Source organism: Aestuariimicrobium sp. Y1814 (assembly GCF_050113895.1).
Lineage (GTDB): Bacteria > Actinomycetota > Actinomycetes > Propionibacteriales > Propionibacteriaceae > Aestuariimicrobium.
In genome coordinates, this window is record NZ_JBNJRW010000005.1 from 55,747 (window position 1) to 112,987 (window position 57,241).

Below are 57,241 nucleotides of genomic sequence, written 5' to 3' on the forward strand. Positions count from 1 at the left end.
GTCGTGGGCGCTTCAGGGGCGGGAACCTCGGTGGAGGGAGCCTCGGTGGGCTGTTCCTCACCCGGCAATTCCGGGGTGGGTTCGTGCTCGACCTCCTTGGGGCCGAACTTGGCCACCAGGTAGGCGACGCCCGTGAGGGCGATCATGAGGCCGATGATGATCCACGCAACGAGTTCCCAGTTCACGTGAACATCCTAGGCATGACCGGGCAGGGCCCCGGCACCACCTCAGCGCTTGGCGACTTGGCGCACCCTTTCGCTGCTGGTCTCGTAGAACTGGACGAGCGAGGCCGGCGCCTCGGCGTCGCCGTTGAGATGCTTGGCCACGGTGCCCAGGCGTTCGGCGACGGCCGGGTTGCGGTCGCTCATCTTGCCGCGCATCCCGATGGCGACGACGGCGGTGACGGCGAGCGCCAGGACCACGATGATGATCATGGCCACCACGACTGCGGACATTGGACCGACCCCCTCAACAGATTTCACGCGCCGGCATGGCCAACACGCCCGTCCCATTCTTTCACTTCGACCCAAACCGGCCCACTCGCGCGCGGCGTGTCGGCGCTGAGGTCTGAGCAAACAAGTAGCCAGAGACGCGAATCCGGAGTTTTGCCACCAGGTGAGGCCGCTGGTTACTCCTTTGTCGGGTCAACTCAGGCAGAAGCCTCGTCCCGGAGCCGCTGCGAGACCACCGTGGAAACCCCGTCGCCGCGCATGGTGACCCCGTAGAGGGCATCGGCGATCTCCATGGTGCGTTTCTGGTGGGTGATCACCAGCAGCTGGGAGCGTTCCCGCAGTTCCTCGTAGATGCCCAGCAGGCGGCCCAGGTTGGTGTCGTCCAGGGCGGCCTCGACCTCGTCCAGGATGTAGAAGGGGCTGGGCCGGGCCATGAACAGGCTGACCAGGAAGGCCACAGCGACCAGGGAACGCTCACCGCCTGACAGGAGTGAGAGCCGCTTGACCTTCTTGCCGGCCGGGCGGGCCTCGACGTCGACCCCGGTGGTGAGCCATTGGCCGGGTTCGGTGAGCACCAGGCGTCCCTCCCCGCCGGGGAACAGCCGCGAGAAGACGTGTTCGAAGGTGCTTTCGACGTCGGCGTAGGCGGCGGCGAAGACCTCTTCGACGCGCCGGTCGACCTCGGCGATGATGTCGACCAGGTCCTTGCGGGTCTGCTTGAGGTCCTCGAGTTGTTCGGCCAGGAACGCGTGGCGTTCCTGCATCGCGTCGAACTCCTCCAGGGCGAGCGGGTTGACCCGCCCCAGCACCTGCAGGTTGCGTTCGGCGGCACGCAGCCGCTTCTCCTGGGCCTCCCGGACGAAGGCGACGGGCTCTGGCTGCTGCTCGTCGTCAGCCCTCACCGGCCTGCCGTCGGGGTGCACCAGCACCGGGACGAGCTGGTCGGGTCCGTACTCCTCGAGCAGCACCTGCGGGGCCAGCGCGAGTTCGTCCATCGCCTTGTCCTGCAGGGTCTCGATACGCATGCGCTGCTGCACCCGGGCCATCTCGTCGCGGTGGGCCCCCTGGACGAGCGTGTCGAGCTCGCCGGCGGTCTCACGCACCGCGCGACGGGCCTGGGTCAGTTCGGTGTCGGCCTGCTGGCGGTGCGCTTCGGCGGCGGCGCGTTCGGTGCCGGCGATCCCACGGGCGGCCTCGGCCTGTTCCAGCAGCCACACGGCGGCCAGGTGCACCGCGCGGGCCGCCTCGGCCTCGCGGCGTTGCTGCTGCGCGCGGGCCTCGGCGCGGGCCCGCTGGCTGCGTTCGTGCTGGGCGGCTCGCAGCAGTGAGTCGGCACGCCCGGCCAGTGCCTTGGCCCGTTCCTCGGCGGTGCGCAGCGCGAGCCGGGCGTCCATCTCGGCCTGCCGGGCGGCGCGGGCGACCAGGGCGAGCTCGTCACGTTCCTCGGAGTCAGGTTCGGCCAGGTCGGTGTCGGCCGAGGCACGCTCGAGGCGTTCCCGCAGTTCGTCGAGGGCCAGCTGGTCGTGCTCGCGTTTGGTGGCGGCCTCCGCGGCGGTGGTTTCCAGCCGGTCCGCCTCGGCGCGGGCGGCCCGGGCGGTCTCGGAGAGTTGGCCCAATCGTTCGGACAGGGCCGCCCATTCGGCGTCGGAAGCGTGCAACCGGGCCAGTGCCGCCTGTTCGCGTTCCTTGGCGCTGGCGTGGGCGTGGGTCTTCTCGGCGATGGCGAACCGCAGCCGCTCCAGGTCGTGCTCGACCGTGCCGAGCTGGGTCGTGGCCTGGTCGATGGCGGCCTGCACCTCGATCAGGCTGGCCCCGCCTCCGGTGCCGGCGGCCGCGTACCAGCTCGACAGCAGGTCACCGTCGCGGGTGACCACCGTGGCCTCCGGGAGTTGCTCGACCAGGCTGCGGGCCGCCGGCAGGTCCTCGACCAGGGCCACCTTGTGCAGCAGCCGGGTGAGCGCCCCGTCCAGAGATTCGGCGACCGTGACGACATCGCGGGCCCACACCGCACCGGCGGGCAGGCTCGGCCAGTCGTCCCGGCTGACCTGCGAACCACCCAGTAGCAGCCCGGCGCGGCCCAGGGCTTCGGTTCGGACGTGGTCGACGGCAGCCAGGGCGGCATCGAGGTCGGCCACGGCCACGGCTTCGGAGGCCTGCCCAAGGGCGGCCGAGACCGCGGCTTCCCAGCCGGTCCGCACCTGCACCAGGGCAGCCACCTGCCCGAGCAGGCCGCGCAGGCTGTCCCCGGCGGCCAGCAGTGAGGCGTTCGCGTCGGCGCGCTCCAGGCCGAGGCCGAGGGCTTCGAGGCGTGCCTGCAGCGAGGCCCGTTGCTGGGACAGTTCGCCGGCCTCGGCCTGGAGACTGGCCAGGGCGGCCTCCAGCTCGCTGACATGGTCCCCGGCGGCCTCGTACTCCTCGTCCAGGCCGCCTTCGCCGGCGTCGAAGCCGGCCATCGTCGACTCCAGCCGGGTGAACTCGGCGGTGGCTTCGGCGGCGCGGGTGAGGGCGTCGCTGCGGCGGGCCTCGAGCCGGGCTGCCTCGTCGGCCCCGGCGTCGAGGCGTGACTTCAGCGAGTTGACCTGGCCGGTGAGCCTGGCCAGTCCTTCGCGGCGGTCGGCGATGGCGCGCAGCTGTGCGGCGTGGGCCTTCTCCGCCTCGGCCAGGGCCTGCTCCGCCTCGGTGCGGGCGGTGGTGGCCGCAGTCATGTCGTCACCGCGGGCCGCGACATCCTCACGCAGCCGGTTCTCCTGGTCACGGACCTCGGCTGCTTCGGCCTCCAGCGATTCGGGGTCGCGGCCGCCGCGCTGCGGGTCGGGCTGTGCGTCGGCGTGCCGCATCCGTTCGGCGGCAATCTGCCTAGTGGTCTGGATGCGCTCGGCCAGGGCGGCCAGGCCGTACCAGTTCTCCTGGGCGGCGTTGACCCGCGGCTGGGCTTCGCTGACCAGCTGTTCGGCCTCGGCTTCGCGGCGGCGGGCTTCGGCGAGCGCGTGTTCGGCGCGGGCCCGGGCGGCCGCGTGGGCGCGTTCGTCGGCCAGGTCCGATTCGAGCGCGAGCGTGGCCTGGGTGAGGTCGTCGGCGAGCAGCCGGGCCTTGGCGTCACGCAGTTCCGCGGCGATGACCGCGGCCTTGCGGGCCAAGTCAGCCTGTCGTCCGAGCGGTTTGAGTTGTCGGCGGATCTCACTGATCAGGTCATTGAGCCGGTCGAGGTTGGCGGCGGTCGACTCGAGCTTGCGCTGTGCCTTCTCTTTGCGCTTGCGGTGCTTGAGCACCCCGGCGGCCTCTTCGATGAAGCCGCGGCGGATCTCGGGGGTGGCCTGCAGGATGGTGTCGAGCTGTCCCTGGCCGACGATCACGTGCATCTCGCGGCCGATCCCGGAGTCGCTGAGCAGTTCTTGCACGTCGAGCAGTCGGGCGGGGTTGCCGTTGATCTGGTACTCCGAGCCACCGGAGCGGAACATGGTGCGGCTGATGGTGACCTCGGTGTAGTCGATCGGCAGCGCACCATCGGTGTTGTCGATGGTCAGCACCACCTCGGCGCGGCCCAGCGGTGCTCGTCCGGTGGTGCCGGCGAAGATGACGTCCTCCATCTTGCCGCCGCGCAGGCTCTTGGCGCCCTGCTCACCCATCACCCAGCTGAGCGCGTCCACGACGTTGGACTTGCCCGAGCCGTTGGGGCCGACGATGCAGGTGACCCCCGGCTCGAAGTTCATGGTGGTGGCCGAGGCGAATGACTTGAACCCGCGCAGGGTCAGCGACTTGAGGTACACCGGCTACTCCCCCGGGCCGCCGACGCCCTGGGACTCGGTTGCCGGGGACGAGGCGGCACTGTCGGGCTGCTGGTCACGCAGGCCGCGCCGGAAGCGGGCCGAGCGGAAGGTCCACAGCTTGTTGACCACGAAGTTGATCGGCATGGTCACCGCGATCTGGATGAGGGTGGCCCAGTACAGCTTGGTGCGCAGCCCGTTGGAGTCGTCCATCCAGTCGATCTGGCCCAGGTACAGCGGGGAGTCCACCTTCAGCAGCAGCGTCTGGATGCCCAGCCCGACCACCAGCGCAACCAGCCCGATGCTCATGAATGAGGCCAGCCCCTTCCACCAGGGGGCGTGGTGGGCGGTGCTGCGGAAGGTCCATGACCGGTTCAGCTGGTAGTTCCAGGTGTTGGCCACGAGGAAGGCCGCCACCGCGATGACGTGGTACCAGTACACGCCGAAGGGCGTCGCGGGGATCGGGAACACCCGGTCCTGGTAGTGCGGCACCAGCCACTTCAGCACGATGGTGACCGCGAGGTTCACCAGGATGCCGGACCCGCCGACCATGCCGAACTGGATGAACTGACGCAGGTGGCGGCGACTGCGAGCGACGTTGGACTCATTCACAATGGCACGACTCTAGTCGTCAACCGCGCCCGGCCGGGCGCTGACGGGGCCGCCGCTGGCACGTTGGGCACCGGTACGAGCTGCGGTTCATGAAGGGTTCTCGGACGATCGGGCTGCCGCAACGCAGGCACGGCAGCCCCTCGCGGCCGTAGGCCTGCAGCCCGCGCTCGAAGTAGCCGGACTCGCCGTTGACGTTGACGTAGAGCGCATCGAAGCTGGTGCCGCCCACCGCCAGGGCCTCGGCCATCACCTGGTGGCCGTGCTCGAGCAGTTCCAGCACCCGTGGCCTGGTCAGCCGGGCACCGGGCTGGTCGTAGTGCACCCGGGCGCGCCACAGGGTCTCGTCGACGTAGATGTTGCCGAAGCCGCTGACGATGCGTTGGTCGAGCAGCAGCCGCTTGATGCCGCTGTTGCTGCGCCGGAGGCGGGCCCCGGTCGCCGCCGGGTCGAAGACCGGCTCGAAGGGGTCGGGGGCGATGTGGCTGATCTCGCTGGGCAGTTCGGCCCCACCCGGGCTCAGGGACAAGCCACCGAACATGCGCTGGTCGACGAACCGCACCTGGGCACCGTCGGACAGGTCGAAGGTGACCCTGGTGTTGCGCGGCAGCGGGTCGTCCGGGGCGTTGATGCGGAACTGGCCGCTCATGCCCAGGTGGGCGAGCATGGCGTCACCGTCGTCGAAAGGCAGCCACAGGTACTTGCCGCGGCGACGCGGCGTGGTGAAGGTGCGTCCGGTGGTCTCGGCAGTGAAGCCGTCAGCCCCAGCGGGGTGGCTGCGCACCGGGCGCGGGTGCAGCACCCGGGTGGCGGTGATCGTGCGGGCGGTGATGGTGGACTCGAGGCCTGCCCGCACCACCTCGACTTCCGGCAGTTCCGGCACGCCGGTTCACCCCTCGGCTTCGGCGGCTGCCCGCTCGAGCGCCCTGGTGATGCGGCGGTAGGCGACCTCGGCGGCCCGGATCTCGGCCAGGCGCTTCGAGGTGCCGTCGCCGGTGCCACGCTTCTCGCCGTCGACCAGCACGCTGGCCTCGAAGCGTCGTTTGTGTTCGGGGCCCGACTGGGTGTGTTCGTAGGTGGGGTGCCCGAGTCCGGCGGCGACGCAGACCTCTTGCAGGGAGGTCTTCCAGTCCAGTCCGGGGCCGAGGGCTGCGGCCTTGTCGACCAGCGGGACGAACAGGTGGCGCACGAACGCCGAGGAGCCCTGGGCGCCGGCCTCCGACAGGTGGATCGCGCCGATCAGGGCCTCGGTGGTGTCGGCCAGGATCGAGTCCTTGTCGTGGCCGCGGGTGTTCACCTCGCCCTGGCCGAGCTTGATCATCGGCCCGAGCTCGAGGCTGCGGGCGACCCCGGCCAGGCTGTGCGCATTGACCACGGCGGCCCGCATCTTCGCGAGGTGGCCCTCGGGCAGGTCGGGGTAGGCCTGGTACAGGTGCTCGGTGACCACGATTTCGAGCACCGCGTCACCCAAGAACTCCAGCCGCTCGTTGTGGGGGCCGTTGCCGTTCTCGTAGGCCCATGAGCGGTGCGTCAGGGCAAGCACAAGGAGCTGGGGGTCGATGGGGACACCCAGCTCCTGGAGCAGTTCATGGAAGCGGCTCACGCCGCCCAGTGTGGTCAGCGCGGGGCTGACGGGCACGCTCAGGCCTCGAGGACCTGACGACGCTCGCCCTTGGGGCCGTACTGGCCGCAGGCGGGGCAGGCGGTGTGCGGCAGGTGGGCCTCACGGCAAGCAGGGTTGGCGCAGACCACCGTGCTGACGACAGTGGTCTTCCACTGCGAACGACGGTGGCGGGTGTTGCTGCGGGACATCTTCCGCTTGGGAACAGCCACGGTTCTCTCCTCGATCATCCGGCCGGCGGGCCGGAAATGTGTCCGGCGATGCCGGTGTGGTCCTGTCCGGCCGGGGCCGGGTGTCTAGCTCAGTTCTCCGCGTCCTCGGTCAGGTCCAGGAGTTTGCCCCAGCGGGGGTCAATCCTGTCCTCATGACCGTGGTCGGGATCGTCGTTGAGGTTGGCGCCACACAGGACGCACAGACCTGCACAATCTTCCCGGCACAAGGGCGTGAAGGGCAAATCGAGCACCACGGCATCCCGGATCAACGGCTCCAGGTCGACACGTTCGTCGACGACCAGGTGGGCGTCCTCCTCGATGTCGTCGTCCGGGTAGAAGAACAGTTCCTGCAGGTCCAGTTCGAGGTCGTCCTCGATCGGGCGCAGGCACCGCGCGCACTCCCCGGCCAACTCCACCTCGGCGGTTCCCGAGACGTAGACCCCTTCGACGACTGACTCGAGCCGGAGCTCGAGGTCGACGTCGGAGCCTGCTGGCACCCCGATCATCTCCAACCCCAGGCCCTGCGGTGCAGGCACGGTCCGGGTGACCTTCTTCATCGTTCCGGCGCGACGACCCAGCTCATGGACCTCGAGGACGAGGGGTGAGCGGGCATCAAGGGAATGCTGACGAGTGTTCATGACCAGACCTTCTGCACCACACAGGTGTGTGGGGGTGTTGATGACCGACGCACAACTTTACGCGCTCGGGCCGGTTCCCCCAAATCGGACGAGTGTTCCCGGCGCGGCGGCGGTGCCCGCGTCAGTCGTTGCTGTTGTTGCGGGCGATGCGGGCCACCAGCGCCTCGTTGACCAGCGGCGGCAGGAACTTGGCCACGTCACCGCCGAACCAGGCGATCTGGCGCATCATCGTCGAGGACACGGTGCCGAAGGTGGGGCCGGCCGGCAGGAAGATCGTCTCGATGTCGCCCGCGTGCTGGTTCATGTGGGCCATCTGCAGTTCGTAGTCGAAGTCCGAGGCGAAGCGCAGGCCCTTGACGATGGCCTCGGCGTCGTGGGCGTGGCAGAAGTCGACCAGCAGCCCGTCGATGAACTCGACGCTCACGCCCTCGACATCGGCGAGCACAGCGCGGGCCAGGTCGAGGCGTTCCTCGGCGCTGAACAGGTGCTGCTTGCCGGAGTTGCGCCCGACGGCCACCACCACTTCACCGAACAGGTCGCGGGCACGCCGGATGATCTCGACATGTCCCAGGGTGATCGGGTCGAACGACCCGGGGCAGGCAACCTTCACGGTGTCTCCTCGTTCTCGGGTTCGGTGGGGGCGAACCAGTACAGGATGGTCTCACCGTAGCGGCGTTCCCAGGCCTCGGCGTGCTCCAAGGCCGGGGCCGGGCCCCTGCCGGACCGCTCGACCACGACCACCCCGTCGGGGCGGACCCAACCGTTGTCGCGGACCGCGGCCAGCACCGCGTCGATGGCGGTGACCTGGATGTGGTAGGGCGGGTCGAGCCAGACGACGTCGTAGGCCGCCCCGGGGTTCGGTACCCCCACCACCGCTTCGGCGCGCGCGCAGCGGCTGGTGGCTGTCAGCCTGCTCGCCTCGATGTTGCGTCGGACGACGGCGTGGGCACGGGCATCGGACTCGACCAGCAGCACCGGCTGCGCTCCCCTGCTGGCGGCCTCCAGGCCCATCGCCCCGGAGCCGGCATACAGGTCGAGGAAGGACAGGTCGGCCAGTTGCTCGTCGACCGGCTGGTCGGCGCTGCCGTTCCAGCTCGCGAGCACCGAGAAGAAGGCTTCCCGCACCCGGTCGGTGGTGGGCCGGGTGGAGGCACCATCCGGTGTCTCCAGTCGTCGTCCCTTGGCGGTTCCTGCCACGATCCTGCTCACCGGACGAGCCTAGCGAACCCCCGCCCGGCCCCTGCCGCGCCGGCGTCCGCGTGGTGTTTGGGGGTGCCCCCGGCGGGTCTTGCGGTGGTGGTGTTGAATTGGGCCATGAACCAGAACAGCAACGCTGACAGCCCAGTCATCGAACTCGAAGAAGACACCGCCTGGGGCTACCTCGACAGTGTCGAGGTCGGGCGCCTGGCCACCGCCGTGGACAGCCAGCCGAGCATCTTTCCCGTCAACTTCGTCGTCGACGGCACCTCGGTGGTCTTCCGGACTGCGGCCGGTACCAAGCTGGCCGAGGTGGTGCTGAACCAGCACGTCGCCTTCGAGGCTGACGGCTGGGACAACGACAACGGGTGGAGCGTGGTGATCCGGGGCACCGCCGAGCGGATCACTGATGCCGACGAACTGGCCCGCGCCGACAAGATGCCGCTGCGTCCCTGGACCGGTGACGCGAAGGCCCACTACGTGCGCATCACCCCCGGCGTGATCACCGCACGCTACTTCCGGTTCTCCTGACAGGGGGCTCAGCCCTTCTCCAACCAGTCCCCCGCCGCGAGCAACTCCGTCTGGCGCACCATGTCGGCCAGGTAGGGGTTCTCGAGGTGGGGGTCCTGTGTCACCAGCCGCGCCGCGATCGTGCGGGACGCCTCGATGATCGGCAGGTGCTCGAGCACGCGCAGCAGCCGCAGCGACGAGCGGGTGCCGGCCTGGGAGCTGCCCAGGATGTTGCCCTCCCGGCGGGCGGCCAGGTCCTCCTCGGCCAGGGCGAACCCGTCGCGTGAGCGGGCCACTGCCGCCAGCCGGCGGGCCGCCGGGGACCCCGGCGGGGCGTGGCTGACCAGCAGGCACACCCCCGCATGGCTGCCGCGGCCGATCCGGCCACGAAGCTGGTGCAGCTGGGAAATCCCGAACCGGTCGGCGTCCATCACGACCATCATCGAGGCGTTGGGCACGTCGACACCGACCTCGATCACGGTGGTGGAAACCAGGACGTCGACCTCGCCGGCCGCGAAGGCCGTCATGGTGTCGGCCTTCTCCTCGGCACTCATCCTCCCGTGCAGCACCGCCACCCGGGTGCCGCGCAGGGGCCCGGTGGCGAGTTGTTCGGCCAGTTCCTCCACGCCGACCGGGTCAGGCATCGCCTCGTCCGATTCGAGCTGGTCGAATGGGTCGGTATCGGTCTGGGTCTTCGAGATACGCGAGCAGACCACGAAGGCCTGGCGGCCGGCGGCCACTTCCTCGGTGATCCGTTCCCAGGCACGCGAGACCCAGGCGGGGTGGCGGGTGGCGTCGACGACGGTGGTCTGCACCTCGGATCGCCCCGCCGGGATCTCGCGCAGGGTGCTGGTTTCGAGGTCACCGAAGACCGTCATGGCCACCGACCTCGGGATGGGGGTGGCGGTCATCACCAGCACGTGGGGCCGCAACTCAGCCTTGGCACCCAGCACAGCCCGCTGTTCAACGCCGAAGCGGTGCTGTTCGTCGACGATGACCAGTCCCAGGTTGGCGAACTGCACCTGGTCGCCCAGCAGGGCGTGGGTGCCGATGACGATGCCCGCCTCACCGCTGGCGATGTCGAGCAGCGCCTGTTTGCGGGCGGCAGCGGGCATCGAGCCGGTGAGCAGCACGACCTTGGTGGCCTGCTCGGGTGCCCCCAGCACCTGCCCGTCGCCCAGGTCGCCCAGCAGTCCCCGCAGCGTATCGGCGTGCTGGGTGGCCAGCACCTCGGTCGGGGCGAGCAGGGCGGCCTGGTAGCCCGCATCGATGGCGCGGGTCATGGCCCGGGTGGCGACCACGGTCTTGCCGGAGCCGACCTCACCCTGCAGCAGCCGCTGCATCGGGTGCTCGCGGGCCAGTTCGGTGAAGATCTCGTCACAGACCTGCTGCTGGCCCGGCGTCAGGGTGAAGGGCAACCGCTGGTCGAGCGCGTCGAGCAACCCACCGGGTCGGTGCTGCATCACCGCCGCCGGGTCCTGGGCGGCCTGGCTGCGGCGTTGCGCCATGGCGAGTTGCAGGGCGAGCGCCTCGTCGAACAGCAGGCGCTCGATGCCCCGTTCGGCCCGCTCGCGGGTGTCGGGCAGGTGCACGTCCTGGAAGGCCTCGAGCATGGTGGGCAGTTGTTCTGACTCCAGCACCCACTCGGGCAGGGGTTCGACCAGGTCATCGGCCACCTGCTCGAGGACCATCGCGATGGTGGCCGAGATCGTCCACGTCTGTACCGCCTTGACCGCGGGGTAGATGCCGACCAGCCCCGAGCGGGAGACCGAGGCGACCAGGTCGGACTGGTCGGACTTGCCGGTGGGGTTGCCCCGTTCGTCGAACAGGACGAACTTCGGGTGGGTGAGCTGGGGGCGGTTGTTGAACTCGCCGACCCGGCCGACGAAGATGCCACGGGGCCGGCCCGACAACAGCCCCACCCAGAACTTGACCAGGTAGTCCTTGCCGAAGAAGGTGACGCTGAGCCGCCCGCGTCCGTCGGTCAGCACTGCCTCGACGCGGCGCCGGGGTGACTGGCCGGCGACCTGGACACTGTCGACGATGGCCATCACGGCGAGGTCCTCACCGATGGGCAGGTCGGTCAGGTCGGAGTTCTCGGTGCCAGCCAGGTAGCGGCGGGGCACGTGGCGCAGCAGGTCACCGACGGTGTGGACCCGCAGCTGGGCGAACGCCTTGGCGGTCTTGTCACCCACGAACCTGTCGACGGGCGTGTTGAGCCGCTCGAAGGTTCGGGTCTGCCACTGGTTGTCCACCCCTGCAGGGTAGCGGCCGGGTACGACAGCATCGTCGTCACCGCCGGGCGGGCCGTCCTTCATGAACCAGCCCGCAGGGAAACAACAAGGAGCCCACCGTTGGGTGGGCTCCTGGGTGACACCCGGCGCGGGGCCGGGGTCAGGACGCCGGGACGGCGCCGGGTCAGCGGCTGACCTTGCCGGCCTTGATGCAGCCGGTGCACGCGTTGATGCGCTTGGTGGTGCCGTTCACGGTGGCGCGGACACGCTGGATGTTCGGGTCCCAGCGGCGGTTGGTCTTCTTCTTCGACCAGGGCACGTTGTGGCCGAAGCTGGGCTTCTTGGCGCAGACGTCGCACACGGCAGCCATGGTGTCTCCTCGTAATGGTTCCGCTGTCGCGGAGGTTGTCTTGTACCGTTCAGGACGGGTTTCCGGGGTGGGCTGGGGCCTGTTCGGCCTCACAGCAACCTGACAATCATAGCGGGATGTTCCGCACGGGACCAAACCGCGCATTGTGGGGGCCGTGCTTGCGCGGCCGGGTCCCACAAACAAGTCGCCAGCGGCCCGAGATCGGCGTTTTGACACCAGTGCAGGCCGCTGGCTACTTGTTTGTCGGACGTCATTGTCGGAGGTCCGGCGCCCGGGCTCAGATGGTGACGACCACCGGGATGATCATCGGGCGGCGGCTGTAGGACTTGGAGACCCAGCGCCCGACGGTGCGGCGCACCGTCTGCTGCAGGCGGTGGGAATCGTCGGCACCTTCTTCGATGGCGGTCAGCAGGGCCTGGCGCACCTCGTCGGTGATCTGCTGGAAGTCGGTCTCACCGAACCCGCGGCCGGTGATGTCGGGGCCGCTGACGATGGTCTGGTCGTGCAGGTTGACCGCCGCCACAATCGAGATGAACCCTTCCTCGCCGAGGATCTTGCGGTCGGTCAGTTCACTCTCGGAGATGTCACCGACCACCGAACCGTCGACGAAGATGTAGGACGCGTCGATCTTGCCGACGATCTGGGCGCGGCCCTTGTGCAGGTCGACCACTCCCCCGTCCTCGGTGATCACCACCCGGTCGGCGGGCACCCCGGTCTGGATCGCCAGAGCACCGTTGGCGACCAGGTGGCGCACCTCGCCGTGGACGGGCATGACGTTGCGGGGCTGCAGGATGTTGTAGCAGTAGAGCAGTTCGCCGGCCGAGGCGTGGCCCGAGACGTGCACCATGGCGTTGCCCTTGTGGACGACGTTGGCACCGAGCCGGGTCAGGCCGTTGATGACCCGCCCCACGGAGTTCTCATTGCCGGGGATCAGGGAGGATGCCAGCAGCACGGTGTCGCCGGGGCTGAGCTTGATCACCGGGTGTTCGTGGTTGGCCATCCGGGCCAGCGCCGAGAGCGGTTCACCCTGCGAACCGGTGGAGATGATCACGACCTGGTCGTCGCGGTAGTTCTCGATCTCCTTCATCTCGATCAGGGTGTTCTCGGGCACGTGCAGGTAGCCGAGGTCGCGGGCCACCCCCATGTTGCGCATCATCGATCGTCCGACGTAGACCACCTTGCGGCCGTACTTCACCGCGGCGTCCATCACCTGCTGCACGCGGTGCACGTGGGAGGCGAAGCAGGCGACCACCAGCTTCTGCCGGGAGGTGCTGAAGACCCGTTCCATGGACGGCGCGATGTCGCGTTCGCTGGTGGTGAAGCCGGGCACCTCTGCGTTGGTGGAGTCGACCAGGAACAGGTCGACACCCTCTTCGCCGAGGCGGGCGAAGGACCGCAGGTCGGTGATCCGGCCGTCGAGGGGCAGCTGGTCCATCTTGAAGTCGCCGGTGTGCAGCAGGGTGCCGGCCTTGGTGCGGACGAAGACCGCCAGGGCGTCGGGGATGGAGTGGTTGACGGCGATGAACTCGCAGTCGAACTCGCCGGCGGTGATCCGCTGGCCTTCGCTGACCACGCGCAGGTCGTGGTTGCGGATGCGGTGTTCCTTCAACTTGTTCTCGACCAGGGCCAACGTCAGCCGCGACCCGTAGACGGGAATGTCGTTGCGGCGGCGCAGCAGGTAGGGCACCGCGCCGATGTGGTCCTCGTGGCCGTGGGTCAGCACCAGGGCCTGCACGTCGTCGAGCCGGTCGCTGATGGCGTCGAGGCCGGGCAGGATCAGGTCGACGCCGGGGTGGTCGTCCTCGGGGAACAACACGCCACAGTCGACCAGCAGCAGTTGGCTGTTGATCTCCAGGCTCGCCATGTTGCGACCGACATCGCCCAGCCCTCCGAGCGGGATCACGCGCAGGGTGTCCTGGGCAAGCTTGCGGGGGATCTTCAAGGTGTTGGCTGGCACCCGCCCAGCCTAGCGGTACCACGGCACCCGGTGGGCGGCGATAGGCTCGCACCCATGAGCCACGATCGTCCGTTGACCCCTGCCCAGAACCCCGCGACCGTGCGGTTGGCGATGCCGGTGGAGGCATTGCAGATCGCCGAGATCCAGCGGCGCGCCTGGGCGAAGGACCCGGTGCAGTCCCGGTTCCTGAAGCGGGTCGACCTGGACGAGATGGCCGAGGCTTGGCACCAGGCGATCACTCGTTCGCCGTTGGCGCACTACCGGGTGCTGGTGGCCACCGAACCGACCGGACGGCCCGAGCCGACCGAGGTGCACGACCGGACGAAGCTGGCCCAGCGGGTGGTCGGGTTCGCCGCGATCGGGCCCAGCGACGACCCGGATGCCGGTGCCCACGACGCCGAGGTGGGTGAGTTCATCATCGACGACCTGGGCAAGGACCTGGGCCATGACGGCCGCCTGCTCAATGCCCTGGTCGACACGATGCGCGCCGACGGCTACCAGCGCGCGGTCTGGTGGGTGCGCAGCACCGACGACGAGCGGCGCCGGTTCCTGGTCGAGTCCGGGTGGGCCGCCGACGGCGCCCACCGTGAGCTGGGCGCCGAGGACGAGGACGTCATGCTGCGTCAGGTGCGGCTGCACACCGACATCTCTGCCGGGTGAGGCTCAGCCGAAGTCGCTGACCTTGACGTCGGTGCCCTTGAGGGTGAGGCTCAGCCCGGCCTGGGTGACGGTCATCTCCTGGTAGGTGATCGACGGCAGCGCCGGCAGCACCAGGCGTTCGTTGACCCGGTCGAGGGCCGCCTGCAGCAGCACTGTCGGGATGGGCACGCGGGCGGCGCGCGCCTGCGGGTCCTCGAGGATGATTCGGCCCGAGCTGGGGTCGATGCGCGGCAGGGCGGTGATCTGGACGCCGATGTCGGCGCCGAGCACGCTGATGGTTCGGTCGACCTGGACGCGGCCGTCGGTGGCGGGGCGCACGTCGACGCCGGACAGCCGGGACAGTTCACTCCAGGCCATCACGACGGTGGCGTCGAGGTTGCCGATCTGGGCGTTGGCCGGGTCAGAGGTGTTGGTGATGTCGTAGGCGGTGCCCTTGACCGACTGCAGGGTGAACTCGAAGTCCTCGGTGGTGATGGTCGACTCGGGGGCATCCACCTCGACGTGGCGCAGCCCGCCGCGGGCCAGCGACCACAACACGATCCGGTCCTCGACGGTGGCGGTGGCGGTGGTCTTCAGCGCATCGGACAGCGCCTGGGAGATCTGGTTGTTGGCGGTGCGGCGGGCGTAGTTCTCGCCGATCACCGCAGCCAGGCCGAGCACCAGCAGCAGCACCAGCAGGCCGCTGAGGATGATCCAGCCCCAGGGCCGTGGCTTGCGCCGGGGGCCCGGACGAGCGGCAGTGCGACCGGCGAGCACGTCGTCGCGGTGCAGGTCAGTCAGGGTCGGTTCGTAGGCCGGTTCCTCTGCCTCTTGCTCGACGAGGGTGGGTTCGTCGGGCAGGTCGTCGAAGTCGAAGGGCCTGGTCGGTGCCTCACCCTCTCTCAGCTTGAGGGTGGGGCCTGGTTCGGTGAACGGGTTCGGTTCCCAGGCCGCGCCGGAGGCCGGCACCTCCAAGGTGGGTTCGGTCCCGGAGTTGGCGATGCGTTCGGCCCGCTGTTCGGGGCGGGTCGTCGGCCGGTCGTCCTGCCAGGGTTCGGGTGAACCGGTCATCGGGGGCTCACCCCACGCCGAGGATGGGCTCGATGCCCAGGGTGAGCCCCGGGCGGTCGGCCACGCCGCGGACGGCGGCCACCACACCCGGCATGAACGAGACCCGGTCGTAGGAGTCGTGACGGATGGTCAGGGTCTCCCCCTCGGTGCCGAGCAGCACCTCCTGGTGGGCGACCAGGCCACGCAGCCGCACCGAGTGCACCCGGATGCCGTCCACCACCGCGCCGCGGGCGCCGTCGACCTCGTGCACGGTGGCATCGGGTGCAGGGCCGAGCCCGGCCTCGGCGCGGGCGGCGGCCATCCGCTGGGCGGTGGTGGTGGCGGTCCCCGAGGGGGCGTCGGCCTTGTTGGGGTGGTGCAGTTCGATGATTTCGGCCGACTCGTAGAAGGCGGCGGCGCGGCGGGCGGCGTCCATCATCAACACGGCCCCGACGGAGAAGTTGGGGGCGATGATCACCCCGACGCCGGGCTGGTCGGCCAGCCACGCTTCGACCTGGCTGAGCCGTTCGGCGGTGAAGCCTGTGGTGCCGACGACCGCGTGGATGCCGTGGCTGATCGCCCATTCCAGGGTGTCCATGACCACGTCGGGGTGGGTGAAGTCGATGATGACGTCGCTGTTCGCGGCGATCTCACGGTCGTCCCCGTCGTCGATGGCGGCGACCAGGTCGAGCCCGTCGGCCTGCTCGACTGCCTGGCAGGATGCGGCGCCCATGCGCCCCTTGGCTCCGAAAACGGCTACGCGGGTCACGTCATCTTCCTCCAGGTCCAGGGCCGCACTTGCATGCCGTGGTCCAGACTACCGGGCGGGCGACCCACTGCGGCCGCCCACAAGCCGCGACGACGGGCCACCGAGGACGAGAGCGCCCGCCGGGACGCTGCTACGTGGTGTCGCGGTCCTGGCGGGCGCTCGGGTGGGGTCACCGGATGGTGTCCCCGAAGGTGTCAGTCAGTGACGGGGGCTCACTCGGCGTCGGCCTCAGCGGGGGCCTCGGCGGAGTCCTCCTCGACCGGCGACAGCGACAGCTTGCCGCGGTCGTCGATGTCGGTGATCTCGACCTGCAGCTTCTGGCCGACCGACAGCACGTCCTCGACGTTCTCGACGCGCTTGCCGCCGTTGAGCTGCTTCAGCTTCGAGATGTGCAGCAGGCCGTCCTTGCCGGGCAGCAACGACACGAAGGCGCCGAAGGTGGTCAGCTTCACCACGGTGCCGAGGTACCGCTCACCCTTCTCGGGCATCGTCGGGTTGGCGATGCCGTTGATGATGGCGCGGGCTGCCTCGGCGGACTCGCCGTTGTCGGCACCGATGTAGATGGTGCCGTCGTCCTCGATGGAGATCTCGGCGCCGGTGTCCTCCTGGATCTGGTTGATCATCTTGCCCTTGGGGCCGATGACCTCACCGATCTTGTCGACGGGGATCTTCACGGTGATGATCCGCGGGGCGTAGGGGCTCATCTCGTCGGGGCGGTCGATGGCCTCGGCCATCACCTCGAGGATGCTGTGGCGGGCGTCGCGGGCCTGCAGCATGGCCTTGGCCAGTTCCTCGGCGGGGATGCCGTCGAGCTTGGTGTCCAGCTGCAGCGCGGTGACGAACTCGGCGGTGCCGGCCACCTTGAAGTCCATGTCACCCAGGGCATCCTCGGCACCCAGGATGTCGGTCAGCGCGACGTAGTGGGTGGTGCCGTCGATGGTCTCGCTCATCAGGCCCATGGCGATGCCGGCGACCGGGGCCTTCAGCGGCACACCGGCGTTGAGCAGCGACAGGGTCGAGGCGCAGACCGAGCCCATCGAGGTCGAGCCGTTCGAGCCCAGGGCCTCGGAGACCTGGCGGATGGCGTAGGGGAACTCCTCGCGGCTGGGCAGCACGGGCACCAGGGCGCGTTCGGCCAGCGCACCGTGACCGATCTCGCGGCGCTTCGGCGAGCCCACGCGACCGGTTTCACCGGTCGAGTACGGCGGGAAGTTGTAGTGGTGCATGTAGCGCTTGTGGTCCTCGGGGGCCAGCGTGTCGAGCTTCTGCTCCAGGCCGAGCATGTTCAGGGTGGACACGCCCAGGATCTGGGTCTCGCCACGCATGAACAGCGCCGAGCCGTGCACACGCGGGATCACGTCGACCTCGGCGGACAGGGTGCGGATGTCGGCGACTCCACGGCCGTCGATGCGCACGCCCTCGGTGAGGGTGCGGTGGCGCACGATCTTCTTGGTCAGGGCCTTGAAGGCGCCCGAGATCTCAGCCACGCGGCCGGCGAACTGGCCGGACAGCTGCTCGGCGACCTGCTTGCGCAGCGCGTGGGTGGCGTCGTCACGCTCCTGCTTGCCGGCGATCTGCATGTCCTTGGACAGCTGGTCGGCGGCCAGGCGCTCGACCTCGGCGTAGACGTCGTCCTGGTAGTCCTTGAAGACCGGGAAGTCGTAGGTCTCCTTGGGCAGCTTCGCCGCCAGCTCGGCCTGGGCGTCGCAGAGGGCCTTGATGAACTTCTTGGACTCCTCGATGCCCTGCCCGACGACCTCTTCGGTGGGGGCCTGCGCGCCGGCGCGGACCTTCTCGAAGGTGGTCTCGGTTGACTCGGCCTCGACCATCATGATGGCGACGTCACCGTCGGCCAGCACGCGGCCGGCCACGACCATGTCGAAGACGGCGTCCTCGATCTGCTCGACGGTCGGGAAGGCAACCCACTGGCCGTCGATGAGGGCGACGCGGACGCCACCGATCGGGCCCGAGAAGGGCAGGCCGGCGAGCTGGGTCGACATCGAAGCGGCGTTGATGGCCACCACGTCGTAGAGCACGTTCGGGTTCAGCGCCATCACGGTGACGACGACCTGGACCTCGTTGCGCAGGCCCTTGACGAAGGACGGGCGCAGCGGGCGGTCGATCAGGCGGCAGGCCAGGATGGCGCCCTCGCTGGGCCGGCCCTCGCGGCGGAAGAAGGAGCCGGGGATGCGGCCCGCGGCGTACATGCGCTCTTCGACGTCGACCGTCAGGGGGAAGAAGTCGATGGAATCGCGCGGGGTCTTTGCGGCCGTGGTGGCCGACAGCAGCATGGTGTCCTCGTCGATGTAGACGGCTGCCGAGCCGTCAGCCTGCTGCGCCAGCAGGCCCGACTCGAACCGGACGACATGCTTGCCGAAGCGGCCATTGTCGATGATGGCCTCAGTGAACTGGACGTCAAGTCCCTCCATGGGGACTCCTCTCGTGATCAGGCCGCCGTTGGACGGCGGCGCCCATGACCACACCTGCTCCCAGCCGGTCTTCGATCGAGGCGCGCGGGGCCGGTGGACCCGAATGCCACTACCGAGGACCAGACCGTTCTTCGCGATCGGTGGTGCACGGTTGGTGAAAATACTCCAACGGTCATTCTAGCCGCCGGGGCCCGGCAAAGGCGAACGCGCCGGGCCCCCGAAGGGAGACCGGCGCGTCGGATGTGCTTCGGTGGCGCTGGGTCAGCGGCGCAAGCCGAGGCGGGCGATCAGCTCACGGTAGTGGTTGATGTCCTCCTGGGCCACGTAGTTGAGCAGGCGGCGGCGCTGGCCGACCATCAACATCAGGCCGCGGCGCGAGTGGTGGTCACCCTTGTGCTGCTTGAGGTGCTCGGTCAGGTGCGAGATGCGCTTGCTGAGCAGGGCAATCTGGACATCCGGGGAGCCGGTGTCGCCGGGGTGGGTCGCGTACTCTTCGATGATCTGCTTCTTGGTTTCAGCATCCATGCCGGATCTCCTCGTTGTTGTTGCGCGGCGCTCCGACCGGTGGTCGGGCTCTGTGGGTCCGCGGGCGTCCTGACGCCGAAGGGCAACTCTACCGCCCCGTTCGACCGTGACGAAATCGGGCGACGGGTAAGAATTCCCACACGGACGCCGGGGCCGCTGCCCGCAATCAACCGGACCTGTGCGCCCACCCCACGCCTGCACCTAGCATGAGGGGTGCAGGCGCGCCCCCGGGGATGCGCCGTGTCAAGACACGACGGAGGTCCTGATGAACACCCCTGAGGCGATCGTTCGCCCCGCCGCCGAGGCGGATCTCGAGACCCTGCGCACCTTCCCGCACGCCGAAGAGGTGGACGTGTACTTCCATGCCGCCGAACTGGACGAGGCAGTGCTGGCGGTCGTGGAGGTCCAGGGGACAGTCGTCGGTTCGGCGGTGCTCGACCTGATCAGTGAGCTTCGTCCCGAGGTCAAGCGGGTGTGGGTGGTCAAGAGTTCGCGGCGCCGCCGGCTCGGGTCGACCCTGACCCGCTGGCTCGAGGACCGGGCCCGTGCCCTGGGCCACGAGGCCACCTTCATGGCCATCGACCCGAACAACGAGAAGATGATCCCGCTGGCGATCGACCTGGGCTATTCGGCCACCGGCGACCACCTGTTCGTCGACCAGCCCGACCAGTTCCAGGTCGATGACCCCTCGACCGCCAGCGAGCACTACGCCATCTTCCGCAAATCATTGACCATGCGCTGATCGGCCGACGCCCTGACCGGCCGACGTCCTCACCTGGGATGCCCTGACCTGCCGATGCACTGACCTGCCGATGCACTGACCTGCAGGGGCTGCCCGGCCTCAGGCAGGCTGCTGCTCCCCCGCCCGGCCGGTGGCCCCGGCCAGGATCCGGCGGGTGTCCTCGACGTCCTTTCCGATCTGCTCGACCAAGGAGTCCAGGCCGTAGAACTTGACGTTGCCGCGCAGCCGCGCCACGAAGTCGACGTGCACTGTCTTGCCGTAGAGGTTCAGGTCGGTGCGGTCGAGCACGTAGGCCTCGACCACCACGTGGGGCACGTCGTCGAAGGTCGGGTTGGTGCCCACCGAGATCGAGGCCGGCATGGCCGTGGTCTCGCCGTCGATGGTCAGCCAGCCGGCGTAGACGCCGTCACCGGGGGCGGCGTGGCCCCGTTCCACCGGCAGGTTCGCGGTGGGGAAGCCCAGGTCGCGGCCACGCTGGTGGCCCATCATCACCACTCCGCTGTAACGGAACGGACGACCCAGGTGCTCGGCGGCCCCCTCGACGTCTCCGTCGGCCAGCGCCTGCCGCACGGCCGAGGAGCAGGTGGTCACCTGCGCCACCTCGGTCAGGTCGACCTCGTGCACCTGGTAGCGGCCCGTGCCCAGCTCCTTCAGGGTGGCCACGGTGCCGGCGGCCTTCCTGCCGAAGGTGAAGTTGGAGCCGACCACGATGACGGCCGGCTGCAGCGGCAGCAGCACCCGGTCGACGAACTCCTGGGGTGACCAGGCCATCACGTCAGCGGTGAAGGGCACCACGCGCACCTCGGAGACACCGGCCTTGGTCAGCAGGTCGATGCGGTCGGGCAGGTCGGTCAGCAGCGGCGGTTCGGTACCGGGCCGGATGACGCTCTTGGGGTGGGGCCAGAAGGTCACCACCACCAGCGGGAGTTCCGGGGCCTGCGCCTGCGCCTCGGCAAGCAGGGTCTGGTGGCCGAGGTGGACACCATCGAAGTTCCCGATGGCGACAACCGTCTTGTGTGGTGACTGCACGATGTTGGATTCTAGGCGTTCTTGCCCGCGGGGGCGAAGACGGTCGTCGGCCTGGCCCAGCCGGCCTCGGTGTCGGGCCCGAGCAGGGCGACCAGGTCACCGTCCGGGCCGATGGCTGCCAGTTCCCCAGCAGCCGGTTCGCCGGCCAGCTCCGCCGCGGCGGAGCGGGTGACCTGGATGCGCTGGCCATAGCCGAGCGCACGGGCGTCCTCGGCACTGATGTCGACGCAGTCGAACACCCGCCGGGCCACCTCACCCATGCCGACCAGCGCGGGCACGTCGTCGCTGTTGAGGTCCGGCGGGGCCGGCGGCAGGTCGAAGCCGCCGATCCGGGTGCGGCGCAGCATCGTGAGGTGCCCACCGGTGCCCAGCACAGCACCCAGGTCACGCGCCAACGCCCGGATGTAGGTACCGGACGAGCAGTCGACGACCACGTCCAGATCGAGCAGGTCACCGACCACGCGGCGTCCGGTGACCTCGAAGCGCGTCACCTCGACGGTGCGGGCGGCTAGTTCGACCTCCTCCCCCGCCCTGACCAGCGCGTAGGCCCGTCGGCCGCCCACCTTGATGGCCGAAACGCTGCTGGGGACCTGCTCAATGCTGCCGCGCAGGCCCACCATGGCGGCCTCGACGGCCTCGTCGGCCAGGCCGGCGGCGGGCACCACGTCGGACAGCTCACCCTCGGCGTCATCGGTGCTGGACGACTGCCCCAGCCGGATGGTGGCCAGGTAGGTCTTGTCCCGCCCGGCCAGGTGCCCGAGCAGCCGGGTGGCGCGGTTGGCGCCCATGATCAGCAGCCCGGTGGCCATCGGGTCGAGCGTGCCGGCGTGCCCGACCTTGCGGGTGCCCAGCAGCCGACGCATCCGGCCCACCACCTGGTGGGAGGTCCAGCCCTGGGGCTTGTCGACCAGCACGATGCCGGACGACGGAGTGCCCGCGGTACCCAAGGGATCAGGCCTCGTCGCTGTCGTCGGCCTCGTCGCTGTCGTCGTCGTCCTCGTCGCGGCGGTAGGGGTCGGCGTCACCGGCGTAGGTGGCACCGGCCGACTGGGCCTGCAGTTCGGCGTCGCGGCGACGGGTCTCAGCGAGCAGTTCCTCCATCGCCTGGGCGGTGTCGGCGGTCGCGTCCAGCACGAACGCCAGCGTCGGGGCGTAGCGCAGGCCGAGCCGCTTGCCGACGGTCGAGCGCAGCAGGCCGGTGGCCGAGGCCAGGGCAGCTTCGGTGCCGGCACGGTCCTGGTCGTCGCCCATCACGGTGTAGAAGACGGTCGCCTCGCGTGAGTCGCCGGTGAGGCGGACGTCGGTGACCGTGATGAAACCGAGCCGCGGGTCCTTGATGCGGCGCTCCAGGGTCTCTGCGACCACGACCTTGATCTGGTCGGCCAGCTTGGCGACGCGGGGGTTGGTGCTCATCATTCCTCCTGTGGTGGGCGGTGTTCCTGGTGCTGCTGCGTATCGGTGCGGCGGTGTGTCGGGTGCGACGTGGTGGTCCGGGGACAGCAGTGGGGCGAAGCTGTCGCCTCGCCCCACCACGGTAACCCTCGATCAGTCGCGCGGCTTCTCGACCATCTCGTAGGTTTCGATCTCGTCGCCGATCTGGATGTCGTTGTAGTTCTCCAGGGTCAGGCCACATTCGTAGCCCTCTCGGACCTCGGTCGCATCGTCCTTCTCGCGGCGCAGCGACGCGATGGTGGTCTCGCGGACCACGACCCCGTCACGGAGCAGTCGAGCCTTGGCGTTGCGACGCATGAGGCCGGAGGTGACCATGCAGCCGGCGATGTTGCCGAACTTCGACGACCGGAAGATTTCGCGGATCTCGGCCATGCCGAGCTGCTTCTCTTCGTAGATCGGCTTGAGCATGCCCTTGAGCGCGGCCTCGATCTCGTCGATCGCCGAGTAGATTACGGTGTGGTAGCGCACATCGACGTTCTCGCGGTCGGCCATCTGGGCGGCGTGCACCGTGGGGCGCACGTTGAAGCCGATGATGACGGCCTTGGACGCGGCTGCCAGCGAGACGTTGGTCTCGGTGATGGCACCCACACCGCGGTCGATGACACGCAGCGACACCTCGTCGCCGACGTCGATCTTCGACAGGGCGTCCTCCAGGGCTTCGACCGAACCAGCGCCGTCGCCCTTGAGGATGAGCAGCAGTTCCTGCGTCTCGCCCTTCTCGAGCTGCTCGAACAGCTGGTCGAGGGTCTTGCGCCGCGAACCGGCCGCCTGGGCGGCGGCCCGCATGCGGGCCTCACGCTTGTCGGCGATCTGGCGAGCCATCCGGTCGTCGTCGACAACCAGGAAGTTGTCGCCGGCACCCGGCACGCTGGTCAGGCCGAGGACCTGCACCGGCATCGCCGGCGGGGCCTCGTCGACCGAGTCACCGCGGTCGTTGATCAGGGCACGCACGCGACCGTAGGCCGAGCCGGCGACGATGGAGTCACCGATCTTCAGCGTGCCGCGCTGGACCAGGGCGGTGGCGACGGGGCCACGTCCCTTGTCCAGGTGCGCCTCGATGGCCACACCTTGGGCTGCCATGCTCGGGTTGGCGCGCAGGTCGAGGGCGGCGTCGGCGGTCAGCACGACGGCCTCCAGCAGGTCGTCGATGCCCTGGCCGGTCAGCGCCGAGACGTTGACGAACATGGTGTCGCCGCCGTACTCCTCGGGCACCAGCCCGAACTCGGTCAGTTGCCCACGGACCTTGTCCGGGTCAGCGGTCGGCTTGTCGATCTTGTTCACCGCCACCACGACCGGCACGTCGGCGGCCTTGGCGTGGTTGAGCGCCTCGATCGTCTGCGGCATCACACCGTCGTCGGCGGCCACCACCAGGATGGCGATGTCGGTCGATTTCGCACCACGGGCACGCATCTGGGTGAAGGCCTCGTGACCGGGGGTGTCGATCAGGGTGATCTTGCGGTCCACTTCGTCGACGGTGGTCTCGACCTGGTAGGCGCCGATGGCCTGGGTGATGCCACCGGCCTCCTTGCCCGCCACATTGGCCGAGCGCAGGAAGTCGAGCAGCTTGGTCTTGCCGTGGTCGACGTGACCCATGACGGTGACCACCGGGGGACGCTGCTCCAGGTCGTCCTCGTCGCCCTCATCGGTGCCGAAATCGAGGTCGAAGCTCTCCAGCAGCTCGCGGTCCTCGTCCTCGGGCGAGACGACCTCGATGGTGTAGTTGAGCTCAGCGCCCAGCACCTGCAGGGTCTCGTCGGCCACCGACTGGGTCGCGGTGACCATTTCGCCCAGGTTGAACAACACCTGCACCAGCGATGCCGGTTCGACGCCGATCTTCTCGGCGAGGTCGGTCAACGAGGCACCGCGGCGAAGCCGAACAGTGGAACCGTCGCCCTGGCGGACGCGCACGCCACCGATCAGCGGCGCCTCCATCTGGTCGAATTCCTGCCTGCGCTGCTTCTTCGACTTGCGGCCCCGGCGTCCACCGGCTCCGCCACGACCGAACGCACCCTGGGTGCCGCCGGTGCGGCCACGGCCGCGACCTCCGCCACCGACGGGGCCGACCGGCCCACCGCCCATGCCGGGCCCACGGTTGGGGCCACCGCCACCGGGACCACCGGGGCCGCCGCGGCGGGGACCACCACGACCACCGGCACCACGAGCAGTGCTGGGCTGCAGGGACTGGGACTGCTGCTTGGGCATCATCGCCGGGTTCGGCCGGGGCATGCCTGACGAACCGCCGGGACGGGGCATCCGCTGGCCGTCGCCACCGGTGCCACCGGGGCGGGGGGCGCCGCCCTCACGCGGGCCGGGACGACCGCCGGCCGGTGCGCCACCCTCGGGGCGCGGACGACGCACCCCCATGCCCTGGGAGGACGCGAACGGGTTGTTGCCCGGGCGCGGGGTGCCCTGGGGGCGCGGACGCGGGGTCGAGCTGGGCAGGCCGCCGCTGGCGCCGGGACGCGGCGCGGGGCGGGCACCACCGGAGGTGGGGCGCTGCTGCTGGCCGGGCCGGGGTGCCTGCTGGCCACCCGGACGAGGGGCCTGCTGCCCGGGTCGGGGCGCCTGGGCACCCGGACGCGGGGCCTGACCACCGGGGCGCGGGGCCTGGGCAGCCGGACGCGGGGCCGGGGCACCCGGCAGCGGGGCGGCCGACGGGCGCGGGGTAGCTCCCGGCCGCGGCGGGGTCGGGTTGTCGGCGGGAGCCGACGGTGCTGCCTCGGTGTTCGCGGTGCCGGCCGCCTCACCCGAGGAGGGTGCGGGCGCGGCAGGGCGCGGGCTCGCGGTGCCGGCGCCGGGCCGGGGGGCGCCGGGACGCGGCGCAGCCGCACCGGGGCGCGGTGCGGTGGGGTTGGAATCCTTGGTGCCGCCACCACCCTTGGCGTCGCGTTCGACGGCATCCTTCAGGCGCCGGACGACGGGTGCTTCCACGGTGGAGGAAGCCGAGCGGACGAATTCGCCCATTCCCTTCAGCTTCTCCAGGACATCTTTGCTTTCGAGTCCGAGCTCCTTCGCGAGCTCGTAGACACGGACCTTGGCCACTACTCTCCTTCAGGTCCGGTCTCTCTTGGGTCACCGAACCAGGTTGTTGTTGTTCTTGCTCATTGCGGGGTACTCATCGAGTGGTCATGAGCGTCAGCCCACCTTCTGGTTCACACCGATACCGGTGTTGTCGGAACGCGCAGGCACGACGGGTGCAGGCGCAGCGGCCAGTTTAGCGCCCCGTGGCCCCATCCGGCCAATGGGAAGCGAGCAGCGGGGTGACATCGACGCTGCGGCGCAGGCTGCGGGCGAACCCGCCGCGCCTGGCTGCCTGCTGCAGGCAGTCGGCGCTGGGGTGCAGCCAGACCCCGCGCCCCGGCAGCGTCCGGTCAGGGTCGTGGGTGAGGACCGAATCGACCAGGACGAACCGGGTGAGTTCGTCCTGGTCGGTGGTGTGGCGACAACCCACGCAGGTGCGTTGGGGTGCGGCCACCGGCTAGGCCCCCGGTGCGGGTGCCGAGGAGGGGCCGGTGGGCTCGGTGTCGGGCCGGATGTCGATGCGCCAACCGGTCAGTCGGGCGGCCAGTCGGGCGTTCTGTCCCTCGCGCCCGATCGCCAGGGACAACTGGTAGTCGGGCACGACCACCCGTGCGGCCCGGGCAGCCCGGTCGACCACGGTGACGCTGGAGACCTTGGCCGGTGACAGCGCCTGGGCGACGAACTCGGCCGGGTCCTCGGACCAATCGATGATGTCGATCTTCTCTTCGTTCAACTCGTGCATCACTGCCCGCACCCGCTGTCCCATCGGGCCGATGCAGGCACCCTTGGCCGAGACGTCGGGCCGCTTGGACAGCACGGCGATCTTGGTACGGTGCCCGGCCTCGCGAGCGATCTCCATGATCTCGACGATGCCCTGTTCGATCTCGGGCACCTCGAGCGCGAACAGCTTCTTCACCAGCCCGGGGTGGGTGCGCGAGACGGTGACCTGGGGGCCCTTGAGTTCCTTGCGGACGGCCACCACATAGACGCGCAGGCGACGGCCATGGCTGTAGTCCTCACCGGGCACCTGTTCAGCGGCGGGCATGATGGCCTCGATCTCACCCAGGTCGACCCGCACGACGCGGGGGTCGCGGTCCTGCTGGATGACGCCGGTGAGGATGTCGCCCTCGGAGGCCATGAAGCGGCCGTACTTCTGGTCGTCCTCGGCCTCGCGCAGCCGTTGGAAGATCACCTGGCGTGCGGTCGAGGCGGCGACCCGCCCGAAGTCGGCCGGCGTGTCGTCGTACCAGCCGACCACTTCTCCGTCCTCGTCCCGGTCGGGGGCCAGCACGCTGACCTTGCCGGTCTTGCGGTTGAGTTCGACGCGGGCACCGGCCACGTGGTGGTCGGTCTTCTCGTAGGCGTTGAGCATGGCGTCCTCGATCGCCTTGACCAGGTAGTCCAGCGGGATTTCCTTGTCCCGCTCGATGGCGCGCAGCGCACTCAGGTCGATGTCCATCTCAGTCCTCCTGCTCTTCGGTCTCAGACGAGTCGTCCCCGTCGGCGCCCGGTTCGTCGTCCAGCTCGGGGTCGAAGGGACGGTTCAGTTCGACCTGGATGACTGCCTTGGTGATCTGGTCATAGCTGAGCCCCCGGGTCTCCGGCTGGGGGTGCTTGACCTGCTTGGTGCGTTCGGGGGTGAACTCGACCTGCACGCCGGTCTCGTCGGCCGACAGCAGGCGGGCGGTCAGCGACTCACCACCGACCAGCGCAAGCTTGACCAGCCGGCCACGGTTGCGGCGGTAGTGCTTCGGCTCGGTCAGCGGGGTGCTGGTGCCCCGGCTGGACACCTCGAGGGTGTAGGGGTTGTTGCCGACGGCCGTGGAATCATCGAGCGCGTCGGAGATCATCCGGGTGGCGGCGGCGATGTCGTCCAGCAGCGGGCCGCGTCCCTTGGGGCCCTCGCCGTCGACGGTGATCCTCAGGACCGAGCGGCGTCCGGCCGGGATGACCACCAGGTTGTCCAGTTCCAGCCCGGAGGACTCCAGCAGCGGTTGCAACAGCTCCCGCAGGGCGTCTTCGTTCATCACAGTCGGTCCCTTCGATTCGTTTGTGTGTCTGGTTGTTCTGCAATTGTGATTGACCATGATAGCCCGGCACCCGCGTCGGCGGCCCCACTCGCGCGGGCCCGTTCGAGCGCCCCGCCCGGCGGGTCGGGCCCGAGCGACCGGGCTCCATTAGGCTCCTTGCCATGTCGTCCACGCACCAGTTGTCCCCACCCCCTGCGCCGGCGGGTGGGTGGTCGCGTCGAGGCACCCTGGGGCTGCTGTTGGCCGCCCCGGTGGCCGCGTTGGCCGGGTGCGCCTCGCTGACCGACCCCGTGGTCCGTGGCACCAACTCCCTGGAACCGCCGCCGGTGCCCTCCCCCGAGCCGGAGTTCGTGGCGGCCGCGGACGAGGTCGAGGGCCTGCGGGCCCTGGTGAGCGGCCTGGGCGCCGCGGCGCCGGCAGCCTGGGTCGAGGCGGTCTCGGCGATGCTGGCGGCCCATGTGGCGGTACTGACCTCCCGCGACCCCCTCGGCGGCCTGGCCACCCCGCAGCCGTGGTTCAGCCCCAGCGCGAGCGCGCCGCCGGCCGCTCCCGGCATTGGGCTTGAGCAGTGGACGAGCGCAGCTGCCGACCTGGCCGGCGCGCATTCGGCCCGCGCCACCGGCGCCGCCTCGCCCGACCTGGCGATGCTGTGGGCCTCGCTGGCCGCAGCGACCACCCTGCACGCGAGTCCCGGCCCGGTGCCGGTGGCCGGGCCGCTGCCCGGCCCGGTCGAGGTGGACGAGGAGGCCGCCTGCCGCAATGTGCTGCTGGCCCACCTGCATGCGCTGGCGCAACTGCTGGAGGTCGGGGTCGGCATCACCGACGGTGAGGTGCGCACCGCCTACCAGAACCGGCTGGCGCAGGTGCGTGGGCTGGTGGTCGAGCAACAGGCCCTGATCAGGGCACTCGGCGCCGACCCCGTCGGGCCGCTGCCCGGCTATGACCTGCCCGGGGCGACCTCCACGGCCGACCAGGTCGCCGCCACCTGGACGCTGGTCGAACAGCAGGTGTTCGCCGCACACGCCCCGGTGGCGGCCGCCAGCCCATCCGCCGGCCGGGCGGCAGCCATCACCGCGATGGAGGCTCAGGGCCGGGCCGTGCAGGGCCGCGGGGGGTCGATCAGCTTCTTCCCCGGCTGGGTGTGATCACCACAACATGCTGATCGTGTCCCAGCCGAGCCGCACGACCAGGATGGAGACCACGACCAGGAAGACCTTGCGGACGAAGCTGTTGCCGAGCCGAACCGCCATCTGCGCACCCAGGAAGCCACCGGTCAGGTTCGCCACCGCCATGGTCAGGCCGATGCCCCAGGAGATGTGGTGGCGCAGCACGGCGATGGCAGCGATGTTGGTGGTCAGGTTGGCCAGCTTCGCCATCGCCGAGGCCTGCAGGAAGCCGTAGCCGAGCAGCGCGACCATGCCGATCACGAAGAAGCTGCCGGTGCCCGGGCCGAGGAACCCGTCGTAGACGCCGACGACCAGGCCGATGGCCACCAGCACCGCGACCATCTTCAGCCCGCGGTGGCGGGGTGCATGTTCCAGGCCCATGTTCTTCTTGCGCACGGTGTAGATGCCCACCGCGACCAGGGCCACCAACACGATCGGGGTGAACGCCTCCCGCGGGATGAGCGTGACCAGCCCGGCCCCGAGGGTGGAGCCGAGATAGGCCGCAGCGACCAGCGGCAACGCCAGGGCCCAGTTCACCTTGACCTTGCGCAGGTAGATCCCGGTGGCCATGGCGGTGCCGGCGACCGCGGAGATCTTGTTCGTCCCGCTGATGGTGGGCACCGAGACGTCGGGCAGGCCGATCAGCAGGGAGGGCAGTTGGATCAGCCCTCCCCCGCCGACCACGGCGTCGACCCAGCCGGCCACCAGGGCAGCCAGCACCAGGAAGCCGACCACGTACCAGGCCAGGTCCACCCTCAGCGACCAATCTCGGAGAGCACCTCGTCCACCGCGTCGGCCAGGGCCACGGCCCGGGCCTGCCCGGAGGCGCGGTCCTTGATCTCGACGTTGCCCTCGGCGAGTCCTCGTCCGACGACCACGCTGGTGGGCACGCCGATCAGCTCGGCGTCGGCGAACTTGACCCCGGGCGAGGCCTTGCGGTCGTCCAGCAGCACCGCGACACCCCGGGCGTCGAGGTCGAGGGCGAGGCGCTCGGCGGCCTGGGCGATCTCGTCACCCTTGCCGGTCGCCAGCACCACGACGTCGAAGGGGGCGACCGCGCGGGGCCAGACCAGGCCGGCCTCGTCTGCGGTGCCCTCGGCGATCGCGGCGACGGCGCGGGAGACACCAATGCCGTAGGAGCCCATGGTGACGGTGACCAGCTTGCCGTTCTGGTCGAGCACCTGCAGCCCCAGCGCCTCGGCGTACTTGCGGCCGAGCTGGAAGATGTGTCCCATCTCGATGCCGCGGGCCAGGCTCATCGGCCCCGAACCATCGGGCGCGGGGTCGCCCTCGCGCACCTCGGCGACGTCGATGGTGCCGTCGGCGGTGAAGTCGCGGCCGGCGACCAGCCCGTAGACGTGCTTGCCGGCCTGGTTGGCGCCGGTGACCCAGCTGGTGCCCTCACCCACGCGCGGGTCGAGCAGGTAGCGCACCTTGCTGGTGCCCTGCTCGCCGAGCACGGCAGCGCCGTCGAGGACCGGGCCGATGTAGCCCTTCACCAGGCCGGGGTTGGCGGCGAAGTCCTCATCGGTGAACGGCTGGGCCTCGGCAGGGGCCACGGCCACCTCGAGGCGCTTGGGGTCGACCTCGCGGTCACCGGGCAGGCCGACGGCCAGGGCTTCGCTGATGCCGTCGGGGTGGCGCAGCATGAACAGCACGTTCTTCAGGGTGTCGGCGGCGCCCCATTCCCGGTCGGTGCGGGGGAACTGCTGGTTGCTGAGCGCCACCAGCGCCTCGATGGTGCTGCTGTCGGGGGTGTCCTCGACGTGGGCGGCGGGCAGCCCGTCGACGGGCAGCGGGTCGGGCACCGGGGTGCGGACGGCCTCGACGTTGGCGGCGTAGCCACCCGGTGAGCGGACGAAGGTGTCCTCACCGTTCTCGGCGACCACCAGGAACTCCTCCGAGGCCGAGCCGCCCATCGCACCGGCATCGGCCTGGACGATGGCGTAGTCGAACCCGAGCCGGTCGAAGATGCGGATGTAGGCCTCGCGGTGGGCCAGGTAGCTGGCCTCGAGCCCGGCGTCGTCCACGTCGAAGGAGTAGGAGTCCTTCATGATGAACTCGCGGCCACGCAGCAGCCCCGCGCGGGGACGGGCCTCGTCGCGGTACTTGGTCTGGATCTGGAACAGGCTGACCGGCAGGTCCTTGTAGGAGCGGTAGAGGTCCTTGACCAGCAGGGTGAACATTTCCTCGTGGGTGGGGCCGAGCAGCATGTCGTTGCCGCGCCGGTCCTGCAGGGTGAACACGTCGTCGCCGTACTCGGTCCACCGGTTGGTGAGCTCGTAGGGTTCCCGCGGCAGCAGGGCGGGGAAGGCGACCTCCTGGGCACCCATGGCCACCATCTCCTCGCGGACGATCTCGGAGACCTTGTGCAGCACAGCCAGGCCGAGCGGCAGCCAGGAGTAGATGCCGGGGGCGGCGCGGCGAATGTAGCCGGCGCGCACCAGCCAACGGTGGCTGGGCACCTCGGCGTCGGCCGGGTCCTCGCGCAGGGTGCGCACGAACAGCGATGACATTCGCGTGATCACGGGTGGTGGCCTTTCGGTGGGTCAAAGGTGTGTCCGGGTGTCTGCGCGCGGCAGACACACCTCAGGCATGCTATCCCCCCAGACCCGGCTGCCCTGCCGCATCAGTCCAAGCAGAACTCGTTGCCCTCGGGGTCGAGCATCACGATGAACCCCTGGTCCATGCCCTGCAGGTCGTCGCCATCGGCCGGCCAGTGGTCACGACGACTGGCCCCCAACCCCAGCAGCCGGGCGCATTCGGCCTCGAGGGCAGCCATGCGGGCGTCCTCCTTGAGGCCGGGAGCGGCACGCACGTCGAGGTGCAGCCGGTTCTTCACAGTCTTGGACTCGGGCACCCGCTGGAAGAACAGCCGCGGCCCGCGACCGGAGGGGTCACTGCACGCGCTGCGGGCGTTCCACAGGTGCTCGGGAACGCCCTGCGTACGGAGGAAGTCGGGCCAGGACTCGAAACCCGGCGGCGGCGGGTCAACCACGTAGCCAAGCACTTCACACCAGAAGCGGGCGAGCCGGTCGGGATCGGCGCAGTCGAAGGTGACCTGGACCTGCCTCATGTCAGCCATGTGATCAGTACAGCACCGCAGTCCCGTGCATCACCGGCCAACAACCTCGGATCACGCCGACCGCAGCCGAATCGCTCGAAGGAAACCCGCCACTGCCTCGCTGAGCTTCGAGCGGCCCTGCACGGTGAGTTCATCGACCCGACCCGGAGGTCTAGTACAGGACGGTGGCGAACTCCCCCACCGTCTCGAAGCCGACGGTGTGGTACAGCCGCCGGGCGCGGGTGTTGAAGTCGTTGACGTAGAGCGACTGCACCGGGTAGCGGGGCTGGGCAAGTCGCACCACCTGCGCCATCGCGGGCACCGAGACCCGCTGCCCGCGCAGTTCGGGGGCGAGCCAGACGCCCTGGATCTGGCACAGGGGTCCGAAGACCGCACCGATGTCGGCCTTGAACAGCACCTTGCCGTTCTCGATGATGCCGAAGGCCCGCCCCTGGGAGACCAGTTCCTGCATGTAGCGCCGGTAGGAGCCGCTGGACTCCATCGGTGAGACACCGACTTCCTCGGTGTACATGGCCACGGCCGCGGTGAAGTAGGCCCGGAAGTCGTCCATGGTGACCACCCGGACCCTCGGGTCACCCTCGACCAGCGGGTCACCCGAGATAGCCATCAGTGGCTGGCGGGCGCGGACCTCGCGGACCCGCGACCAGCTGCTGCCACGCCGGCTGAGCTCCTCCCACAGCATCCGCACCTGGGCGGCGTTGCCCATGATCGAGGACGCCTGGCGCAGCGGGCCGATGCGTTGGGCGAAGAGGGCCACATTGTCCTGGTCGACGTTGACGGGCACGACGTTCGAGCCGGCGTGCACCAGGGCACGCAGTTGCCCGTCACCTTCGAGGCCGTAGACCTCGCAGCCGAGGTGCAGGCGTTCCAGTCCGTGGGTGGCCACGCGGGCCAGGACGAAGAGGTTTTCGATGGGGTTGGCATTGAGCAGGGTCATCGCCTGCTCGAGGTCGGACCTGCCGAGCACCCGCACCCGGGCGCGCATCGTCAGCCGACCGTCACGTCCGGAGAGCCCACCTCGGGCATGTCGGCGGCCAGCCGGTTCGCCTCGGCGATCAGGGTGGCCACGATCTCTGATTCGGGCACGGTCTTGATCACCTCACCCTTGACGAAGATCTGGCCCTTGCCGTTGCCGCTGGCCACCCCGAGGTCGGCCTCACGGGCCTCACCGGGGCCGTTCACGACGCAGCCCATCACGGCGACCCGCAGCGGCACGGTCATGCCTTCCAGGCCCTTGGTGACTTCCTCGGCCAGGGTGTAGACGTCGACCTGGGCCCGCCCGCAGCTGGGGCAGGAGACGATCTCGAGGTGGCGCTGGCGCAGGTTCAGCGATTCGAGGATCTTCAGGCCCACCTTGACCTCTTCGGCCGGCGGGGCAGACAGCGAGACCCGGATCGTGTCACCGATGCCCTGGCTGAGCAGCGCCCCGAAGGCGACCGAGCTCTTGATGGTGCCCTGGAAGGCGGGGCCGGCCTCGGTGACGCCCAGGTGCAGCGGGTAGTCGCACTTGCTGGCCAGTTCTTCATAGGCCTGCACCATCACGACCGGGTCGTGGTGCTTGACCGAGATCTTGAAGTCGCCGAAGCCGACGTCCTCGAACAGGCTTGCCTCCCACAGCGCGGACTCGACCAGCGCCGCGGGGGTGGGTGCGCCGTACTTCTCCAGCAGTCGCTTGTCGAGGGAGCCGGCGTTGACGCCGATGCGGATGGAGACCCCGGCGTCGGTGGCCGCCTTGGCGATGTCGGCGATCTTGTCGTCGAACTGCTTGATGTTGCCGGGGTTGACCCGGACGGCGGCGCAGCCGGCGTCGATCGCGGCGAAGACGTAGCGCGGCTGGAAGTGGATGTCGGCGATCACCGGGATCTGCGACTTCATCGCGATGATGGGCAGCGCGTCGGCGTCGTCCTGACTGGGCACGGCCACCCGGACGATGTCGCAGCCGGTCGCGGTCAGTTCGGCGATCTGCTGCAGGGTGGCGTTGATGTCGGTGGTCTTGGTGGTCGTCATCGACTGCACCGAGACCGGTGCGTCGCCGCCGACCAGAACCTTGCCAACCTTGATCTGGCGGGTCCTGCGGCGAGGGGCCAGTACCGGAGCCGGACGCGCGGGCATGCCGAGATCAATGCTCATGCGCCCCAGCCTACCCCCACGACGACAGCAGCCCCACCACCCGGAGGTGATGGGGCCGCCGTGTTTCGCACAGGTCAGGCGAACAGCTTGTCGGTCTCGAAACCGCTCGCCAGCTGGCGAGCACCGGACCATCCGCCGGCACCGTTGTTGGTGTAGCCGAACATGACCCCGTCGTTGCGCACACCGACCAGGTCGAAGCGGCCGTCACGGTTCAGGTCACCGGGCGAGAAGGCGGCCTTGAAGTTGCTCCAGCCGCGGCCCACCTGGCGGGCGTAACCGATCTTGCCGTCACGCTGGCCCAGGTACAGCCACAGCGTGCCGTCCGAGGCACGGATGCCCATCAGGTCGCTGAGGCCGTCGCCGTTGAAGTCGCCGACCGAGAACAGCGAGGACATGCCCTGCCAGTTCTGGCCGATGACGGTGGCACCGGTCAGGCCGGTGGCGCTCATGGTGTAGCGGTACAGGCGGTTGTCGGCCTGGCTGCGGGCCACCACGTAGCGGTTGGCCGAGCCGTCCAGCGAACCGACGTAGGTGACGATGTCCATGTTCTGCCAGTTGCGACCCACCTGGCGCCACGGCGCCAGACCACCGGACTCGTCCGAGGTGTAGATCCACAGGTTGTTGTCGGCAGCACGCACCAGCACGTCGGAACGGCGGTCCCCGTTCCAGTCACCGATCTGGCTGACGGTCACCACGTTGGCCAGGACGGTGCCCCGGGTGCCGAGCAGGGTGGCCTGGGTGGCCGAGCCCTTCCACAGCTCCAGGTGGCCGTTGCTGGTCACCACGTAGATGTCGGCCACACCGTCACCGTCGTGGTCACCGAAGGCATTCGAGGCCGGGTAGGTCGGCCGCGGGGTGTTGTCGACCACGGTCAGGGTGACCGCGGTGGTCTCCACCGAGCCGGTGCTGTTGGTGAACACCGCGCGGTAGCGGGTGCCGTCCTGGGCCAGGGTCACACCGGTGAGGGTGAGGGTGGTCGAGGTCTCCCCCGCCAGGTCGGTCCAGGTGGTGCCGTCGGTCGAGCTCTGCCACTGCACGGTCGGCGCGGGCTCACCCGAGGCCGCAGCGGTGAAGCTGACGTCGTCGCCGATCTCGGCCTGGGCGGCCTGCGGCTGGGTGGTCACCGACGGCGCCTCGGTGGCCTCGGCGGCGTTGATGCCCACCACGACCGGGTCGTGGTCGGAGGAGGCGAACTCGTTGTCGGCGTGGAAATCGGTGATGTTGTAGTTGCGGCGCGAGTACTGCAGCGCGATCGCCTCGTCACCGTTGATCTCCCACACCTTGGCATCGCTGATCAGTGCCTGGGCGGCAGCGTTGGCGACGATGTGGTCGAGCGAGCCGAGGCGGCCGCTGAACTGGTAGGTCGCCTGCCACTCGGTCAGGACGTTGGCGTAGCCGGCGTCGTAGAGGATCTGCATCGGCTCTTCCATGGTGTAGGCGTTGAAGTCGCCGGTCAGGAAGACTGCCTCGTCACCGAAGACGGTGTCGGCCCAGTTCGCCAGTGCGGTGGCCTGCTCCTTGCGGGAGGCATTGCTGAGGCCCTGGCCGGTGCCGTCATCGGGGCCGGAACCCTTCGACTTGAAGTGGTTGGCGATGACCACGAACTCGACGTCGGTGCCGGTGACCTGGAACTTCTGGGCCAGCGGCTGGCGGGCGTTCGCGAAGGCCGGGTCGGTCAGGATCTGCGACCCGTCCACGGGGGTGACGGCGTCAGCGCGGTAGATGAAGGCCAACCGGATGTTGTCCTCGTTCGGCGGCACCTGGCCGGGGTTGGTGGGCACGAACGCCCAGTTCTTGGTGGGGTCATCGGCGTTCAGGGCGTCGACGAGCTTCGAGAGGGTGTAGTCGCGGTGCTGGCCGAAGTTGGCCGAGTTCTCGATCTCCATCAGCCCGACGACCTCGGCGTCCATCCCGTTGATGGCAGCCACGATCTTGGCCTGCTGGTCCTCGAAGGCCGACTGGGTGAACGCGCCGCGCACCTGGCAGTTGTTCGCGGCCACGGGGTTGCCCTCGCGGTCACGGTAGGGCTGGCAGCCGGCCTCGTCCTGGCCGAGCGAGGTGAAGTAGTTCAGCACGTTGAAGTTGGCGATCTGGATGTCACCACCGACATCGGGCACCGTGGTCGGACGATCGTTCTCGCTGGTCAGGAAGTCAACACTGGCGCCGACGACCTGCCCGGTGGGCTGGAAGTTCCACTGGAAGCGGTAGTCCAGGATGACCGGCTTGGTGAAGCTGAGCTGCGAGTTGGTGCGCATCGGCGTGGCCTGCGACAGGTACGGCAGCGGGGTCTCTTTGGCCGTGTTGTTGGTCAGGTAGTTCCACGACGAACCGTCGTCGAGGGTGATCCACTTGGTCAGCTGGGCGTTCTCGTAGGCGACGGCCTGCTGGTAGGGCACCACGTCGGTGGCCTGGTAAAGCGGCTCGTCACCGAAGGCAAGGCCCAGCTGGCCGAACTGGTTCAGCTGGTAGTTGTTGGTGATGGTGTAGTTGCCCTTCGGCAGCACCAGCATGCCCTCGTAGACCTCCTTGGCCGCGTCGGTCGCGGGCAGGGTGTCGAGCTCGGTGGGCACCACCGGGGCGCAGCCGGTGGCGGTGGTGATCACCGGGGTGCCGCTGAGCTGGGTGAGGCCGCTGAACTCGCCGGCGGTGCCGGTGACATTGACGCAGTCACCGATGGTCACGCTCGGCGCGGTCTGGGTGAAGACGAAGATGCCGTCGGAGGCGTCACCGGCCGACTTGGCCTGGCCACCGCTGCCGGGGGTCTGGATGTAGAAGCCGTTGAACCCACCGGTCGGGTAGGTGGCGGTGACCACACCCACGGTGGTGATCCGCTGGCCGTTCAGCGGGGTGCTGGCACCGGTGCCCTGGATCTGCGCGATCGGGGTGATGTCACCGGGCTCGGTGGGCGGGTCGGTCGGCGTGGTGCCGCCGGAGTTCTGCGGAGTCGCCGAACCGATGGTGAAGTCGAGATTGTTGTTGTCGGTGTCGACGAAGTTGGTCCGCGACGCCGAGGTCGCGTTGGCGGTGGTAGCGGTGGGGCTGGTCTCGTAGCGGGAGGCCGAGGGCCCGTATCCGACCAGGTCGACCTCACCGGCGGCATTGCGCAGCTGCACCGCGCCGTTGTTGGCCGCCATGTTCAGTGAGCAGGTGTGGTCGGGGCTGGGCAGCGGGGTCGACCCGCCGGCGCCGGCGCCCTGCTGGACGAGGAAGTAGGAGTTCGCGGGAACGGTCTTGCCGTCCAGGTTGCACACGCCACCCGAGTTGCCGTTGGAGGCGAAGTACTCCAGCTGGTAACCATTGAGGTTGACCGGGGTGTTGGAGGGGTTGTACAGCTCGATGAAGTCGTGGGTGTAGGTGGCGCCGGAGTTGCCGCCCCCACCGTAGACCTCGTTGATGATCAGCTGGCCGTCGGCCGCGGCGGCGGTCGTCGACGTGGTGGCCATGATGCCTGTGGCGGCGAGGGCGCCCGCAACTGCGGTGGCGGCCACGACTCTCAGGCGGCTCAAGGTGACTGGCATGGTCGTCCTTCTGGGGTTCGAAATGGATGCGGGCACGCCGACAGGCGCCGCCCGGCACCCTGAGGCTAGGGCCTGGTGGAGGGGACAATGCGGGTCGTCATCGACCATTCACCAAGACTTCGCCGAGGGTTCCATGGATTATGGACGACCCCGACCCACGATGTGACGAACGGGTGAAGAATCTCTCAGGACGTTCTCACGGTCGTCGCCGTCGCCTCACGGGTGCACCGCTCCCCGGCCTCAGAACAGTTCCATGGGGCTGACGATGTCGGCGATGATCAACACGGCACCGGCCAGCACGAGGAACCCACCGACCAGGTAGGCGACCGGGAGCATCTTGGCGGTGTCGACGTGGCCCGGGTCCTCGCGTCCGCGCACCTTCGCCCACCACCGGCGCAACCCTTCCCACAGGGCCCCGGCGATGTGGCCGCCGTCCAGTGGCATCAGCGGCACCAGGTTCAGCAGTGCCACGAACAGGTTGACCGACCCGAGCATCATGAACCAGCTCGCGACCCGGTCGTTGACGGGGATCGATTCCTCGACGGTGATCTCACCGGCCGTGCGGCTGGCGCCGACGATTGACATCGGTCCGTTGATGTCACGCGGTTGCCCCGTCACCAGGTCGGCGGCCACGTTCCACACCTTGACCGGGAAGTTCACCAGCCCGACCACCGACTGCTTGGTCATCAGCCACATGTCCTGGCCGGTGCCGATCGGCCCGGTGGTCTGCAGTTCGTAGGTGGGCCCGACCCCGAGGAAACCGACCTCGACGGTGCGCGAGGGGTTCAGCTTGTCACTGAGCCCGGTGATCATGGTGGGCACGGTCGGCAGGGTGACGGTCTCCCCGTCCCGGACGACCACCACGGTGGCCGGCCGGTCACGGTTGTCGCGGATCAGTTCGGAGAACTCGTCCCAGGTCTTCGGGGCGACGCCGTTGAGCGAGACGATCCGGTCGCCGGGTTCCATGCCCATCTGCGCGGCCGGGGCGACCGGGTCGTCCGGCTGGCAGGTGCGGTCGGCGCGGGTGACCGGGACGACGCACTCGCTGACGGTGGCCACCTCGAGCTGGGCGCGGTACTGGCCGTGCACGGCGTTGACGCTGCCGATGATCAGGAAGGCGAGCAGCAGGTTCATGAACGGCCCACCGAACATGATGACCAGCTTCTGCCAGGTCTTCTTCTGGTGGAACAGCCGGCCGTCGTCGGCGGGGGTGATGTCGTAGTACTCCGCCTCACGGGCGTAGTCGGCCAGCCGGGTGATCGGCCCGGGCCTGGTCTGGTGTTGCTTCCCGGGTGGGTACATGCCGACGAGCTTGACGTAGCCGCCGAGCGGGATGGCCTTGACGCCGTACTCGGTCTCACCGCGGCGTCGCGACCACAGGGTCTTGCCGAACCCGACGAAGTACTGGGTCACCTTCACGCCGAACAGCTTCGCGGGCACCATGTGGCCGACCTCGTGCAAGGCGATCGAGGCCATGATCAGGGCGAAGAAGCCGATCGCCGAGACGACGATGATCAGTACGGTCATGCGTTGGCCCCCCGGGCGATCCGCTCACCTGCCCTGGTGCGGGCCCACGCGTCGGCGGCCAGGACGCCCTCGACGCTGAGTTGGTCGTCGCTCAGGTGGCCGTCACCCATGCCGTTGACGTGGTCGGCGACCACCTCGGCGACGGTGTCGACGATGCCCAGGAAGCTGAGCCGGCCCTCGCAGAACGCATCGACGCATTCCTCGTTGGCGGCGTTGAACACCGCCGGGGCGCTGCCGCCGAGCTTGCCGCAGTGGCGGGCGAGGTCGACGGCCGGGAAGGCCTCGTTGTCGAGGGGTTCGAAGGTCCAGGTCGCGGCCTGGGTCCAGTCATTCGGACGAGCGGCCTCGGCCATCCGGTCGGGCCAGGTCAGCCCGAGGCCGATGGGCAGGCGCATGTCGGGCGGGGACACCTGGGCAATGGTCGAACCGTCGTGGAACTCCACCATCGAGTGGACGATCGACTGTGGGTGGACGACGGCGACCACGTCGTCCAGTGGCACGTCGTAGAGCAGGCCGGCCTCGAGCAGTTCGAGCCCCTTGTTGACCAGGGTCGAGGAGTTGATGGTGATCACGCGTCCCATCGCCCAGGTCGGGTGCGCCATGGCCTGCTCGGGGGTGACCTCGGTGAGCTCGTCGCGGCGGCGTCCCCGGAACGGCCCACCGGAGGCGGTCAGGATCAGCCGGCGCACCTCGTCCTTGCGGCCGGCGCGCAGGGCCTGGGCGAAGGCGGAGTGCTCGGAGTCGACGGCGACGATCTGGTCGGGTGCTGCCGCACCGGTGACCAGTCGTCCGCCGATGACCAGGGATTCCTTGTTGGCGAGCGCCAGGGTGGTGCCGGCGGCCAGGGTGGCCAGGGTCGGCAGCAGGCCGGCAGAGCCGGTGATGCCGTTGAGGACGACGTCAGCGGGCATCGCGGCCAGTTCGGTCGAGGCGTCGGGGCCGGCGATGATGCGCGGCAGCACCACGTCACCCTTGTTCCAACCGCGCTTGCTGGCCTCGGCGTAGAGGGCGAGCTGCAGGTCCTGGACGACCGTCGGCCGGGCCAGGGCCACCACCTCGGGGGCGAGTTCGAGCACCTGGGCGGCCAGGGTCGGGATGTCGGAGCCACCGGCGGACAGCCCGGTGACCCGGAACTGGTCACGCCTGGTTGAGATGACGTCGACGGCCTGGGTGCCGATGCTGCCGGTGCTGCCGAGGATGATGACGTTGCGCTGATCTGCCACCCCCCAAGTGTGGCACGTCATCGTGGCCCGGCCCTGGTCGCCGCTGGCCGGCACGGGCTGAACGTGCACTCCTTGCACGGGTGCAAGGAATGCAGGTCACACCCCTGGCAGCAGCCTGCAGACCCTGCACCGGCGCAAGGAATGCAGGTTGGCGGGCTTGCGTCCGGCCCCTGCTGGGGCGCCGCTCCCCTAGGCTCGGGACGTGCACCTCGAAATCGACACCCTGGACGCCTTCGATGCGTGGGCGGCCGACCAGTCCAACGCCCCGCGTGACTGCCTGCGTCCGGGAGCCCAGTCAGGGGTCGCCGTCCAGGCCCTGGACCTGACCGGGCGCAGCACGGCCCTGCGGCGCGCCGACGTCCGAGGGGTGATCTTCCTGGGCTGCGAGCTCACCGAGCCCGACACCGACAGCCTGCTCGCCCGTGGCGCCCTCGTCTTCCCGCAGTTGCCCGACCTGCCGTTCGACACCTACCGCAACGGCATGCACACCAGCGAGGAGCTCTACGCCGGTCTCGATCGCGGCTACCCCGAGACCCCGGACGCACGGGTCTATGCCTGGTTCCAGTCGCCGGCGGCGACCTCGCTGGCCGGACGACTGGCCCAGTCGCTGCACGACCACGGCGTCAGTGATGCGCTGGACGACCTGCTGGCCGAGGTGGCTCCGGAACGTTGCGTCGGGATCATGGGTGGGCACGCCGCCGAGCGGGGTGGCGCGACCTACCGGGACGCGACCCGGCTGGGCGCCCTGCTGGCCGAGCGTGGCCGGGTGGTGCTGACCGGCGGTGGGCCCGGCGCGATGGAGGCGGCGAACCTGGGCGCCAGGTTGACCGTGCCCGGTGGCCCGGTGGACGAGGTCGTCCTCGACGAAGCCGTTGACCTGTTGGCCGAGGTGCCCGGGTTCACCCCGCCCGAGCGGGGTGGCCAGGGCATCACCGCCTGGGCGCAGCAGGCCTTCGAGGTGCTGGACCGCTGGCCGGCCACCGGCACCTCGGTGGGCATCCCCACCTGGTTCTACGGCCACGAGCCGCCCAACGTGTTCGCCAGCCACATCGCCAAGTACTTCTCCAATGCCATCCGTGAGGACGTGCTGCTGCAGCGCTGCCGGGGAGGGGTGGTCTACCTGCCGGGAGCGGCCGGGACCGTCCAGGAGGTCTTCCAGTTCGCCACCGGCAACTACTACCTGCCAGCCGGTGCTGAACCGGCGCCGATGGTGCTGGTCGGGGTCGAGCACTGGACCCGGACGTTGCCGGCACACCAGCTGCTGGAGGCACTGGGCGAGGGCCGCGAGATGGGTCGGGTCATCCACCTGGCCGACTCCGTGGACGAAGCCCTCGAACTGGTGCTCTGAGACCGCCTGTGCGGCCGGGCTTGCTCAGAGACGGTTGATCTCGACCCGGGGACGCACCGCCATGTCGGTGATCTGAACATCGGCCGGGGCGTCGACCACGTGGCGCACCGCCCGGGCCACCGACTCGGGCCGGAGGTAACGCTCCGGGGTGTACTCGCGGCCAGTGGTGGCGTGGCCGGATCGCAGCATTGGGGTGTCGGTCTGGCCCGGGGCGATGGTGACCACCCGCAGCCGGTGCGGCGCCTCGTCGATGCGCAGCACATCGGCCAACCCGCGCAGGGCGTGCTTGCTGGCCGTGTACACGGCGCTGCCGGGCACCGGTCGGGTGCCGGCCCCGGACCCGATGAAGACCACGGTCCCCTGCCGGGCCCGCAACCCGGGCAACAGCCGGCGGGTCAGTTCGGCCGGCGCGATCACATTGGTGGCCAGCTGGGCGGTCCAGTCGTCGAGGCGGGCGTCAGCCAGGCTGATCGGGTCACCGATGGCGGCCGCGTTGACCAGTACGTCGACCTCGCCGGCGGCTGCCGCGACCTGGTCGAGGAAGTCCGGGTCACGCAGGTCCCCGAGGTGGACGACCACGCCCTCGGGCAGGCCGGCCACTGACTCGGGGCGCCGGGCCAGAGCATGCACCTGGTGGGTGCGGGACAGGTCGAGCACGATCGCTCGCCCCATCCCTCCCCCGGCACCAGTGACCACTGCGATCGGCTGGCTCATGAGGCTTCCTTCAAGTCACGGGCGGCCACCAGGTCGAGCAGCCGTGCCGCCACGGCATCGGCCTCGTGCAGGGTGTTGGAGTCGATGCCCGGCACCGGTGCCTGGATGGTGTCGCGGCGGGCACCGTCGACCGGGATCCCGATCATGAACAGTCCGGGCACCGGTTGTGAGTCGGCGCCGATCACCTCACCGGTCTCGGCGACGATGTCCACCGAACCGGTGTCGACCGGTTCCCCGTCCGGCCCGGGTCGGCGCAGCGGACGAGCCAGCCCGTTGGCCAGCAGACCGGCGACCAGCGGGTCGGCGGCGCGGGTGGCGTGCGGATTGCGCATCCAGGCATCCACAAGGACCGTGGAGCGGACCGTGGAGTCGGGCACCCGGGGCGACCACATCTCGAACTGGCCGTCGCGGACCCGCACCTGGACCCTGGGGCCCACGAAGTGCACCAGCCCGGCCTCGCACAGGGCCAACAGTTGTTCGTTGCGGAAGGCCGGCGGGCCGGAGCCGAGCATGCCACCCCAGCGCATCAGCCGACGCAGGTCCTGGTCGCCGGTGGCATCGACATTGTCAAAGGTGCACGACAGCCCGACATGCATACGGGCCACCGAGATCGCCCACAGGCCGGCCTTGATCGCCGAGTCATGCCCGCGGTCAGCCTCGGCGAGGTCACGAGTCAGCAGGTTCTGGACGAAGGCATCGACGTCATCGGGGCCGGTGAACTCGACAGCGGCGGCCGGGTCCTCCCAGTCGGTGGGTTCGAATCGCAGCGCCTCAGGGAGGTGCCGGGCAGCCACCCGGCGCACCTCGTCGAGGTCGACCCCGGCCGGCAGGGCGTCGAGTTCCGGCACCAGGGTCTCGGGGTCGGTCAGGTCGTCTGGCCGGGTGCGGACCAGGACCCGGGCGTGCTCGGTGATCGAATCGCGCAGGATCGCCGGCCACAACTCAGCCACCGGCAGCGGACGAGGAGCAGCGGCCAGCGCGGCCCGCAGGTTGCTCATGGCCGGCTTGGGCGGCATCGATCCGTAGCGGGTTTTGGCCAGGAAAGGGACGCCCCGGTCGCTGGCGACATGCAGTACCGGTTCGTTCCCGCTCGGTCGGTAGACCAGCCCGGCACCACTCGACCAGTCATCGAGTGTCTCGAATCGTCCGCCGCGACCGATGGTGAGTTGGGACATGACGTCGAAGAAGCCCATGCCCAGACCACGGACGAGGACCCGCTGGTCACCCTGGATGGCCGACAGGTCCTGCTCGATCGGCGAATCGGGGCCGACCCAGACCAGGTCGTCGGCATCGTCGGCTTCCACCTGGCCGATCAGGTCAGCATCGGCGGCACCCGGGCGCACCGGCACCCAGCCCAGGGCCAACACCACGGCGGCCACCCGCACAGCGGCACCATCGGCCAGGCCGACCAGGTACTCGTCCCCGCTGGCGCGCAGCGCCACCGCCCGGGTGCGGTGTTCGACCACGCTGACCCGGCCGGTGTCGACCAGGTCGGCGACGGCCCGTCGGAAGGCCCACGCGCTGTAGTGGCCGAACAGGGCGCGGCTGGGGTGGGCCCAGGGCAGCATCTGGTCGAGTTCGTGGGCGAAGTCGGACAGGTCGACCCCGTCGTCGGTGCGGCGGGCGTCGGTGACGGACTGGGCCCAGGCGTAGAAGGTGGGCCCGCTGGCCTGCGGGCCGGGACCGGTCCAGGAGTCGTCGGTGAACAGGGTGGAGCCGGCCGCGAGGGTGTTCATGCACAGGTCGGCCGGCTGGTCGGTGCGCCAGACGGCACCGGCCCCGAACTGGGTCGGCTCGACCAGGTGCAGCCGGATGGGTGGCACCCGGTCGGGCTCGTGCTCGAGCCGGTGGCGCAGGTGGGCGGCGAGCCGTCCCAGGACGATGGTGCCGCGCGGGCCCACACCCACCACCATGATGTCGGTGCTCACAGCGCCACCTCCACCGAGGATCGCAGCGCGTCGAGCACGTCGGGGTTGGTGTCGGTGTGCAGGGTGCAGTTGGGTCCGATGATGATCCGGTCGCGGGCCTCGCGGCGCTTCGCCAGGACCGCCTCGTGCACCTGCTGGGTACCCAGGTAGCTGGCGGCCCGCTCGTCGAGCCCGAGCAGCGGGATGCGCCCGGCCTCGAGCACCTCGGCGATGGTGGGCCGGGAGACCGCATCGGACCAGCTGGTGACCTCGTGCGGGTGAGCATCGTAGGCACCGGGGTGGATGTCGTCGCCGTGCAGGTGTCCAATCCGGACGAGGCCTGCGGCGGCCTGCAGCACCGTGATGTCGTGCGGGGCGATCCAGCGGCGATGCTGCTCGGCGGTGATCCCGAAGGAGGTCCAGTCGCTCGAAGCGCCGGTCAGCGCCAGGAACAGCGCGTCGACGCCGAGGCCGACCAGCCCGGAGGCATAGTCGGCGAGCAGGTAGGCCACCCGGCCGATCACCACGTCGGCGAGTCCCGGGTCGGCCTGCAGCAGCGGCACCACGTCCTGCCCCAGCGATCGGATGATCGTCTGGAACGGTGAGAACAGGGTCTCGACCAGCGCCTTGTCGGGGACGCTGCCGCGCAGTTCGGTGAGCACCCGGCGCTGCCGGGCGAAACCGGCCTGCTCGGTGCCCAGGGTGGCGAATGCCTCGAGCCGTGCGGCCAGGGTGCCCTGGTCGGGGCTGGGCACCCGGTAGTCGTGCATGACCTTCAGGTAGTCCCAGTCGTGGGCCCGCAGGAAGGACAGGTGCGCGGCGGTGGTCAGTTCCGGGTCGGCCAGCGCGGTGCCGAAGTGCACCCAGGCCCCGACCGGCGGCCGGTCCACCTGCTCACCGCGGGCGGCGCGGAGGAATCGTTCCCGCCCCGACAGTCCGGCGGTTGTCGGCTGGGGGTTGTTCGCGGATGCACTCATAGCGCCGGTGCCCCGCCCAGGTAGGCCTCCTGCACCTTTTCGTCGTGCAGGAGTTCCTCGGCGGTCCCGTCGAGGCTGAGCCGGCCGGTGGTCAGCACATAGCCGCGGTGGGCGATGGTGAGCGCCAGTTCGGCCATCTGCTCGACCATCAGCACGGCGACGCCGAGTTCCTGGTTGAGCCGGGCGATGGTGTCGAGCACCTCGTCGACCAGCCGCGGGGACAGGCCCATGGTGGGTTCGTCCATGCAGATCAGGGTCGGCCTGCTCATGCAGGCGCGGGCGAAGGCCAGCATCTGCTGTTCGCCGCCCGACAGGGTGCCGGCCGCCTGCTGGCGGCGTTCACGCAGCCGTGGAAAGCGTTCCCACTGCTCGGCGAGGTCCTTGCTGATGGACTTGTCCCGGCCGCGGCTCCAGGCCCCGACCAGCAGGTTGTCCTCGACGCTCATCTGCGGGAAGACGCGGCGGGCTTCGGGCACCGAGGCGATCCCGGCGGCGATGCGCTTGGCGGTGGGCCAGCCGGTGATGTCCTCCCCCTTCCACAGCACCTTCCCGGCGGTGGGCCGGACCAGGCCGAGCACGGTCTTCATGGTGGTCGACTTGCCCGAGGCGTTGCCGCCGAGCAGCGAGACGATCTCACCTTCACCGATGCGCAGGTTGACCTGGTCGAGGGCGCGGGCTTCGCCGTAGTAGACGTCGATGTCCTGCAGTTCCAGCAGGTCAGTCATGGGTCTGCTCCTGTTCGGTCGGCTCTGCCACCTCGAGCGGGTCGTGCACGACCAGTACCTCGTCGGGTTCCTCGGCCTGGTGGCGACGCCCGAGGTAGGCACTGATGACCCGCGGGTCGTGGCGCACGTCCTCGGGGCGTCCGGCGGCGATGAGGCGGCCCTCGTCCATCACGATCACCTGGTCGGACAGGGTCATCACCAGGTCGAGCTTGTGCTCGACCAGCAGGATCGTCTGGCCCGAGGCCTTCAGGTCGAGCAGCTGCTGCAGCACCTCGGCGGTCTCGGACTGGTTCATGCCGGCGGTGGGCTCGTCCAGGACGAGCACATCGGGGTCACTGACCAGTGCCCGGGCGATCTCGGTGCGGCGGCGGTTGGCATAGGACAGGGTGTGGGTGCGGTGCTCGACGCGGGGGCCGAGGCGTTCACGGAAGCGCCCGACCTGGTTGTCGACGCGGGTGGCCACCTGTTCGCGTTCGGCCTTCACCCCGGGGGTGGTGACCAGGGCCACCGCCACCTCGGCGAGCAGCGGCAGCCAGCGCAGCACCGGCAGGTGGGCCAGCTTCTTGAACGGCCGCTGGGCGCTGAGCCGCGAATGCAGGCCGACCTCGATGTTGTCGGCCACCGTGAGGGTGGCGAACACGCGACCGTTCTGGAAGGTGCGGGTCAGGCCGTGTTCAGCGACCTCTTCGGGGCTGTGCCCGGCGATGTCGCGGCCGGCCAGCCGCACCTGCCCGGCGTCGGGCTTGAGGGTTCCGGTGACCAGGTTCAGCGTGGTGGTCTTGCCCGACCCGTTGGGGCCGATGATGGCCAGCGTCTGGCCGGGCTCGATGCTGAAGCTGACGTTGTTGACGGCATGGACCCCGTCGAAGGACTTGTCCAGGCCGACGACCTCGAGTGCGGGGCTCATGCGCGGGCTCCTTCCAGGTCAAGCACCCGGACGTCGGTGCCGTCCGGGGCCGGGCTGGGACGCTCGGGTTCAGCGACGGGGCCGTCCCCAACACCGGACGGGCCGGGGCCCTGCTCGTCACGGGCCCTGCCGCGGGCCTTGTCGGAGCGGGTGAACAGCCCCTGCGGCCGGAACCGGATGATGACCAGCAGCAGCAGGCCGTAGCCGAGGATGCGCACATCGGGGGCGATGCGCAGCAGTTCGGGCAACCCGACCAGGACGACGGCCCCGAAGACTGCGCCGATGGGCGAGTTGATGCCGCCCAGCACGATGATGGTCAGCGCCAGCACCGACGTCATGATCAGGAACAGCGTCGGGTCGATGTAACCGTTCTGGTGGGCCATCAGCCCGCCCGAGACACCGGCGAAGAACGCGGCGATCGCGAACGCCAGTGCCTTGTAGTCGCGGGTGCGCACGCCCAGGGAGCGGGCGGCGACCTGGTCGGAGCCCACCGAGCTCAGGGTCAGGCCGAGGTGCGACTTGCGGATGCGCATGGTCACCCACAGCGCGAGCAGCAGGAAGGCCAGGTCGATCAGGTAGAACTCCAGCGGCAGCGACAGGGTGTGCCCACCGATGCTGAGCGGGGGGATGCCCGGCAGGCCGTAGGCGCCGCGGGTGATCGGCTCCGCCGCCCGGATCAGCGCCACAACGACATAGCCGACGCCCAGCGTGGCGATGGAGATGTAGTGGCCGCCGAGCTTCCAGATCGGCAGCGTCAGCAGGGTGACCAGCAGCGCCGAGATGACACCGGCGAGCAGCACGGCCAGCAGTGGGGGCACGCCGAGGTGCAGGGCGAGCAGCGCCGAGGCGTAGGCCCCGACCGCCAGCGGTGCGACCTGCCCGAGGGAGACCTGCCCGGCCGAGCCGGACAGCAGGGTCATCGGGACGGCCACGATCGCCATCAGGACGACCTGGTAGGCGACCGCCAGGAAGGGGGCGGTGCCCAGCGCGGGAATCAGGACCAGGGCCACCAGGCCCAGCACTGTCCAGCTCTTTCTGCCCAGGCGTAGTGGGGTGCCGCCACCGAAGAAGGTGCCGGTCATCGGTTCGGTGGCGATCGCCGATTTCTTGCCGAACAGGCCGTGGGGGCGAACCACCAGGATGACCAGCAGCGCACCGAAGGTGAGCAGGTCACGCATGCCCTCCCCCAGCCAGTAGACGCCGAAGGCCTCCACGACGCCGAGCAGGAACCCGGCCAGCACGGCACCGCTGATCGAGCCGAGGCCGCCGATGGTGGCGGCGACGAAGCCGATCATGCCGGTGAGGATGTGCGAGGTCGGCGAGACGCTGGTGGTGTACAGCGCCACGAAGATGCCGGCCAGGCCACCGAGGCTGGAGGCGATGGCGAACGACAGCGCCTGCACTCGTCCGACCGGGACGCCCATCTGCCGGGCGGCGTCGGGGTCCTGGGCGGTCGCGCGGATCGCTCGTCCGTAGCGCCCGAAGCGCAGGAACAGCGCGAGGCTGGTCATCACGACCAGGGTGATGGCGAACATCACCACGTCGGAGGTGCCGAACTTGAGGATGCCGATTTGCAGGTTGTTGTTGGGCAGCGCCTCGGGGAAGGCGCGGTACTGCGGCCCGAAGATGATCTGGGAGACGTTGTCGAGGATCATCGAGACCGCGAAGGTGGCCAGTAGCGCGGCAATCGCCGGCGCTCTGGACAATGGTTTGACGGCTACGGCGTTGATCACCAGCCCGAGAATGGCGGTGGCGACCAGCACGGCCGCCACCGCCAACCAGAACGGCCACTGCAGCACGGCCAGGAACCACCAGCCCAGCATCGCCCCGAACCCGAAGACGGATCCGTGGGCGAAGTTGACGACGTTGGCGACGCCGAAGACCAGCGAGACGCCGACCGCCACCAGGGCGTAGGAGTTGCCATGGATCAACCCGGCGAACAGGGTTTCGATCATTCGATGACGCCCTTGTTCACGAACTCGCCGTTGACGACCTCAAGCTCCTTGAGGACGACCCGCTCGGGGCGGCGCTTGTCGCTGAAGACGAGGTCGCCGAGCAGGACGGTCTCGAAGGACTCACCGGAGCTGAGGCCCTGGAAGACGCCCTCGCGGGTGGCGCCACCGATGCTGACGGCCTTGGCCAGCACCTGCAGCGCGTCGTAGGCGTACAGGTTGAAGGCACCCGGGTCGATGTTGAACTTCTCGCGGAACTTGGTGACGAACTCGACCTGGCGGGGGTTGGAGGTGTCGGACAGGGTGAAGTTCTCGGCCAGCACGACACCTTCGGCGGCCTCCCCGGCGATCTCGAGGAACTGCGGGGTGGTCTGGCCGGCCAGCGTCTTGCCGGTGAAACCGAGGCCACGCAGCTGCTTGACCAGCAGGCCACCGTCGGGGCCGTAGCCGAGGTGGGCAACGGTCTGCGGCTTGCTGTCCAGGGCACGCAGCAGCACTGGGCGGAAGTCCTGGGACTCGGGGTTGATGGCGCTGGAGTAGGTCACCTGGAGCCCGGCGGGGCCGGCGAACTTCTCGAACAGTTCGAAGGAGGTCTTGCCCCAGTCGGTCTGCTGATAGAACACCGCCACCGAATCGCCGTACTTCTTCAGGAGCTTGACGTAGTGCTCCTGGTAGTTCTCCTGGGTCAGCGAGGTGGTCCAGGCCTTGTCGCCGCCGGCAGTGAAGTCGGGGTTGGAGTTGGTGAAGCCGAACTGCACCAGGCCACCCTGCTGGTAGACCGGGGTGGCGGCCATGGAGGCGCCGGAGCTGAAGTCACCGAGCTCGGCGATGATGGACTTGTCGGCCACGAACTTCTGCGCGATCGGCACCGACTGCTTCGGGTCGGACTGCGAGTCCTCCCAGACGAGCTCGACCTGCTTGCCGTCAATCCCACCGGCACCGTTGATCACGTCCAGGGCAATCGCGAAACCCTGCTCGTAGTACTTGCCGTACTCGGCCAGCGGGCCGGTGCGCGGCGCCGAGACCCCGAACTTGATCGCGGTGGCATCGGCGGCGCCGGTGCTCTCGGCGCTGCCCTGCAGCACGGAGCAGCCGCTCATCGCCAGGGCGGTTCCGGCGGCTCCGAAGAGGAATCCGCGGCGTCCGAAACGGGTCAGGGGGGTGGTGTTCATAGGGGTGTTCCTTCATGCGAGCGCGGGTGCGCTGGGTTCAGCCCACAAAAAGTGGGCTCTGGAGTGTTGTGCGGCCTCCCGCGGAGGCCACCGGGGCTGACCAGGGCATGAGCTGGTCGCCGTTCTTGTGGCGGGAGGTCCCGGGCGCCCCTGCTGGGCGGTCAGTGGGACCTGTGGCCGGCGCCGACAACGAGGTCGGCAGGCCGTCTCAGCGACAACAGACGGGCCGCGCGTCGGCGGGGCGGTCGCTGCTGGGGTGGCAGAAACCAGGCATCAGGAGCACACGCATCATCGCGGCACCCGGGTGGGTGTCCAGCTTGTGGCTCATGGCGCCTCCTTCAACATGTTCGACGACGCCACGAAGACTAGACGATGTTTCGGGCTGTCTTTACCACCTCGGGCCCGCTGAACACGGGCCGTTTCGTGACGTTGTCACAGGATGATTGCGCCGGGAATAGACGGCCGCGGGGCTTGGTTTCACCTTGCCCGCCATGGGATGGCGGGCCCGGTTCGGGCGGACGAGCGCGCCTGCGCGGGCCCGGGCACCCGCTGGCGGCCGTCGGCCCGATTCCGCCACAAGCGAACACGTTCTTGCGCTGGGGTGTCCGGGTGGTCGCCGGGTGGGGGGCGGCCTCGTCCGGGCTCAGCCCACGGTGGCGGCGAGTTGGCCGCAGGCACCGTCGATGTCGCTGCCGCGGGTGTCGCGCACCGTCACCGGCACTCCCCTGGCCTCGAGCCGGCGGACGAACTCGGCCTCGACAGCGGGGTCCGAGGCGGTCCAGATCGATCCGGGGGTGGGGTTCAGCGGGATCAGGTTGACGTGGAACCAGCCCCACTTGCCGCGGCTCTGCAGCACCTTGGCCAGCCGGTCGGCCCGTTCGGCCTGGTCGTTGATGTCTTTGATCATGATGTACTCGATGGACACCCGGCGGCGGGTCTTCTCGGCGTAGTGCCAGGCGGCGTCGACGACCTCGTCCACCTTCCAGCGGGTGTTGATCGGCACCAGTTCGTCGCGCAGTTCGTCGTCGGGGGCGTGCAGGGACAGCGCCAGCGTCACCGGGATGCCCTCGTCGGCCAATTGCTCGATGCGGGGCACCAGGCCGACGGTCGAGACAGTGATGCCGCGTGCACTCATGCCGAGGCCGTGCGGTGCCGGGGTGGTCAGCGTGCGCACGGCGCCGACGACCGCCTTGTAATTGGCCAGGGGCTCACCCATGCCCATGAACACGATGTTGCTGACCCGGCCGGGGCCACCGGGCAGTTCCCCGCGGCTGAGCCGCCGCGCCCCGTCGAGCACCTGCATGACGATCTCACCGGTCGACATGTTGCGCTGCAGCCCACCCTGACCGGTGGCGCAGAAGGGGCAGGCCATGCCGCAGCCGGCCTGGGAGGAGACGCACATGGTGGTGCGCGCAGCCGAATTCTGGCCGGCGCGGTAGCGCATCAGCACCGACTCGACCAGGGAGCCGTCGTGCAGCTTCCAGAGGGTCTTGATGGTGGCGCCCCGGTCGGCGCGCTGCTGGTTGATCTCGGTCAGCAGGGTGGGGAACAGCTCGTCGGCCAACTGCTGGCGGGCGTTGGCCGGCAGGTCGGTCCATTCATCCGGGTCATGGGCCAGCCGTTCGAACCAGTGGTGGGACAGCTGGGTGGCGCGGAACTTCTGGTGGCCGCGACCTTCGACGGCGGCGACCCGCTCGTCGGGGGTGAGGTCGATCCAGTGGGGGTCGGGCTTGCGGCGGCGCGGTGCCTTGAAGACGAGCGGCAGCTCCTTGCCGGGCTCGGCCAGCGGCTGGTCGGGCAGGGGCAGCGGCGCGGCGGCATGGTTGCGGCCTCGTCCGGCCCGGTTCTCGGACTCGGGGATGCGCAGCGGCTGGTGGCGGCTGCGGGGCCGGGGCGCCACGGCCTGCGCAGTGCCGACATGCTGGTCGACGTGGCCGGGCCCGGACTGCTCTTCGGGGATCTCCCCCAGTTGGGCGGTGCTGTTCACGATTGCTCCTAGTGGGTGGGTCGGCTCAGCCGCCGGGCACGGTCAGGTAGAGCACCAGCCAGGCCACCGGGGCGCTGAGCAGCAGCGAGTCGAGCCGGTCCATCACTCCCCCGTGGCCGGGCAGGAAGCTGGACATGTCCTTGATGCCGACGTCGCGCTTGACCATCGACTCGATCAGGTCACCGGCGGTGGCGGTCACCACCATGGTCAGGCCCAGCACGGCACCCACCCACCACGACGAGTCGAGCAGCCAGGTGGCCAGCAGGATGCCGGTCGGCACGGCGAACAGCACCGAACCAGCCAACCCCTCCCAGGTCTTCTTGGGTGAGATCACCGGCGCCATCTTGTGCCTGCCGAACAGCACCCCGAGCACGTAGCCGCCGATGTCGTTGGCCACCACGCAGGCGATGAAGGCAATCACGCGTTCGCGCCCCAGCTCACCGCCCAGCATCAGGGGCACGGTGGCACCGAGCAGGGCGACGTAGCCGATGATGAACAGGCTGCCGGCGGCGTCCATGACGAAGCCCTGCGGGCCCCCGGGCAGGCGCCAGATCAGGGCGGCGAGCACGGTCAGGCACAGCAGCGCCAGCAGGGTCGGCGCGGCGCCCAGCCCGGCGTCCGGGTAGAGGCTGACGAAGTATGACCCCACCTGGATCGCGATGGTGCCGATGATGATGGGCACGATCGCGGCGTGCAGGCCCACCCGCAGCAGGGCGCTGTGCAGTTCCTTGGCGCCCAGGCACAGGGCCGTGGCCACCAGCAGGGTAAACCCCCAGTGCCACCAGCCCAGGGTGAACACGAGCACCGCGCCGAGGACGACGCCCACCGTGATGGCTGCCGGCAGGTTGCGGCCCGCCCTGCTCGCAGGTTTGGGCGGGTCGTTCAGCAGCTGCGGCTCGATGTGCTCCTGGCTCATGGGGTGCCGGTCCTTCGAGGATCAGACCTCGAGCAGTTCGGCTTCCTTGCCCTTGAGCAGTTCGTCGATCTGGTCGGTGTACTTCTTGGTGACCGCGTCGAGGCTCTTCTCAGCGCCGTGCAGGTCGTCCTCGGAGATCTCCTTGTCCTTCTGCAGCTTCTTGAGCTGGTCGATGGCGGAGCGGCGGATGTTGCGGGCCGAGACGCGGGCCTCCTCAGCCTTCTGCTTGGCCATCTTGGTGTAGTCCTTGCGGCGTTCCTCGGTGAGGGCCGGCAGGGTCACCCGGATGACGTTGCCGTCGTTCGACGGGTTGGCGCCGAGGTCGGAATCACGGATCGCCTTTTCGATGGCGCTCATGGCGGAGCGGTCGAAGGGGGTGATCATGATGGTGCGGGCCTCGGGGATCTGGAAGGTGGCCAGCTGCTGCAACGGGGTCGGGGCGCCGTAGTAGTCGGCGGTGATCTTGTTGAGCATGGCGGGGTGGGCGCGCCCGGTCCGGATGGCCGCGAACTCTTCCTGCGCGTGCTCGACGGTGGCCTTCATCTTCGACTCGGCGTCCGCGGTGATTCCTGCGATCACGGTCTTTCCTTCCGGGTGGTGGGTGCGGCCTGCATCATCACAGGCATCAACCAGCAGCCTACCGCCCACACGACCACCGCAGGACGACACCCGCCCAGCGGGGCCGGGCGGGTGCTGTCCGGATGGGACCCGGGCGGGGTGCCGGGGTCAGCTGACGGTGGTGCCGATGGGCTCGCCGGCGATCGCGCGGGCGATGTTGCCCTCGGTGTCGAGGTTGAAGAAGACCATCCGCAGCTTGTTGTCGCGGGCCAGGCTGATGGCGGTGGCGTCGGCGATCTTGAGGTCGCGGTTGAGGTACTCGTCGAAGCTCAGCTGGTCGAACTTGGTGGCGTCCGGGTTGGTGTTGGGGTCGGCGTCGTAGACCCCGTCCACGCCCTGCTTGCCCATCAGCAGCACGTCGGCGCCGATCTCGAGGGCGCGCTGGGCGGCGACGGTGTCGGTGGAGAAGTACGGCATGCCGGAGCCGGCGCCGAAGATGACCACGCGGCCCTTCTCGAGGTGGCGCTCGGCGCGGCGGGGAATGTAGGGCTCGGCGACCTGGCCCATGGTGATGGCGGTCTGCACGCGGGTGGCAACCCCGGCCTTCTCGCAGAAGTCCTGCAGGGCCAGGCAGTTCATCACGGTGCCGAGCATGCCCATGTAGTCGGCACGGTCGCGTTCGAAGCCCAGTTGCTGCAGCTCAGCGCCGCGGAAGAAGTTGCCGCCACCGACCACGATCGCCACCTGGGTGCCGTTGGCCACCACCTCGGCGATCTGCCGGGCGATGGACGAGACGACAGTCGGGTCGACCCCGAGCTGGCCGCCACCGAAGACCTCACCGGATAGTTTCAACAGGACGCGGTTGTAGGCCTGGGGCATGTGTTCTCCTTTGGGTGCTGAGCGCTCGCGAAATCCTATCGCGATTTGCCCCCGGACGACGAGCGGCCCCGCCCCTCGCGTCTGGCGCAAAGAGGCGGGGCCGCTGTGGTGGTGCTGTGACTCAGGCAGCCGAGAAGCGGGCGAACTTCTTCACGGTCACACCGGCAGCCTCGAGCAGCTTGCCGACGGTCTGCTTGTCGTTGGACACGGCCGGCTGGTCGACCAGGACGACGTCCTTGAAGAACCCATTGACGCGGCCCTCGACGATCTTGGGCAGGGCCTGCTCGGGCTTGCCCTCCTCGCGCGCGGTGGCCTCGGCGATGCGACGCTCGTTCTCGACGGCCTCGGCCGGGACGTCCTCGCGGGTGACGTAGGACGGGTTCATGGCAGCGATCTGCAGCGCAACGCTGTGCACGAGCTCCTCGTCGTCACCCTCGTACTCGACCAGCACGCCGACCTGCGGGGGCAGGTCCTGGCTGCGACGGTGGAGGTAGACGTGGGCGTTGCCCTCGGCCCAGGTGGCGTTGGACAGCTCGAGCTTCTCGCCGATCTTGATGGCGAGCTCGTTGACGGCCTCGGCCACGGTCTGGCCCGACGCCAGCTGGGCGGCGTTGGCGGCCTCGACGTCCTTGGCCTGGGCAGTGTCGACGGCCACGGCGATGGCGTCGGCCAGGGCCACGAACTCCTCGTTCTTGGCGACGAAGTCGGTCTCGGCGCCGAGCTGGATCAGGGCCTTGCCGCTGGCGGCCACGAGGCCGTTGCTGGCCTCACGGTCGGAGCGCTTGGCGGCCTTGGCTGCGCCGGTGACGCGCAGCACCTCGATGGCCTTGTCGAAATCGCCGTCAGCCTCGGTGAGGGCCTTCTTGGCGTCCATCATTCCGGCGCCGGTGGCGTCGCGGAGCTTCTTCACGTCGGCAGCAGTGATTGCCATGGATTTCCAATCTTTGTCGTGAGTCGTGGGGCGGAAGGTCTGACTCAGGCCTCGGGGGTCTCCTCGGCGGGGGCTTCCTCAGCGGCAGCCTCAGCAGCGGGAGCTTCCTCAGCGGCAGCCTCGGCGACCGGAGCCTCCTCAGCGGCGGGGGCCACGGCGGCGGGCTGGTCGTCGGCCTGCTGGCCGGCGAGCAGGTCGCGCTCCCAGTCGGGCAGCGGCTCGGACTCGGCGCCGTCGGCGGCCTGGCCGGAACGGGCCAGCAGGCCGTCAGCGGCGGCGTCAGCCACGATGCGGGTCAGCAGGGCGACCGAACGGATGGCGTCGTCGTTGCCGGGGATCGGGAAGTCGACCTCGTCCGGGTCGCAGTTGGTGTCGAGGATGCCGATCACCGGGATGCGCAGCTTGCGGGCCTCGTCAACGGCGAGGTGCTCCTTCTTGGTGTCGACGATCCACACGGCCTGGGGCAGGCGGGTCATGTCGCGGATGCCGCCGAGGGTCTTGCCCAGCTTCTCCGACTCACGCTTGAGGCCGAGCAGTTCCTTCTTGGTCAGGCCACCGGCGACCGGGTTCTCGAGGTCCATGCCCTCGAGCTCCTTCAGGCGCTGGACGCGCTTGATGACGGTCTGGAAGTTGGTCAGCATGCCGCCCAGCCAACGCTGGTTGACGTAGGGCATGCCCACGCGGGTGGCCTGCTCGGCGACGGCCTCCTGGGCCTGCTTCTTGGTGCCGACGAACAGCACCTGGCCGCCGCGGGCGACGGTCTCACGGACGAAGGCGTAGGCCTTGTCGATGTGGGCCAGCGACTGCTGCAGGTCGATGATGTAGATGCCGTTGCGCTCGGTGAAGATGAAGCGCTTCATCTTGGGGTTCCAGCGGCGAGTCTGGTGTCCGAAGTGGACGCCGCTCTCAAGCAGCTGACGGGTGGTGACGACGGCCATGGCCGGTCCTTTCGTATGGGGGCACGGCACGGCCAGCCCCGAGGGTTACGTCGCGTCGAGGGTTCGACGCTGCCTGGTGCAGTGCCCACCCCACCCGGTGGTGTCCTTGACGGAGCACGGCGCGGGACCGACGGGATGGCCAGATTTCTGCACGGTGAAGTCGGATCGATTGCTCGACCCGCTGGGGTCATTCTAGGCAGGCCGGCCCAACCTGCGCCAATCGCGTCCGCCCCCCGCCGGATGCGCAGGTTCCTGCCCGGGAACGTCCCTGCCGGCGGTGCGTCGGGGGCGGAACTTGCGCATCCGTGGACGAGGTGTTGTCCGTTTGGTCATTGCGGCCCCTCGGCACCCACAACCGTGACGTGCACACCCATGAACACGTGGACAACCATGAACCTGACGAGGGCGCCACCACCCGGGTGGGGCGCTGCGCCGTGGTGCTGGTCGCCGTGCTGGCCAGCCTTCTCGGCGTTCTGGTCACCGCGCCACCACCACCGGCCCTGGCCGAGGAGCGACTGGCCGGCATCAGCCTGCTGCCACCGGTGGACGGGGGTGTCCTCAGGGCGTTCCAGCGACCGCTGACCCAGTACGGCCCCGGTCATCGCGGGGTGGACCTGGCGGCCGGCATCGGGCAGCCGGTGCGCGCCGGTGCCGCCGGGGTGGTCACCTTTGCCGGCATGGTCGCCGGACGAGGGGTGGTGACGATCAACCACGGCAACGGCGTCGACACCACCTACGAACCGCTCCACGCCCAGGTCACCACCGGTGCTCGGGTCGAAGCGGGTGAACTGCTGGGCACCTTGTCGAGCGGCGGCCACGGCACCGGTCTGCACTGGGGCCTGCGGCGCGGCGGCCAGTACTACGACCCGATGCTGCACCTGGCGGCGACTGCTTCATCCTCCGGCCCCGTCCGGCTGCTGCCGCTGTCGGCCGAGCCACGCCCGCCGCAAGCAGCGCTGGTCCCCCAGCCCGGCGGGGCGGCCGGTGGCGGGATCCCGGTGTCCGGGCCGGTGACCAGCCCGTTCGGGATGCGGTTCCACCCGATCCTGAAGGTGTGGAAGCTGCACGACGGGGTCGACTTCGGGGCCCCCTGCGGCACCCCGGTGCGGGCGGTCGGAGCCGGCACGGTGGTGCTGGTCGACCAGCACCCGGCCTACGGCAACCGGGTCATTGTCGAGGTGGGTGGCGGCAGGCGCCACGGGTACACCCACCTCGGTGGGTCCGGCGTCCGGGTCGGCCAGCAGGTGGGTGCCGGTGGGTTCCTGGGCACGGTCGGTTCGAGCGGGTACTCGACCGGCTGCCACCTGCACTTCATGGCCTGGCAGGACGGTCGGGTGGTCAACCCCCTGTGAGGCACCTCGTGACCGACGACCCGTGCCCCGGCTGCACTCAGGCTCGCGGGTGCGCCCGGGTGAACGCCGCACGCAGCCG

The 57,241-nt window shown here is 69.6% G+C and carries 52 protein-coding genes (2 of these 52 running past the window's edge); 6 read left to right on the top strand and 46 right to left on the bottom strand.

Features of this window, described 5'->3' with window-relative positions; all coding sequences use genetic code 11:
- The 10 genes from ftsY to rsmD form a co-directional block, all read right to left on the bottom strand.
- On the bottom strand, positions 1–185 hold the start of the coding sequence (gene ftsY, locus ACQE3C_RS07380) for a signal recognition particle-docking protein FtsY (protein WP_434538537.1). Its footprint begins 970 nt before the window's first position; 185 of the gene's 1,155 nt are visible here — the first part of the coding sequence; it begins with the start codon at positions 183–185; the stop codon falls past the left edge of the window.
- A gap of 42 nt (positions 186–227) precedes the next feature.
- Positions 228–455: a hypothetical protein gene (locus ACQE3C_RS07385; RefSeq protein WP_434538538.1), complete on the bottom strand. Its 228-nt coding sequence runs from the start codon at positions 453–455 to the stop codon at positions 228–230.
- 194 nt (positions 456–649) lie between these two features.
- Entirely contained in the window at positions 650–4,219 is a 3,570-nt protein-coding gene (gene smc, locus ACQE3C_RS07390) for a chromosome segregation protein SMC (RefSeq protein ID WP_434538539.1), read from the bottom strand.
- Between the two features lie 3 nt (positions 4,220–4,222).
- Complete coding sequence (locus ACQE3C_RS07395) at positions 4,223–4,828, bottom strand: GtrA family protein (RefSeq protein ID WP_434538540.1); 606 nt, start codon at positions 4,826–4,828, stop codon at positions 4,223–4,225.
- A gap of 19 nt (positions 4,829–4,847) precedes the next feature.
- Positions 4,848–5,708, bottom strand: a complete 861-nt coding sequence (mutM, locus tag ACQE3C_RS07400) for a bifunctional DNA-formamidopyrimidine glycosylase/DNA-(apurinic or apyrimidinic site) lyase (RefSeq protein ID WP_434538541.1) — start codon at positions 5,706–5,708, stop codon at positions 4,848–4,850.
- Between the two features lie 6 nt (positions 5,709–5,714).
- On the bottom strand, positions 5,715–6,428 hold the full coding sequence (gene rnc, locus ACQE3C_RS07405) for a ribonuclease III (protein WP_434538542.1): 714 nt from the start codon (positions 6,426–6,428) through the stop codon (positions 5,715–5,717).
- Between the two features lie 38 nt (positions 6,429–6,466).
- Entirely contained in the window at positions 6,467–6,658 is a 192-nt protein-coding gene (rpmF, locus tag ACQE3C_RS07410; protein WP_434538543.1) for a 50S ribosomal protein L32, read from the bottom strand.
- Positions 6,659–6,747: 89 nt separating this feature from the next.
- Positions 6,748–7,296: a YceD family protein gene (locus ACQE3C_RS07415; RefSeq protein WP_434538544.1), complete on the bottom strand. Its 549-nt coding sequence runs from the start codon at positions 7,294–7,296 to the stop codon at positions 6,748–6,750.
- Positions 7,297–7,417: 121 nt separating this feature from the next.
- A complete protein-coding gene (coaD, locus tag ACQE3C_RS07420; RefSeq protein WP_434538545.1) occupies positions 7,418–7,906 on the bottom strand; it encodes a pantetheine-phosphate adenylyltransferase in 489 nt (162 codons plus the stop codon).
- Positions 7,903–8,505 (bottom strand): 16S rRNA (guanine(966)-N(2))-methyltransferase RsmD, encoded by a 603-nt coding sequence (gene rsmD / locus ACQE3C_RS07425; RefSeq protein ID WP_434538546.1) that lies wholly within the window; start codon positions 8,503–8,505, stop codon positions 7,903–7,905. The genes coaD and rsmD overlap by 4 nt, the downstream gene beginning before the upstream one ends.
- A 105-nt stretch (positions 8,506–8,610) precedes the next feature.
- On the opposite strand from rsmD, the gene ACQE3C_RS07430 reads away from it, so the two are divergent.
- Entirely contained in the window at positions 8,611–9,024 is a 414-nt protein-coding gene (locus ACQE3C_RS07430) for a pyridoxamine 5'-phosphate oxidase family protein (RefSeq protein ID WP_434538547.1), read from the top strand.
- A gap of 8 nt (positions 9,025–9,032) precedes the next feature.
- Here the strand turns inward: ACQE3C_RS07430 and ACQE3C_RS07435 are convergent, their stop codons facing one another.
- The 3 genes from ACQE3C_RS07435 to ACQE3C_RS07445 all read right to left on the bottom strand — a co-directional run bounded on the left by ACQE3C_RS07435 (position 9,033) and on the right by ACQE3C_RS07445 (position 13,564).
- Positions 9,033–11,321, bottom strand: a complete 2,289-nt coding sequence (locus tag ACQE3C_RS07435; RefSeq protein ID WP_434538548.1) for an ATP-dependent DNA helicase RecG — start codon at positions 11,319–11,321, stop codon at positions 9,033–9,035.
- Between the two features lie 100 nt (positions 11,322–11,421).
- Complete coding sequence (gene rpmB / locus ACQE3C_RS07440; protein ID WP_434538549.1) at positions 11,422–11,607, bottom strand: 50S ribosomal protein L28; 186 nt, start codon at positions 11,605–11,607, stop codon at positions 11,422–11,424.
- A gap of 277 nt (positions 11,608–11,884) precedes the next feature.
- The gene (locus tag ACQE3C_RS07445; protein WP_434538550.1) at positions 11,885–13,564 is read right to left on the bottom strand and encodes a ribonuclease J; all 1,680 of its coding nucleotides are present in this window, start codon (positions 13,562–13,564) and stop codon (positions 11,885–11,887) included.
- A 54-nt stretch (positions 13,565–13,618) separates the two neighbouring features.
- Here ACQE3C_RS07445 and ACQE3C_RS07450 point away from each other — a divergent pair, with 54 nt between their 5' ends.
- The gene (locus ACQE3C_RS07450; protein ID WP_434538551.1) at positions 13,619–14,224 is read left to right on the top strand and encodes a GNAT family N-acetyltransferase; all 606 of its coding nucleotides are present in this window, start codon (positions 13,619–13,621) and stop codon (positions 14,222–14,224) included.
- 3 nt (positions 14,225–14,227) lie between these two features.
- Here ACQE3C_RS07450 and ACQE3C_RS07455 read toward each other — a convergent pair whose 3' ends face one another.
- From ACQE3C_RS07455 to rpsO, 4 genes are all read right to left on the bottom strand, one after another.
- Positions 14,228–15,274, bottom strand: a complete 1,047-nt coding sequence (locus ACQE3C_RS07455) for an LmeA family phospholipid-binding protein (RefSeq protein ID WP_434538552.1) — start codon at positions 15,272–15,274, stop codon at positions 14,228–14,230.
- A 7-nt stretch (positions 15,275–15,281) separates the two neighbouring features.
- Positions 15,282–16,022 (bottom strand): 4-hydroxy-tetrahydrodipicolinate reductase, encoded by a 741-nt coding sequence (gene dapB / locus ACQE3C_RS07460; RefSeq protein ID WP_434538553.1) that lies wholly within the window; start codon positions 16,020–16,022, stop codon positions 15,282–15,284.
- Between the two features lie 212 nt (positions 16,023–16,234).
- The gene (locus ACQE3C_RS07465; protein ID WP_434538554.1) at positions 16,235–18,451 is read right to left on the bottom strand and encodes a polyribonucleotide nucleotidyltransferase; all 2,217 of its coding nucleotides are present in this window, start codon (positions 18,449–18,451) and stop codon (positions 16,235–16,237) included.
- Positions 18,452–18,712: 261 nt separating this feature from the next.
- Positions 18,713–18,976, bottom strand: coding sequence for a 30S ribosomal protein S15 (gene rpsO / locus ACQE3C_RS07470; RefSeq protein ID WP_434538555.1), 264 nt, complete (start codon positions 18,974–18,976; stop codon positions 18,713–18,715).
- Positions 18,977–19,241: 265 nt separating this feature from the next.
- Between rpsO and ACQE3C_RS07475 the strand changes: the two genes are divergently transcribed.
- Complete coding sequence (locus ACQE3C_RS07475; protein ID WP_434538556.1) at positions 19,242–19,718, top strand: GNAT family N-acetyltransferase; 477 nt, start codon at positions 19,242–19,244, stop codon at positions 19,716–19,718.
- 99 nt (positions 19,719–19,817) lie between these two features.
- Here ACQE3C_RS07475 and ACQE3C_RS07480 read toward each other — a convergent pair whose 3' ends face one another.
- The 7 genes from ACQE3C_RS07480 to rimP all read right to left on the bottom strand — a co-directional run bounded on the left by ACQE3C_RS07480 (position 19,818) and on the right by rimP (position 27,247).
- Positions 19,818–20,747 (bottom strand): bifunctional riboflavin kinase/FAD synthetase, encoded by a 930-nt coding sequence (locus ACQE3C_RS07480; RefSeq protein WP_434538557.1) that lies wholly within the window; start codon positions 20,745–20,747, stop codon positions 19,818–19,820.
- A gap of 11 nt (positions 20,748–20,758) precedes the next feature.
- Positions 20,759–21,694, bottom strand: a complete 936-nt coding sequence (gene truB, locus ACQE3C_RS07485; protein WP_434538558.1) for a tRNA pseudouridine(55) synthase TruB — start codon at positions 21,692–21,694, stop codon at positions 20,759–20,761.
- A gap of 4 nt (positions 21,695–21,698) precedes the next feature.
- Positions 21,699–22,163: a 30S ribosome-binding factor RbfA gene (gene rbfA / locus ACQE3C_RS07490; RefSeq protein ID WP_434538559.1), complete on the bottom strand. Its 465-nt coding sequence runs from the start codon at positions 22,161–22,163 to the stop codon at positions 21,699–21,701.
- 129 nt (positions 22,164–22,292) lie between these two features.
- A complete protein-coding gene (gene infB / locus ACQE3C_RS07495; protein ID WP_434538560.1) occupies positions 22,293–25,241 on the bottom strand; it encodes a translation initiation factor IF-2 in 2,949 nt (982 codons plus the stop codon).
- Positions 25,242–25,413: 172 nt separating this feature from the next.
- Positions 25,414–25,650, bottom strand: coding sequence for a YlxR family protein (locus ACQE3C_RS07500; RefSeq protein WP_434538561.1), 237 nt, complete (start codon positions 25,648–25,650; stop codon positions 25,414–25,416).
- A gap of 27 nt (positions 25,651–25,677) precedes the next feature.
- Positions 25,678–26,679, bottom strand: a complete 1,002-nt coding sequence (gene nusA, locus ACQE3C_RS07505; RefSeq protein WP_434538562.1) for a transcription termination factor NusA — start codon at positions 26,677–26,679, stop codon at positions 25,678–25,680.
- A 1-nt stretch (position 26,680) separates the two neighbouring features.
- Entirely contained in the window at positions 26,681–27,247 is a 567-nt protein-coding gene (gene rimP / locus ACQE3C_RS07510; protein WP_434538563.1) for a ribosome maturation factor RimP, read from the bottom strand.
- A 164-nt stretch (positions 27,248–27,411) separates the two neighbouring features.
- On the opposite strand from rimP, the gene ACQE3C_RS07515 reads away from it, so the two are divergent.
- Positions 27,412–28,395 carry a DUF4439 domain-containing protein gene (locus ACQE3C_RS07515; RefSeq protein ID WP_434538564.1) on the top strand — a complete coding sequence of 328 codons (984 nt, stop codon included), beginning with the start codon at positions 27,412–27,414 and terminating at the stop codon, positions 28,393–28,395.
- Here ACQE3C_RS07515 and ACQE3C_RS07520 read toward each other — a convergent pair whose 3' ends face one another.
- From ACQE3C_RS07520 to dxr, 8 genes are all read right to left on the bottom strand, one after another.
- Positions 28,396–29,169: a sulfite exporter TauE/SafE family protein gene (locus ACQE3C_RS07520; RefSeq protein WP_434538565.1), complete on the bottom strand. Its 774-nt coding sequence runs from the start codon at positions 29,167–29,169 to the stop codon at positions 28,396–28,398.
- Between the two features lie 2 nt (positions 29,170–29,171).
- Positions 29,172–30,932 (bottom strand): proline--tRNA ligase, encoded by a 1,761-nt coding sequence (locus tag ACQE3C_RS07525; protein ID WP_434538700.1) that lies wholly within the window; start codon positions 30,930–30,932, stop codon positions 29,172–29,174.
- 113 nt (positions 30,933–31,045) lie between these two features.
- Positions 31,046–31,501: a VOC family protein gene (locus tag ACQE3C_RS07530; RefSeq protein ID WP_434538566.1), complete on the bottom strand. Its 456-nt coding sequence runs from the start codon at positions 31,499–31,501 to the stop codon at positions 31,046–31,048.
- A 151-nt stretch (positions 31,502–31,652) separates the two neighbouring features.
- Entirely contained in the window at positions 31,653–32,486 is an 834-nt protein-coding gene (locus ACQE3C_RS07535; RefSeq protein WP_434538567.1) for a GNAT family N-acetyltransferase, read from the bottom strand.
- A 2-nt stretch (positions 32,487–32,488) separates the two neighbouring features.
- Complete coding sequence (gene ispG / locus ACQE3C_RS07540; protein WP_434538568.1) at positions 32,489–33,631, bottom strand: flavodoxin-dependent (E)-4-hydroxy-3-methylbut-2-enyl-diphosphate synthase; 1,143 nt, start codon at positions 33,629–33,631, stop codon at positions 32,489–32,491.
- A gap of 74 nt (positions 33,632–33,705) precedes the next feature.
- Positions 33,706–37,149 (bottom strand): ExeM/NucH family extracellular endonuclease, encoded by a 3,444-nt coding sequence (locus ACQE3C_RS07545; RefSeq protein WP_434538569.1) that lies wholly within the window; start codon positions 37,147–37,149, stop codon positions 33,706–33,708.
- A 240-nt stretch (positions 37,150–37,389) separates the two neighbouring features.
- Positions 37,390–38,676, bottom strand: coding sequence for a M50 family metallopeptidase (locus ACQE3C_RS07550; RefSeq protein WP_434538570.1), 1,287 nt, complete (start codon positions 38,674–38,676; stop codon positions 37,390–37,392).
- Positions 38,673–39,920, bottom strand: coding sequence for a 1-deoxy-D-xylulose-5-phosphate reductoisomerase (gene dxr / locus ACQE3C_RS07555; protein WP_434538701.1), 1,248 nt, complete (start codon positions 39,918–39,920; stop codon positions 38,673–38,675). Before dxr ends, ACQE3C_RS07550 begins: the two co-directional genes overlap by 4 nt.
- Positions 39,921–40,101: 181 nt before the next feature.
- Here dxr and ACQE3C_RS07560 point away from each other — a divergent pair, with 181 nt between their 5' ends.
- Positions 40,102–41,247, top strand: a complete 1,146-nt coding sequence (locus ACQE3C_RS07560) for an LOG family protein (RefSeq protein ID WP_434538571.1) — start codon at positions 40,102–40,104, stop codon at positions 41,245–41,247.
- 24 nt (positions 41,248–41,271) lie between these two features.
- Here the strand turns inward: ACQE3C_RS07560 and ACQE3C_RS07565 are convergent, their stop codons facing one another.
- The 13 genes from ACQE3C_RS07565 to rpsB all read right to left on the bottom strand — a co-directional run bounded on the left by ACQE3C_RS07565 (position 41,272) and on the right by rpsB (position 55,810).
- Positions 41,272–41,961, bottom strand: coding sequence for an SDR family oxidoreductase (locus ACQE3C_RS07565; RefSeq protein ID WP_434538572.1), 690 nt, complete (start codon positions 41,959–41,961; stop codon positions 41,272–41,274).
- The gene (locus ACQE3C_RS07570) at positions 41,958–43,889 is read right to left on the bottom strand and encodes an FAD/NAD(P)-binding protein (RefSeq protein WP_434538573.1); all 1,932 of its coding nucleotides are present in this window, start codon (positions 43,887–43,889) and stop codon (positions 41,958–41,960) included. The genes ACQE3C_RS07565 and ACQE3C_RS07570 overlap by 4 nt, the downstream gene beginning before the upstream one ends.
- Positions 43,886–44,845, bottom strand: coding sequence for a uroporphyrinogen decarboxylase family protein (locus ACQE3C_RS07575; RefSeq protein ID WP_434538574.1), 960 nt, complete (start codon positions 44,843–44,845; stop codon positions 43,886–43,888). The genes ACQE3C_RS07570 and ACQE3C_RS07575 overlap by 4 nt, the downstream gene beginning before the upstream one ends.
- Positions 44,842–45,570 (bottom strand): ABC transporter ATP-binding protein, encoded by a 729-nt coding sequence (locus tag ACQE3C_RS07580; protein ID WP_434538575.1) that lies wholly within the window; start codon positions 45,568–45,570, stop codon positions 44,842–44,844. The genes ACQE3C_RS07575 and ACQE3C_RS07580 overlap by 4 nt, the downstream gene beginning before the upstream one ends.
- The gene (locus ACQE3C_RS07585; protein ID WP_434538576.1) at positions 45,563–46,477 is read right to left on the bottom strand and encodes an ABC transporter ATP-binding protein; all 915 of its coding nucleotides are present in this window, start codon (positions 46,475–46,477) and stop codon (positions 45,563–45,565) included. Before ACQE3C_RS07585 ends, ACQE3C_RS07580 begins: the two co-directional genes overlap by 8 nt.
- Positions 46,474–48,432 carry an ABC transporter permease gene (locus tag ACQE3C_RS07590; protein WP_434538577.1) on the bottom strand — a complete coding sequence of 653 codons (1,959 nt, stop codon included), beginning with the start codon at positions 48,430–48,432 and terminating at the stop codon, positions 46,474–46,476. Before ACQE3C_RS07590 ends, ACQE3C_RS07585 begins: the two co-directional genes overlap by 4 nt.
- Complete coding sequence (locus tag ACQE3C_RS07595; protein ID WP_434538578.1) at positions 48,429–49,601, bottom strand: ABC transporter substrate-binding protein; 1,173 nt, start codon at positions 49,599–49,601, stop codon at positions 48,429–48,431. The genes ACQE3C_RS07590 and ACQE3C_RS07595 overlap by 4 nt, the downstream gene beginning before the upstream one ends.
- A gap of 643 nt (positions 49,602–50,244) precedes the next feature.
- On the bottom strand, positions 50,245–51,462 hold the full coding sequence (gene rlmN / locus ACQE3C_RS07600) for a 23S rRNA (adenine(2503)-C(2))-methyltransferase RlmN (protein WP_434538702.1): 1,218 nt from the start codon (positions 51,460–51,462) through the stop codon (positions 50,245–50,247).
- A gap of 151 nt (positions 51,463–51,613) precedes the next feature.
- Positions 51,614–52,504 carry a phosphatidate cytidylyltransferase gene (locus ACQE3C_RS07605; RefSeq protein ID WP_434538579.1) on the bottom strand — a complete coding sequence of 297 codons (891 nt, stop codon included), beginning with the start codon at positions 52,502–52,504 and terminating at the stop codon, positions 51,614–51,616.
- A gap of 21 nt (positions 52,505–52,525) precedes the next feature.
- Positions 52,526–53,047, bottom strand: a complete 522-nt coding sequence (frr, locus tag ACQE3C_RS07610; protein ID WP_434538703.1) for a ribosome recycling factor — start codon at positions 53,045–53,047, stop codon at positions 52,526–52,528.
- 183 nt (positions 53,048–53,230) lie between these two features.
- Positions 53,231–53,941, bottom strand: a complete 711-nt coding sequence (gene pyrH, locus ACQE3C_RS07615; RefSeq protein WP_434538580.1) for a UMP kinase — start codon at positions 53,939–53,941, stop codon at positions 53,231–53,233.
- A 121-nt stretch (positions 53,942–54,062) separates the two neighbouring features.
- On the bottom strand, positions 54,063–54,872 hold the full coding sequence (tsf, locus tag ACQE3C_RS07620; RefSeq protein WP_434538581.1) for a translation elongation factor Ts: 810 nt from the start codon (positions 54,870–54,872) through the stop codon (positions 54,063–54,065).
- A 44-nt stretch (positions 54,873–54,916) separates the two neighbouring features.
- Positions 54,917–55,810, bottom strand: a complete 894-nt coding sequence (rpsB, locus tag ACQE3C_RS07625) for a 30S ribosomal protein S2 (protein WP_434538582.1) — start codon at positions 55,808–55,810, stop codon at positions 54,917–54,919.
- Positions 55,811–56,172: 362 nt separating this feature from the next.
- Between rpsB and ACQE3C_RS07630 the strand changes: the two genes are divergently transcribed.
- Positions 56,173–57,162, top strand: coding sequence for a M23 family metallopeptidase (locus ACQE3C_RS07630; protein WP_434538583.1), 990 nt, complete (start codon positions 56,173–56,175; stop codon positions 57,160–57,162).
- A 37-nt stretch (positions 57,163–57,199) separates the two neighbouring features.
- Here ACQE3C_RS07630 and ACQE3C_RS07635 read toward each other — a convergent pair whose 3' ends face one another.
- Positions 57,200–57,241: the 3' end of a tyrosine recombinase XerC gene (locus ACQE3C_RS07635; protein WP_434538584.1), read on the bottom strand. It continues 870 nt past the right edge of the window; only the last 42 of its 912 coding nucleotides appear in the window; its start codon lies off the right edge, out of view — the gene reads right to left on this strand; it ends in the stop codon at positions 57,200–57,202.

Bases quoted from the DNA above. Each gene is read 5' to 3' on its own strand.
- ACQE3C_RS07385 (WP_434538538.1), bottom strand. From the start codon at position 455: ATGTCCGCAGTCGTGGTGGCCATGATCATCATCGTGGTCCTGGCGCTC.
- ACQE3C_RS07415 (WP_434538544.1), bottom strand. From the start codon at position 7,296: ATGAACACTCGTCAGCATTCCCTTGATGCCCGCTCACCCCTCGTCCTC.
- ACQE3C_RS07430 (WP_434538547.1), top strand. From the start codon at position 8,611: ATGAACCAGAACAGCAACGCTGACAGCCCAGTCATCGAACTCGAAGAA.
- ACQE3C_RS07435 (WP_434538548.1), bottom strand. From the start codon at position 11,321: ATGAAGGACGGCCCGCCCGGCGGTGACGACGATGCTGTCGTACCCGGC.
- rpmB (WP_434538549.1), bottom strand. From the start codon at position 11,607: ATGGCTGCCGTGTGCGACGTCTGCGCCAAGAAGCCCAGCTTCGGCCAC.
- ACQE3C_RS07450 (WP_434538551.1), top strand. From the start codon at position 13,619: ATGAGCCACGATCGTCCGTTGACCCCTGCCCAGAACCCCGCGACCGTG.
- ACQE3C_RS07455 (WP_434538552.1), bottom strand. From the start codon at position 15,274: ATGACCGGTTCACCCGAACCCTGGCAGGACGACCGGCCGACGACCCGC.
- ACQE3C_RS07465 (WP_434538554.1), bottom strand. From the start codon at position 18,451: ATGGAGGGACTTGACGTCCAGTTCACTGAGGCCATCATCGACAATGGC.
- rpsO (WP_434538555.1), bottom strand. From the start codon at position 18,976: ATGGATGCTGAAACCAAGAAGCAGATCATCGAAGAGTACGCGACCCAC.
- ACQE3C_RS07475 (WP_434538556.1), top strand. From the start codon at position 19,242: ATGAACACCCCTGAGGCGATCGTTCGCCCCGCCGCCGAGGCGGATCTC.
- rbfA (WP_434538559.1), bottom strand. From the start codon at position 22,163: ATGATGAGCACCAACCCCCGCGTCGCCAAGCTGGCCGACCAGATCAAG.
- nusA (WP_434538562.1), bottom strand. From the start codon at position 26,679: ATGGACATCGACCTGAGTGCGCTGCGCGCCATCGAGCGGGACAAGGAA.
- rimP (WP_434538563.1), bottom strand. From the start codon at position 27,247: ATGAACGAAGACGCCCTGCGGGAGCTGTTGCAACCGCTGCTGGAGTCC.
- ACQE3C_RS07515 (WP_434538564.1), top strand. From the start codon at position 27,412: ATGTCGTCCACGCACCAGTTGTCCCCACCCCCTGCGCCGGCGGGTGGG.
- ACQE3C_RS07525 (WP_434538700.1), bottom strand. From the start codon at position 30,932: ATGTCATCGCTGTTCGTGCGCACCCTGCGCGAGGACCCGGCCGACGCC.
- ACQE3C_RS07530 (WP_434538566.1), bottom strand. From the start codon at position 31,501: ATGGCTGACATGAGGCAGGTCCAGGTCACCTTCGACTGCGCCGATCCC.
- ACQE3C_RS07535 (WP_434538567.1), bottom strand. From the start codon at position 32,486: ATGCGCGCCCGGGTGCGGGTGCTCGGCAGGTCCGACCTCGAGCAGGCG.
- ispG (WP_434538568.1), bottom strand. From the start codon at position 33,631: ATGAGCATTGATCTCGGCATGCCCGCGCGTCCGGCTCCGGTACTGGCC.
- ACQE3C_RS07545 (WP_434538569.1), bottom strand. From the start codon at position 37,149: ATGCCAGTCACCTTGAGCCGCCTGAGAGTCGTGGCCGCCACCGCAGTT.
- ACQE3C_RS07550 (WP_434538570.1), bottom strand. From the start codon at position 38,676: ATGACCGTACTGATCATCGTCGTCTCGGCGATCGGCTTCTTCGCCCTG.
- dxr (WP_434538701.1), bottom strand. From the start codon at position 39,920: ATGACGTGCCACACTTGGGGGGTGGCAGATCAGCGCAACGTCATCATC.
- ACQE3C_RS07565 (WP_434538572.1), bottom strand. From the start codon at position 41,961: ATGAGCCAGCCGATCGCAGTGGTCACTGGTGCCGGGGGAGGGATGGGG.
- ACQE3C_RS07575 (WP_434538574.1), bottom strand. From the start codon at position 44,845: ATGAGTGCATCCGCGAACAACCCCCAGCCGACAACCGCCGGACTGTCG.
- ACQE3C_RS07580 (WP_434538575.1), bottom strand. From the start codon at position 45,570: ATGACTGACCTGCTGGAACTGCAGGACATCGACGTCTACTACGGCGAA.
- ACQE3C_RS07585 (WP_434538576.1), bottom strand. From the start codon at position 46,477: ATGAGCCCCGCACTCGAGGTCGTCGGCCTGGACAAGTCCTTCGACGGG.
- ACQE3C_RS07590 (WP_434538577.1), bottom strand. From the start codon at position 48,432: ATGATCGAAACCCTGTTCGCCGGGTTGATCCATGGCAACTCCTACGCC.
- ACQE3C_RS07595 (WP_434538578.1), bottom strand. From the start codon at position 49,601: ATGAACACCACCCCCCTGACCCGTTTCGGACGCCGCGGATTCCTCTTC.
- ACQE3C_RS07605 (WP_434538579.1), bottom strand. From the start codon at position 52,504: ATGAGCCAGGAGCACATCGAGCCGCAGCTGCTGAACGACCCGCCCAAA.
- frr (WP_434538703.1), bottom strand. From the start codon at position 53,047: ATGAAGGCCACCGTCGAGCACGCGCAGGAAGAGTTCGCGGCCATCCGG.
- pyrH (WP_434538580.1), bottom strand. From the start codon at position 53,941: ATGCCCCAGGCCTACAACCGCGTCCTGTTGAAACTATCCGGTGAGGTC.
- tsf (WP_434538581.1), bottom strand. From the start codon at position 54,872: ATGGCAATCACTGCTGCCGACGTGAAGAAGCTCCGCGACGCCACCGGC.
- rpsB (WP_434538582.1), bottom strand. From the start codon at position 55,810: ATGGCCGTCGTCACCACCCGTCAGCTGCTTGAGAGCGGCGTCCACTTC.